General features: G+C 28.9%; 51 protein-coding genes and 5 tRNA genes (1 of these 56 running past the window's edge). 23 read left to right on the top strand and 33 right to left on the bottom strand.

Annotated features, from left to right (window positions below):
• The 17 genes from rpoC to mraY all read right to left on the bottom strand — a co-directional run.
• Positions 1-4025, bottom strand: partial view of a DNA-directed RNA polymerase subunit beta' gene (gene rpoC / locus ABVS04_RS05455; protein WP_368029655.1) — the 5' portion only. Its footprint begins 499 nt before the window's first position; 4025 of the gene's 4524 nt are visible here — the first part of the coding sequence; the start codon lies at positions 4023-4025; its stop codon lies beyond the left edge, outside the window.
• Positions 4018-8163, bottom strand: coding sequence for a DNA-directed RNA polymerase subunit beta (rpoB, locus tag ABVS04_RS05450; protein ID WP_368029654.1), 4146 nt, complete (start codon positions 8161-8163; stop codon positions 4018-4020). Before rpoB ends, rpoC begins: the two co-directional genes overlap by 8 nt.
• 173 nt (positions 8164-8336) lie before the next feature.
• Positions 8337-8708, bottom strand: coding sequence for a 50S ribosomal protein L7/L12 (gene rplL / locus ABVS04_RS05445; protein WP_368029653.1), 372 nt, complete (start codon positions 8706-8708; stop codon positions 8337-8339).
• A gap of 52 nt (positions 8709-8760) precedes the next feature.
• Positions 8761-9249 carry a 50S ribosomal protein L10 gene (rplJ, locus tag ABVS04_RS05440; protein WP_368029652.1) on the bottom strand — a complete coding sequence of 163 codons (489 nt, stop codon included), beginning with the start codon at positions 9247-9249 and terminating at the stop codon, positions 8761-8763.
• Between the two features lie 165 nt (positions 9250-9414).
• Positions 9415-10113, bottom strand: coding sequence for a 50S ribosomal protein L1 (gene rplA / locus ABVS04_RS05435; protein ID WP_368029651.1), 699 nt, complete (start codon positions 10111-10113; stop codon positions 9415-9417).
• A gap of 75 nt (positions 10114-10188) precedes the next feature.
• The gene (rplK, locus tag ABVS04_RS05430; protein ID WP_368029650.1) at positions 10189-10614 is read right to left on the bottom strand and encodes a 50S ribosomal protein L11; all 426 of its coding nucleotides are present in this window, start codon (positions 10612-10614) and stop codon (positions 10189-10191) included.
• A 97-nt stretch (positions 10615-10711) separates the two neighbouring features.
• The gene (gene nusG, locus ABVS04_RS05425) at positions 10712-11239 is read right to left on the bottom strand and encodes a transcription termination/antitermination protein NusG (protein ID WP_368029649.1); all 528 of its coding nucleotides are present in this window, start codon (positions 11237-11239) and stop codon (positions 10712-10714) included.
• Positions 11240-11251: 12 nt separating this feature from the next.
• Entirely contained in the window at positions 11252-11434 is a 183-nt protein-coding gene (gene secE, locus ABVS04_RS05420; protein ID WP_368029648.1) for a preprotein translocase subunit SecE, read from the bottom strand.
• An 84-nt stretch (positions 11435-11518) separates the two neighbouring features.
• Positions 11519-11594 (bottom strand) — tRNA-Trp (locus ABVS04_RS05415).
• A gap of 49 nt (positions 11595-11643) precedes the next feature.
• Complete coding sequence (rpmG, locus tag ABVS04_RS05410) at positions 11644-11811, bottom strand: 50S ribosomal protein L33 (protein ID WP_172127525.1); 168 nt, start codon at positions 11809-11811, stop codon at positions 11644-11646.
• A 9-nt stretch (positions 11812-11820) separates the two neighbouring features.
• Entirely contained in the window at positions 11821-13029 is a 1209-nt protein-coding gene (tuf, locus tag ABVS04_RS05405; protein WP_368029647.1) for an elongation factor Tu, read from the bottom strand.
• A 222-nt stretch (positions 13030-13251) separates the two neighbouring features.
• Positions 13252-13328: transfer RNA gene (locus tag ABVS04_RS05400), tRNA-Gly, on the bottom strand.
• Positions 13329-13338: 10 nt separating this feature from the next.
• Positions 13339-13423, bottom strand: a tRNA-Tyr gene (locus tag ABVS04_RS05395).
• A 62-nt stretch (positions 13424-13485) separates the two neighbouring features.
• Positions 13486-13562, bottom strand: a tRNA-Thr gene (locus ABVS04_RS05390).
• A gap of 12 nt (positions 13563-13574) precedes the next feature.
• Positions 13575-13650, bottom strand: a tRNA-Phe gene (locus ABVS04_RS05385).
• Between the two features lie 42 nt (positions 13651-13692).
• Positions 13693-14865: a UDP-N-acetylmuramoyl-L-alanine--D-glutamate ligase gene (murD, locus tag ABVS04_RS05380; RefSeq protein ID WP_368029646.1), complete on the bottom strand. Its 1173-nt coding sequence runs from the start codon at positions 14863-14865 to the stop codon at positions 13693-13695.
• Between the two features lie 9 nt (positions 14866-14874).
• On the bottom strand, positions 14875-15936 hold the full coding sequence (gene mraY / locus ABVS04_RS05375; RefSeq protein ID WP_368029645.1) for a phospho-N-acetylmuramoyl-pentapeptide-transferase: 1062 nt from the start codon (positions 15934-15936) through the stop codon (positions 14875-14877).
• A 68-nt stretch (positions 15937-16004) separates the two neighbouring features.
• Here mraY and gpmI point away from each other — a divergent pair, with 68 nt between their 5' ends.
• Genes gpmI through ABVS04_RS05360 form a run of 3 tightly spaced genes read left to right on the top strand, consistent with a single transcriptional unit; the run spans position 16005 to position 20128 of the window.
• The gene (gene gpmI, locus ABVS04_RS05370; protein ID WP_368029644.1) at positions 16005-17480 is read left to right on the top strand and encodes a 2,3-bisphosphoglycerate-independent phosphoglycerate mutase; all 1476 of its coding nucleotides are present in this window, start codon (positions 16005-16007) and stop codon (positions 17478-17480) included.
• A gap of 10 nt (positions 17481-17490) precedes the next feature.
• Positions 17491-18180, top strand: a complete 690-nt coding sequence (locus ABVS04_RS05365; RefSeq protein WP_368029643.1) for an ATP-binding cassette domain-containing protein — start codon at positions 17491-17493, stop codon at positions 18178-18180.
• Between the two features lies 1 nt (position 18181).
• On the top strand, positions 18182-20128 hold the full coding sequence (locus ABVS04_RS05360) for a transglycosylase domain-containing protein (protein WP_368029642.1): 1947 nt from the start codon (positions 18182-18184) through the stop codon (positions 20126-20128).
• 120 nt (positions 20129-20248) lie between these two features.
• Here the strand turns inward: ABVS04_RS05360 and glnA are convergent, their stop codons facing one another.
• From glnA to ABVS04_RS05340, 4 genes are all read right to left on the bottom strand, one after another.
• Entirely contained in the window at positions 20249-21676 is a 1428-nt protein-coding gene (gene glnA / locus ABVS04_RS05355) for a type I glutamate--ammonia ligase (protein WP_368029641.1), read from the bottom strand.
• Between the two features lie 130 nt (positions 21677-21806).
• Positions 21807-22598 (bottom strand): histidinol-phosphatase HisJ, encoded by a 792-nt coding sequence (gene hisJ, locus ABVS04_RS05350; protein ID WP_368029640.1) that lies wholly within the window; start codon positions 22596-22598, stop codon positions 21807-21809.
• A gap of 18 nt (positions 22599-22616) precedes the next feature.
• Complete coding sequence (locus ABVS04_RS05345; RefSeq protein ID WP_368029639.1) at positions 22617-23072, bottom strand: molybdenum cofactor biosynthesis protein MoaE; 456 nt, start codon at positions 23070-23072, stop codon at positions 22617-22619.
• Positions 23073-23075: 3 nt separating this feature from the next.
• A complete protein-coding gene (locus ABVS04_RS05340; protein WP_368029638.1) occupies positions 23076-23300 on the bottom strand; it encodes a MoaD/ThiS family protein in 225 nt (74 codons plus the stop codon).
• Positions 23301-23370: 70 nt separating this feature from the next.
• Here ABVS04_RS05340 and ABVS04_RS05335 point away from each other — a divergent pair, with 70 nt between their 5' ends.
• On the top strand, positions 23371-24033 hold the full coding sequence (locus tag ABVS04_RS05335) for an MqnA/MqnD/SBP family protein (protein WP_368029637.1): 663 nt from the start codon (positions 23371-23373) through the stop codon (positions 24031-24033).
• The gene (locus ABVS04_RS05330; RefSeq protein WP_368029636.1) at positions 24030-24797 is read left to right on the top strand and encodes an undecaprenyl-diphosphate phosphatase; all 768 of its coding nucleotides are present in this window, start codon (positions 24030-24032) and stop codon (positions 24795-24797) included. The genes ABVS04_RS05335 and ABVS04_RS05330 overlap by 4 nt, the downstream gene beginning before the upstream one ends.
• On the opposite strand, the gene ABVS04_RS05325 is transcribed toward ABVS04_RS05330, so the two are convergent.
• Positions 24780-25808, bottom strand: a complete 1029-nt coding sequence (locus ABVS04_RS05325; RefSeq protein ID WP_368029635.1) for a UDP-N-acetylglucosamine--N-acetylmuramyl-(pentapeptide) pyrophosphoryl-undecaprenol N-acetylglucosamine transferase — start codon at positions 25806-25808, stop codon at positions 24780-24782. The two genes, ABVS04_RS05330 and ABVS04_RS05325, sit on opposite strands and share 18 nt — an antisense overlap.
• Positions 25805-27085, bottom strand: coding sequence for an FtsW/RodA/SpoVE family cell cycle protein (locus tag ABVS04_RS05320; RefSeq protein WP_368029634.1), 1281 nt, complete (start codon positions 27083-27085; stop codon positions 25805-25807). Before ABVS04_RS05320 ends, ABVS04_RS05325 begins: the two co-directional genes overlap by 4 nt.
• 28 nt (positions 27086-27113) lie before the next feature.
• On the opposite strand from ABVS04_RS05320, the gene ABVS04_RS05315 reads away from it, so the two are divergent.
• Both ABVS04_RS05315 and ABVS04_RS05310 read left to right on the top strand, forming a co-directional pair.
• A complete protein-coding gene (locus tag ABVS04_RS05315; RefSeq protein WP_368029633.1) occupies positions 27114-29024 on the top strand; it encodes a peptidoglycan D,D-transpeptidase FtsI family protein in 1911 nt (636 codons plus the stop codon).
• Positions 29025-29045: 21 nt separating this feature from the next.
• A complete protein-coding gene (locus ABVS04_RS05310; RefSeq protein ID WP_368029632.1) occupies positions 29046-29552 on the top strand; it encodes a peptidylprolyl isomerase in 507 nt (168 codons plus the stop codon).
• Positions 29553-29590: 38 nt separating this feature from the next.
• On the opposite strand, the gene ABVS04_RS05305 is transcribed toward ABVS04_RS05310, so the two are convergent.
• From ABVS04_RS05305 to ABVS04_RS05295, 3 genes are read right to left on the bottom strand one after another with little or no spacing between them, the layout of a single operon-like run.
• Positions 29591-30934, bottom strand: coding sequence for an HlyD family type I secretion periplasmic adaptor subunit (locus tag ABVS04_RS05305; protein WP_368029631.1), 1344 nt, complete (start codon positions 30932-30934; stop codon positions 29591-29593).
• A complete protein-coding gene (locus tag ABVS04_RS05300; RefSeq protein ID WP_368029630.1) occupies positions 30927-33143 on the bottom strand; it encodes a type I secretion system permease/ATPase in 2217 nt (738 codons plus the stop codon). The genes ABVS04_RS05305 and ABVS04_RS05300 overlap by 8 nt, the downstream gene beginning before the upstream one ends.
• A gap of 12 nt (positions 33144-33155) precedes the next feature.
• On the bottom strand, positions 33156-34823 hold the full coding sequence (locus ABVS04_RS05295) for a TolC family protein (protein WP_368029629.1): 1668 nt from the start codon (positions 34821-34823) through the stop codon (positions 33156-33158).
• A gap of 212 nt (positions 34824-35035) precedes the next feature.
• Here ABVS04_RS05295 and ABVS04_RS05290 point away from each other — a divergent pair, with 212 nt between their 5' ends.
• The 12 genes from ABVS04_RS05290 (at position 35036) to ABVS04_RS05235 (ending at position 47860) form a co-directional block, all read left to right on the top strand.
• Entirely contained in the window at positions 35036-36175 is a 1140-nt protein-coding gene (locus ABVS04_RS05290) for a glycosyltransferase family 4 protein (RefSeq protein ID WP_368029628.1), read from the top strand.
• Positions 36176-36187: 12 nt separating this feature from the next.
• Positions 36188-36481 carry a helix-turn-helix domain-containing protein gene (locus ABVS04_RS05285; protein ID WP_368029627.1) on the top strand — a complete coding sequence of 98 codons (294 nt, stop codon included), beginning with the start codon at positions 36188-36190 and terminating at the stop codon, positions 36479-36481.
• A 20-nt stretch (positions 36482-36501) separates the two neighbouring features.
• Entirely contained in the window at positions 36502-37509 is a 1008-nt protein-coding gene (gene galE, locus ABVS04_RS05280) for a UDP-glucose 4-epimerase GalE (RefSeq protein ID WP_368029626.1), read from the top strand.
• 99 nt (positions 37510-37608) lie between these two features.
• Complete coding sequence (gene wecB, locus ABVS04_RS05275; RefSeq protein WP_368029625.1) at positions 37609-38742, top strand: non-hydrolyzing UDP-N-acetylglucosamine 2-epimerase; 1134 nt, start codon at positions 37609-37611, stop codon at positions 38740-38742.
• A 1-nt stretch (position 38743) separates the two neighbouring features.
• Positions 38744-39946 carry a UDP-N-acetyl-D-mannosamine dehydrogenase gene (gene wecC, locus ABVS04_RS05270; protein WP_368029624.1) on the top strand — a complete coding sequence of 401 codons (1203 nt, stop codon included), beginning with the start codon at positions 38744-38746 and terminating at the stop codon, positions 39944-39946.
• A 1-nt stretch (position 39947) separates the two neighbouring features.
• On the top strand, positions 39948-41078 hold the full coding sequence (locus ABVS04_RS05265) for a glycosyltransferase (protein WP_368029623.1): 1131 nt from the start codon (positions 39948-39950) through the stop codon (positions 41076-41078).
• A gap of 1 nt (position 41079) precedes the next feature.
• The gene (locus ABVS04_RS05260; protein WP_368029622.1) at positions 41080-42489 is read left to right on the top strand and encodes an MOP flippase family protein; all 1410 of its coding nucleotides are present in this window, start codon (positions 41080-41082) and stop codon (positions 42487-42489) included.
• A gap of 434 nt (positions 42490-42923) precedes the next feature.
• A complete protein-coding gene (locus ABVS04_RS05255; protein WP_368029621.1) occupies positions 42924-43808 on the top strand; it encodes a hypothetical protein in 885 nt (294 codons plus the stop codon).
• 12 nt (positions 43809-43820) lie between these two features.
• A complete protein-coding gene (locus tag ABVS04_RS05250; RefSeq protein ID WP_368029620.1) occupies positions 43821-44954 on the top strand; it encodes a glycosyltransferase in 1134 nt (377 codons plus the stop codon).
• Complete coding sequence (locus tag ABVS04_RS05245; RefSeq protein WP_368029619.1) at positions 44955-46028, top strand: glycosyltransferase family 4 protein; 1074 nt, start codon at positions 44955-44957, stop codon at positions 46026-46028.
• A complete protein-coding gene (locus tag ABVS04_RS05240) occupies positions 46018-47175 on the top strand; it encodes a hypothetical protein (protein ID WP_368029618.1) in 1158 nt (385 codons plus the stop codon). The genes ABVS04_RS05245 and ABVS04_RS05240 overlap by 11 nt, the downstream gene beginning before the upstream one ends.
• Complete coding sequence (locus tag ABVS04_RS05235; protein WP_368029617.1) at positions 47162-47860, top strand: WecB/TagA/CpsF family glycosyltransferase; 699 nt, start codon at positions 47162-47164, stop codon at positions 47858-47860. Before ABVS04_RS05240 ends, ABVS04_RS05235 begins: the two co-directional genes overlap by 14 nt.
• Here the strand turns inward: ABVS04_RS05235 and ABVS04_RS05230 are convergent.
• Entirely contained in the window at positions 47855-48439 is a 585-nt protein-coding gene (locus ABVS04_RS05230) for a YdcF family protein (RefSeq protein WP_368029616.1), read from the bottom strand. The two genes, ABVS04_RS05235 and ABVS04_RS05230, sit on opposite strands and share 6 nt — an antisense overlap.
• A 7-nt stretch (positions 48440-48446) precedes the next feature.
• Positions 48447-49496 carry a nucleotidyltransferase family protein gene (locus ABVS04_RS05225; protein WP_368029742.1) on the bottom strand — a complete coding sequence of 350 codons (1050 nt, stop codon included), beginning with the start codon at positions 49494-49496 and terminating at the stop codon, positions 48447-48449.
• Between the two features lie 209 nt (positions 49497-49705).
• Here ABVS04_RS05225 and ABVS04_RS05220 point away from each other — a divergent pair, with 209 nt between their 5' ends.
• On the top strand, positions 49706-51127 hold the full coding sequence (locus ABVS04_RS05220) for a mannose-1-phosphate guanylyltransferase/mannose-6-phosphate isomerase (RefSeq protein ID WP_368029615.1): 1422 nt from the start codon (positions 49706-49708) through the stop codon (positions 51125-51127).
• A 142-nt stretch (positions 51128-51269) separates the two neighbouring features.
• Positions 51270-51494: a hypothetical protein gene (locus tag ABVS04_RS05215; RefSeq protein ID WP_368029614.1), complete on the top strand. Its 225-nt coding sequence runs from the start codon at positions 51270-51272 to the stop codon at positions 51492-51494.
• Between the two features lie 62 nt (positions 51495-51556).
• Here ABVS04_RS05215 and ABVS04_RS05210 read toward each other — a convergent pair whose 3' ends face one another.
• Genes ABVS04_RS05210 through ABVS04_RS05200 form a run of 3 tightly spaced genes read right to left on the bottom strand, consistent with a single transcriptional unit; the run spans position 51557 to position 52917 of the window.
• On the bottom strand, positions 51557-51829 hold the full coding sequence (locus ABVS04_RS05210; protein WP_368029613.1) for a PqqD family protein: 273 nt from the start codon (positions 51827-51829) through the stop codon (positions 51557-51559).
• A complete protein-coding gene (locus ABVS04_RS05205) occupies positions 51830-52687 on the bottom strand; it encodes a hypothetical protein (RefSeq protein WP_368029612.1) in 858 nt (285 codons plus the stop codon). It lies immediately after the preceding gene.
• Between the two features lie 14 nt (positions 52688-52701).
• Positions 52702-52917 (bottom strand): hypothetical protein, encoded by a 216-nt coding sequence (locus ABVS04_RS05200; protein ID WP_368029611.1) that lies wholly within the window; start codon positions 52915-52917, stop codon positions 52702-52704.
• Between the two features lie 203 nt (positions 52918-53120).
• Here ABVS04_RS05200 and ABVS04_RS05195 point away from each other — a divergent pair, with 203 nt between their 5' ends.
• Together ABVS04_RS05195 and ABVS04_RS05190 are read left to right on the top strand one after the other, a co-directional pair.
• Entirely contained in the window at positions 53121-53927 is an 807-nt protein-coding gene (locus ABVS04_RS05195) for a polysaccharide biosynthesis/export family protein (RefSeq protein ID WP_368029610.1), read from the top strand.
• Positions 53928-53931: 4 nt separating this feature from the next.
• Entirely contained in the window at positions 53932-56274 is a 2343-nt protein-coding gene (locus ABVS04_RS05190; protein ID WP_368029609.1) for a GumC family protein, read from the top strand.
• A 17-nt stretch (positions 56275-56291) separates the two neighbouring features.
• Here the strand turns inward: ABVS04_RS05190 and ABVS04_RS05185 are convergent, their stop codons facing one another.
• Together ABVS04_RS05185 and ABVS04_RS05180 are read right to left on the bottom strand one after the other, a co-directional pair.
• Entirely contained in the window at positions 56292-57032 is a 741-nt protein-coding gene (locus ABVS04_RS05185) for a tyrosine-protein phosphatase (RefSeq protein ID WP_368029608.1), read from the bottom strand.
• Positions 57033-57078: 46 nt separating this feature from the next.
• Positions 57079-57671: hypothetical protein (locus tag ABVS04_RS05180; protein ID WP_368029607.1), on the bottom strand; the 593-nt coding region annotated here is incomplete at its 5' end.

Genomic DNA, 57671 nt, shown 5'->3' with positions numbered 1-57671 from the left:
GCTTCACCAGCATGAACAAACTCACCTTCGTGCACTAAAATTTGTTTAGATTTCTCTACTAAATACTCAGTATTATTACCTGTATTATCAGAAATAATAATTCTTTGTTTATTTCTTAATGGTTTACCAAATGTTACAACTCCATCAAATGATGCTAATACAGCAATATTTTTTGGTCGTCTAGCTTCAAATAATTCTGATACCCTTGGAAGACCCCCAGTAATATCTTTTGATTTTTGAGTTGCTTTTGGTGTTTTACCAATAATATCAGCTACTTCAACTCTTTTACCTTCAGCAACGTTTAACGAAGTTTTAGGATCAAGTGAATATCTAATAATCTCTTTATCATCTGTCGCTAAAATAATTGTTGGTTTATATCCACTTGGAATATACTCATTAACAACTAATTTAGAAGTACCTGTTAATTCATCAAATTGTTCAGAAACAGTAACCCCAGGGATAATATCTTCAAATGATATTGTTCCAGCTTTTTCAGCAATTGTAGGATTTGCATATGGATCCCATTCTGCAATTACAACTTGCTCAGCCGTTTTAGGTACAGCAATTATAGAATCTTTTTCAACTTCTGTATTATCATTTAATTCAATTAATGAACCACGTGCTATATAATGTCTTAATGCTTCTCTATCTTCACCATCTACGATAACAGCAAATACACCTTTGTCTGTTACAGTATCACCTGCTTTTATATCTTCTCTTCTTTCTAAATAATCACCTGTTAATTTATAATATTTAACATTTCCCTTTGCCCCTGAAGTTATAACAGAAGTAATTGGTGCTCCATCTTCAACTTTTAATTCTGAAGCAAATGGAATTCTATTTGGAATATTCCATCCATCTTTAATCATCTCTACGATTGATTCATTTTGTTCTACTTCAAAATTATTTGAATAAGGTAAATATAATTTCCCTTCAATTTTTCCAGAAATACCAGCTAACTCATTAGCTTTTGCAACATCATTTTTTCTTAAATAATATTTTTTAGTATCTTTTCCATTTGTAATAGTTAAAATAGTCTCTTCGTGAATTGTTTCAACATTAACTTTACCTTTAAATGGTGCATTTATTTTTGGCTCAACAAGTAAAACACCAGCATTTCTTCTATTTGCAACAATGATTTTTCCATCTGCTTTAACATATTTTTTGATGTTATAGTATCTAATGAAACCTTCTTTATCAGCTTTTAATTCTCTTTCAGTTTGAGTAGCAGATGCTGTTCCCCCAACGTGGAAAGTTCTAAGTGTCAGCTGAGTTCCTGGCTCTCCAATTGATTGAGCAGCAACAACTCCAACAGCTTCACCTGGTTTTGCTTTTCTTTGCTCACCAAGATTTAGACCATAACATTTTGAACATAATCCATTTTCAACTTTACAAGTTAATGGAGTTCTAATTGTTACTGCTTTTACTTCAGCATCAGCAACAACTTTTGCATCTTCTTCAGTTATTAATGTACCCTCTGCAAATAAGATTTCATTTGAAATAGGATCAATAATATCTTCAGCAATAACTCTACCTGTGATTCTCTCTTCTAAGCTTTCAATTAATTCATTACCTGAAGTAATATCTGTAATTTCGATACCTTCGTGAGTTCCACAATCTTCAATTGTAATTCTTACATTTTGAGATACATCAATTAACTTTCTAGTTAAGTAACCAGCATTTGCTGTTTTAAGTGCTGTATCCGCAAGACCTTTTCTAGCTCCGTGAGTTGAAATAAAGTACTCAAGTACGTTTAGACCTTCTCTAAAGTTTGAAATAATTGGTGTTTCAATAATAGAACCATCTGGCTTAGCCATAAGTCCCCTCATACCCGATAACTGTCTGATCTGTGCAGCAGAACCCCTAGCTCCTGAATCGGCCATCATATAAATAGAGTTGAATCCATTTTTATCAGTTTTAACTAAATCCATCATTTCAGAACCAAGTTTATTGTTAACTTCTGTCCAGATATCAATAATTTTATTATATCTTTCTTGCTCAGTTAATAAACCTTGTGAAAATTGTTTTTGAACTTCAATAACTTCTTTTTTAGATTTAGTAATATGTCCAACTTTTGATTCTGGAACTCTAATATCATCAATAGAAATAGAAATACCTGCAACAGTTGCATATCTAAATCCTAGATTTTTTAAGTTATCTAGGAATCTTGGTGTTACTTCATAACCACCATGTTTATAAATATAATCAACTAATGTACCAATATCTTTTTTCTTTAAAATTTTATTCCATAAATTATTAGGTACAAAATTTGGTAAGATTTCATGAATAATTAATCTTCCAACAGTTGTATGAATAACTTTATCATCCAACTTAGTTCTGATTTTAGCATGTAAATCTACTTGCCCCATATCTAAAGCAATTTTTACTTCATTTACATCTGTAAATAATTTATGCTCTCCTTTAACACCATCTTTTTCTAATGATAGATAATAAATACCTAAAATCATATCTTGTGAAGGTACAGCAATTGCTCTACCTGATGCTGGTAAAAGAATATTCATAGAAGACATCATTAGAATTTTTGCTTCTGCAACTGCTTCTTGTGATAAAGGCACGTGAACGGCCATTTGATCCCCATCGAAGTCGGCATTGAAGGCAGCACAAACTAAAGGATGTAATCTAATAGCTTTTCCATCAATTAATACAGGGTGGAAAGCTTGAATAGAAAGTTTATGTAGAGTTGGAGCTCTATTTAACATAATTGGGTATTCATCAACGATTTCGTTTAGACATTCCCATACTTCATTTGCTTCAGATTCAATTAATCTTTTTGCAGCTTTTAAAGTAGTTGCATAACCTTTTTCTTCTAATTTAGCCATTAAATGCGGTTTAAATAACTCAAGAGCCATTTTTTTAGGAATACCACATTGGTCCATATTTAATGTAGGTCCAACAACGATAACAGATCTTCCTGAGAAGTCAACCCTTTTACCAAGTAAATTTTGTCTAAATCGTCCTTGTTTACCTTTAATAATTTCAGATAAAGATTTTAAAGGTCTTTTATTTGCACCTTTAACTGCATTTGCAGTTTTACCATTATCAAATAAAGCATCAACTGCTTCTTGAAGCATTCTTTTTTCATTTCTAATAATGATTTCAGGAGCATCAAGTTCTGTTAATCTTTTTAATCTGTTATTTCTGTTGATAACTCTTCTATATAAGTCATTAACATCTGATACTGCAAATTTTCCACCATCAAGTGAAACAAGTGGTCTTAAATCAGGTGGTAAAACTGGTAATTGAGTTAACATCATCCATTCTGGTTTATTACCTGAATTTAAGAAGTTTTCAACAACTTTCAATCTTTTAATTATAGTTTTTCTTTTAGCTTCAGATTTTGTAGAACCCATTTCTTCTTTTAAAACTGTTAATAATTCAAATAAATCAATAGTTTCTAATAAGTCTCTAACAACTTGTCCACCCATGTTTGCATCAAAACCTGTGTGTTCAAATAAATCAGAGATAGTTCTATATTGTTCTTCATTTAAGATATCATATTTTTCAACTTTTTTAGTTTTTTCATTATCATAAAAAGCGTCACCTGCTTCACTTACGATATATGCTTCATAATATAATACTCTCTCAAGATCTTTAAGTTTAACACCTAATAATGTACCGATTCTTGTAGGTAAAGATGACACCATCCAAATATGAGCAACAGGAGATACTAAATCAATATGTCCCATTCTGTGTCTTCTTACTTTTGAAGAAGTAACTTCAACCCCACATTTTTCACATACAACACCTTTGTATCTCATTTTTTTGTATTTACCGCAAAGACATTCGTAATCTTTTACAGGTCCAAAAATTTTCGCACAAAATAAACCATCTCTTTCAGGTTTTAATGTTCTATAGTTAATAGTTTCAGGTTTTTTAACTTCACCACAAGACCATGCTAATATTTTTTCAGGACTTGCTAATCTTAATTGGAAAGCCGCAAAATCTTGCGGTCTTTCTAACTCTTTAATTTCAATTGGTGATAATATTTTTTCGTTATTACTCATTGTTTTCTACCTCTCCAAAAATCTCTACATCTAAAGCTAGAGCTTTTAACTCTTTTGTTAATACGAAGAATGTTTCAGGTACACCTGAATTTGGAACATTTTCACCATTTGCAATAGCTCTATAAGCTCTTGTTCTTCCTTCAACATCATCTGATTTCGTTGTAAGCATCTCTTTAAGTACATTAGTTGCACCATAAGCTTCAAGAGCCCAAACCTCCATCTCTCCAAATCTTTGTCCACCAAATAGAGCTTTTCCTCCAACTGGTTGTTGAGTAACTAATGAGTAAGGTCCAGTAGATCTTGCGTGAACTTTTTCATCAACTAAGTGATGTAGTTTAAGCATATACATGTAACCTACATTTACTCTTTCCATCATTTTGTTACCAGTTTTACCATCATAAAGAACACATTTACCATCTGAATCAATTTTAGCTAATTCAAATAATTTAATAAATTCTTCTTCTTTTACACCATCAAAAATTTGTGTTGCAAATCTAACACCTTTTGACCAGTCTTGACCGTATTTGATTAATTCTTCATCAGTTAATTTATCCATAAATGCTTTACCATTCATAAGCTTAGCAACAGATGCAATTTCAGTCATTTTAGCTCTTAATTCAGAAATAAAATCAGCTTTTTTAGCTTCAAATATATCTTGAATTTGAGCTCCTAATCTTTTACCAACTAATCCTAAGTGAACTTCAAGAATTTGTCCAATATTCATCCTTGATGGAACCCCAAGTGGATTAAGAATAACGTCAACTGTTGAACCATCTTCCAAGTAAGGCATATCAACTTTAGGAACTATATTAGAAACGATACCTTTGTTTCCATGTCTTCCTGCCATTTTATCCCCAACTTTGATTTTTCTCTTAGTTGCGATATAAACTTTTACTTGTTTTATTACACCTGAAGATAAAATATCATCGTGCTCTAAAACTTGAAGTTTTTCTTCATGTTCATCTCTTAAATGAGATTTTTGTTTAATAAAGTGTTCTTTAATATCATTGTATGATTTTTCAATCTCTTTTGAATAAGAAGAAACTACTTTTTTCATAGCAAATCTATTTACATTTGATAATACATCAACAGGAATAGTTTCACCTTTTTTATATGTAACATCATCAAGTTCAACATCTTTGCTTAATACTGATTTTAATAATAAATCATTAATTTTTAAAATTTCTTCTCTGTCTAACATCAATAATTTATCATGATGTTTTAAATCTAATTCAGCTTTTTCAGACTCTATTTCAGCTATTGCTCTTTCGTCTTTTTCATAACCTTTTTTAGTAAATACTTTAACATCAACAACAGTACCTTCCATTGATGTAGGACATACTAAAGATTTATTGATAACATGTCCAGCTTTTTCACCAAAGATTGCTCTTAATAGTCTTTCTTCTGGAGTCGGTTTGATTTCACCTTTTGGTGTAACTTTTCCAACTAAAATCATTCCTGATTTTACATAAGTACCGATTTTAACAATACCTGAATTATCTAAATGTGTAATAGATTCTTCTTTAACACCTGGTAGATCTCTTGTTATTTCTTCATTACCATGCTTAAGCTCTCTACACTCTACTTCTTTTTCATAAATATGAATAGATGTAAATGCGTCTTCTTCTATTAATCTCTCAGAAAGAACGATAGCATCCTCATAGTTATATCCATTCCAAGGCATGAAGGCAACCATAGCATTAACACCAACTGCTAATTCACCTCTATCCATTGAAGGACCATCAGCAATTACTTGTCCTTTTTCAACAAAATCACCCTCTTGAACAGCAATTCTTTGTCCAAAAGATGTATTATTATTTGTTCTTACATTTTTATTTACAGAATAATGATCAATGAAAGCACCGTTTTCATCTTCACCTCTTACATAAATATTTTTTGCATCAGCTTTTTCTACAAGTCCTGCTCTGTTTGCTTTAATAGCTTCCCATGCATCACGTGCTACTGTTTTTTCTAAACCAGTTCCAACAACAGGAGCATTTGGTCTTAATAATGGAACAGCTTGTCTCATCATATTTGATCCCATTAAGGCTCTGTTGGCATCATCATGCTCTAAGAATGGAATTAAAGATGCAGCAACACCCATAACCATTTGAGAAGAAATATCAATTAAATCAATTTTATTTTTTTCAACTAATAAAATTTCCCCATCTAATCTAGCCTCAGTTAAAGCTTCTAAAATTTTACCGTGTTCATCAAGTTTTGTAGAACCAGGTGCAATAACTAATCCCTCTTCTTGAGTTGCTGTGTAATACTTAATTTCATCTGTAACAACACCATCAACAACAGTTTTATATGGAGCTTCAATAAATCCTAATTCATTAACTTTTGAGAAAGTTGATAATGTATTAATAAGACCAATATTTTGACCCTCTGGAGTTTCAACTGGACAAATTCTTCCATAGTGAGTTGCGTGAACGTCCCTTACTTCAAATCCAGCTCTCTCTTTTACAAGTCCACCCTCACCTAGTGCAGAAAGTCTTCTTTTATGAGTAACTTCTGATAATGGATTTGTTTGATCCATAAATTGAGATAATTGACCTGAAGTGAAGAATTCAGTAATTGTTGATGTAATCATTTTAGAGTTTACTAAATCATGTGGCATAATATCTTCTAATGTACCAGATAATGTAGTCATTTTATCTCTAATTGCTTTTTGCATTTTGATTAAACCAGCATGTAATTCATTTGCTAATAATTCACCAATTGCTCTAATTCTTCTGTTTCCTAAGTGATCTCTATCATCGATATGACCATGACCTGATTTAACTTTTACTAGGTATTGTACTGTTTTAATAACATCTTCATATGTTAAAGTTGTTACATATTCAGGTACATTAACACCTAATTTGTGGTTCATTTTCATTCTTCCCACTTTTGTTAAATCATATCTTTCTGGATCAAAGAATAATTTTTTAACGAATTCTTTTGCAGCTTCTTTAGTAACAGGCTCACCTGGTCTCATAACTTTATAAATTCTGATTGCAGATAAATCGTTTTCATCATCAATTTGCTCAGTTTGTTTTAAAAGTTTTAAAGATTCAGCATCAGCTTTAAATGCATTAATAATAGAATTATCAATACCAGTTGCTAAGTCATTTGCAATATCAAATGATTCAAAACCTAAATCTAAAAGTTTTTTTAATTTTAATTCATCAAGGTTAGTTAAAGAATCAAATAACACTTCTCCTGATTCTGGATCATAAATAGTATTAGCTGTTGATCTATCCATTAATTGTTCTAATGGGTATTCAATTAATTTAAGACCACCATCAACTAAAGCTTTTGCTTTTCTTGCAGTTAATCTTTTTCCAGCTCCAATAACTAAGTTACCTTTGTCATCTTTAACATCAAATTCAATTCTTCCCATGAAATCATCAGGATTAAATTCTGTTAAGAACTTATTGTTTTTAATTTTAATATTAACTATTGGATAGAATAATTTGATAATATCTTCTTTAGAATAACCTAATGCTCTAAATAAAATAGTAACAGGAACTTTTCTTCTTTTGTTAATTCTTACATATAATACATCTTTTGCATCATATTCAAAATATAACCAAGAACCTCTATCTGGAATAATTTGCCCAGTATAGATTAGTTTATTATCAGCTGTATTTGATTCTTCTTCTTTGAAAATAACACCTGGTGATCTGTGAAGTTGATTAACAACAACTCTCTCAACACCATTTACTATAAAAGAAGTTCTATCAGTCATTAAAGGAATTTCTCTAATAAATAAAGCTTGTTCCTTCATATCTTTTACACCGATTTTTTCACCAGTTTTTTCGTCAAGATCCCATAATGTAAGTCTTATGTTAATTTTAAGAGGAATAGAATATGTTAATCCTCTAACCATTGATTCTCGTACATCATATTTAGGTTTTCCTACGTCTGAACCTAGGTAGTCAAGTGTAATTCTGTTTTGAACGTCATGTATAGGGAAAATAGATTTAAATACTTTTTCAATTCCAGCAGTAGTTCTGTCATCTTGACCAATCATTAAAAATGTGTCATATGAAGTTTGTTGTAGTTGTAATAAGTTTGGAATTTCAATTTGTTGTGGATTTTTTGCAAAATCAACTCTAAGTCTATTACCAGATTTTAAAGAGTTTAACATTGTCGGCCTTGTTATAAAATTTGGTTAAGTTTTGCTTTTTATATTTCTATAAAGCACAAAAGCATCCATAAAGGATAGGGTTAAAATTTCATAAAATTTTAACCTTAGCCCTCAAAGATGCTGTTCTTATACAAGGCTAAAAGCCTTGTATAACAGTCATAATTAACGAGTAATTATTTAATTTCTACTTTAGCACCAGCAGCTTCTAATGCAGCTTTTGCAGCTTCAGCATCTTCTTTTGAGATACCTTCTTTAATTGTTGAAGGAGTTTCTTCAGCAGCAGATTTAGCTTCTTTTAATCCTAAACCAGTTAATGCTCTAATTTCTTTAATAACATTAATTTTTTTGTCACCTGAATCTATGATAACAACATCAAATTCAGTTTTTTCTTCAGCAGCTTCAACAGCAGCAACTGCTCCACCAGCCATAGCTACAGGTTGTGCAGATACACCAAATTTTTCTTCAAATTCTTTTACTAATTCTGATAATTCTAATACAGATAAACCAGAGATAAATTCTAAAACGTCTTCTTTAGAAATTGCCATTTCATTTTCCTTATAATTTTTATTTTTTTATTTTTATTAATAGCTTAAATAATTAAGCTGCCTCTTCTTCTTTTTTTCTTCTAAGTGCATCAAGACCAATAGTAAAGTTTCTAACTGGTGCCATCCATACAGATGCAAGCATACCAAGAAGTTCTTCTTTAGATGGTAATTTAGCGAATGCATTAACTCTAGCAGCGTCAGCAATTTCACCTTCAATGATACCAGATTTAATAGTGAATTTTTCTTTGTTAGCAGATGCAAACTTATCAGCTACTTTACAAGCTGAAATTTGATCTTCTGACCATAAGAAAATATTCGTACCACTTAATTCTACATCACCTAATTCTGCATTCTTAACAGCAACTGTTACTAAAGTATTTTTAGCAACTTGTACTTTAGTATTATTAGCTCTAGCATCTTTTCTTAAAGTTTCTAACTCTTTATGAGTAAGACCTTTATAGTCACATACTACAACCGCTAAAGATTGTTTGAATTCAGATGTTAAAAAATTAATAATCTCTGATTTTTGTTGTTTAGTCATATATTTCTCCTCCCTTCAAAACATCGACTTAGGCGGGACTTACAAGAAACGGAGGTGTCTCTTACCAGCTGTCTTCAGTTTTATTTCAGTGCTTTGAATAACACTCAATAATAAAGATTTAATCTTCATTATTGAATGCTAAAAAAAAATTAGATAAGGTAAACCTTATCTAATTTCCATAATTTCCATATTATCTAAAACAATTGATGGGCTCATTGTTAACGATATAGCTGCATTAGTAATATATCTACCTTTTGCAGTTGAAGGTTTTGCTTTATTGATAGCTGCGATAAATGCTGCAGCATTTTCTCTAATAGCTTCAGCAGAAAAAGAAACTTTTCCAATTCCAGCTTGCATATTACCTTTTTTATCAACTCTATATGTAACTTGACCACCTTTAGCATCAGTTACAGCTTTTGTAACGTCCATTGTTACTGTTCCAGTTTTAGGATTTGGCATTAAACCTTTTGGCCCTAAAATTCTTCCTACTTTTCCTACAATTCCCATACAATCAGGAGTTGCAATTAAAACATCAAAATTGATGTTTCCAGCTTGGATAGCTTCAGCTAAATCATCGTTACCAACAACATCAGCACCTGCTGCTTTTGCTTCGTCCATTTTTAAACCTTTAGCAAATACTGCAACTCTTACAGTTTTACCAGTTCCATTTGGAAGTACAACAGCACCTCTAATCATTTGGTCTGCATGTCTTGGATCAACATTTAAGTTAAGTGCAATTTCAACACTTTCGTCAAATTTAGCTGATTTTAATTCTTTTACACTTGTACAAGCTTCAGTTAATGAGTATTTTCTATTCTCAATTTTTTCTGTTAAAGCTTTGTATCTTTTTGAAATTTTTGCCATTATTATCCCCGCAATTATATTATTTTGCTACCGCCATTATTAAGTCTGGTGGTAAGACTTTCTTAAAACAGAATATTATAATTCTGTTTCAATACCAATTGATCTAGCTGAACCTGCAACGATTCTTGCAGCTGCTTCTTTATCATCTGTATTTAAATCTTTGATTTTCATATCAACGATTTCCATGATTTGATCTCTAGATAATTTTCCAATTTTTTGTTTTAATGGATTACTAGAACCTGCTTTAATACCAGCAACTTTTTTGATTAAATCAGTCATTGGTGGTTGTTTTACTTCAAATGTAAAACTTTTATCTGTATAAACTGTAATAACTACAGGTAATTTAAATCCTGCTTTATCTTTAGTTCTTTCATTGAAAGCTTTACAAAACTCCATTATATTAACACCTCTTTGACCTAAAGCTGGTCCAACTGGTGGTGATGGGTTTGCAGCACCTGCAGGTATCTGTAATTTAAGTAACCCTTGAATTTTTTTAGCCATGCTATTCCTTTAACAATATTTTAATGATTAGACATTAGGCAAGAAAACTATAACAAGAAGCTAGTTTTTTTGCCTAATGCCTAAAATTATTATAAAATTAAACTACTCTTTCTACTTGTGTATAAGAGATTTCAACAGGAGTATTTCTTCCAAATATTGAAACATTTAATTTTAATAAACCAGAAACCATATCAAAGTCTTCTACTAAACCATTAAAGTTAGAGAAAGGACCTTCGTTTATTCTTACCATTTCACCTTCGTCAAATGAAACTTTTGGTTTTGCTGCTGCTCTATTTTTCACTTTTTCTAAAATTAGATTAATATCTTTTTCAGATAAAGCTGTTGGTTTTTTTGATTCACCAATGAATCTTCCAACTTTTGGCATTGATTGAATTCTATGCCATAAACCTGTGTCTAGCTCTATTTTTGCAAATGCATATGCAGGATATAAAGGTCTTTCAACTATAGATTTTTTACCTTTTTTAATTTCAATTAAATCTTCTGTTGGAACTAAAACCTCTGCAATTCTTCCATCTGCCATTTCTTCAGCTAATTGTATTAAAGCTTTTTTTACAGATAACTCACTACCTGAATAAGTTTGTATTGCATACCATTTATGTGCCATAAATCTATTTCCTTAATTAATTATTGAAGATAAGCTTAACGACATTATTCCATCAATTAAAGCTAAAAAAAGTGTAATTACAGTAACAACTATAAACACAGATAAATATGCTGATCTAATTTGTTCCTTAATTGGAAAAATAACTTTTAATAATTCTGATTTAGCATTTGTGTAATAACTTTGTAATCTATTCACTATTGACTCCGATTTTTGATTGCTGTTGAAAAAGCTTATAAATTCTTTCAAAAAAAGTGAGCACTTCTTTTAAAAAAATTCAGGTGGCAGGCCAGGAGGGATTCGAACCCACAACCATCGGATTTGGAATCCGGCGCTCTACCATTGGAGCTACTGACCTATTTATTTTTTTAAAAAGAACTTGTGGAATTAACCACAAGTTCAAAATATTACGATTTTAATTTAACTTCTTTGTGTAAAGTATGTTTTTTTAATTTCGGACTATATTTTTTTACTTCAAACTTTTCAGTATGAGTTTTTGGATTTTTCCAAGTAGTATAGTTTATATCACCATTCTCTTGACATTTTAATCCAATTTTTATTCTAATGTTTGCCATTATAAATCCTTATTCAATGATTTCAGCAACAACTCCAGCACCTACAGTTCTACCACCTTCTCTAATAGCAAACTTTGTACCTTTGTCTAGAGCGATTGGAGCAACTAATTCAACTGTCATTTCTACGTTATCACCTGGCATAACCATTTCAGTACCTTCAGGTAATGTACAAGAACCAGTAACGTCTGTAGTTCTTACATAGAATTGTGGTCTATATCCTGAGAAGAATGGAGTATGTCTACCACCTTCCTCTTTAGAAAGGATATACACTTCACATCTGAATTTTGTATGTGGAGTAATAGTTTTTGGTTTACATAAAACTTGTCCTCTTTCTACGTCTTCTTTTTTAATACCTCTTAAAAGAACACCACAGTTATCACCAGCTTGACCTTGTTCCATTTCTTTTCTGAACATCTCAACACCAGTTACAGTAGTTGTTTTAGTATCAGAGAATCCAACGATTTCAATAGTCTCACCAACTTTGATAGTACCTTTTTCAATTCTACCAGTTACAACAGTTCCTCTTCCTGAGATAGAGAAAACGTCTTCTACAGGCATTAAGAAATCTTGATCAACATCTCTTTGTGGAGTTGGGATATAAGAATCTACTGCATCCATTAATGCAATAATTTTTTCTCCCCATGGTCCAACTGAACCAGCTTTAGCTTCTTCTAATGCTCTAAATGCAGAACCAGCAACAACAGGAGTGTCATCACCTGGGAAATCATAAGTTGATAAAAGTTCTCTAACTTCCATTTCAACTAATTCTAACATTTCGTCTTTGTCTTCGTCATCTAATTGATCTTCTTTATTTAAGAAAACAACGATGTAAGGAACACCTACTTGTTTAGATAATAGAATGTGCTCTCTAGTTTGAGCCATAGGACCATCTGTTGCAGCAATAACAATAATAGCACCGTCCATTTGAGCAGCACCAGTAATCATATTTTTAACGTAATCCGCGTGACCTGGACAATCTACGTGAGCGTAATGTCTATTTTTTGTTTCATACTCAATATGAGAAGTAGCAATAGTAATCCCTCTTTCTCTTTCTTCTGGTGCATTATCGATTTGATCGTAATCCATCATTGCTCCACCATCTCTTACAGATAATACTGCAGAAATAGCAGCAGTTAATGTAGTTTTACCGTGGTCAACGTGTCCGATTGTTCCGATGTTAACGTGCGGTTTGTTTCTTGAAAATTTTTCTTTTGCCATAGAATTCCCCTTCTAAATTTTGGTTATTGCCCTCTGAGTAGATAAGCCCATTTGGCTTCTCTATTCAGAGGGGATTTAATTTATGTTAAATTACACAATATTATTGTGCTGCGTATTATATTTAAAAAATACTGAAAAAAAACTTTAATGGGAGTAATATATAAAAAGAGTTATAAAAAAATATGCGCTTATAACTCAGCTCCCAGTAATCAATAAATAAAATGGAGCGGGAGACGAGACTCGAACTCGCGACAGTCTGCTTGGAAGGCAGAAGCTCTAGCCAACTGAGCTACTCCCGCAACATTTGCGTGGTGGTGAGAGAAGGATTCGAACCTTCGAAGCCGTAGGCGGCGGATTTACAGTCCGCAGGATTTGACCACTCTCCAACCTCACCGTTGAAAAATATTATTGTTCTGGTCAAGCGCTGTTCTTAAAAGATCACGCAGGACAAAAAAATGGAGCTGGTGAAGGGAGTCGAACCCCCGACCTGCTGATTACAAATCAGCTGCTCTAGCCAACTGAGCTACACCAGCATCCAAACAAAATGGTGGTTCGAGACAGAATCGAACTGTCGACACAAGGATTTTCAATCCTTTGCTCTACCGACTGAGCTATCGAACCAACGCAAATTGGAGTGAGATTATACAAGGTAGTATATTAAACTTAACTTAAACAACTAACCAAATTTTTAAATTCATCTCCACGATGAGCATAAGACTTAAACTGATCCAATGAAGCCGCAGCTGGAGACAATATTCCTACACTATTTTTTGTTAATTTTTCATCCATTTTTGCAACTGCAATATTTAAATATGTGCAACTTTCAACTTTTATTTTATATTCATTACAATAATCTACTATTTTATTTGTATTAGAACCAATTGCATATACATATATATCCATGTCTTTTATATTTTCAAAAAGTGGAACAAGGTTTGCACCTTTATCATCTCCACCTAATATAATATGTATATCATTTTTTATATAAGGTACAAGTGCATTTATAGTTGCATCTACATTTGTAGCTTTACTATCATCAATCCATAATCTATCTTTTTTATCTCTAAACTCTTCTACTTTATGTTTATCTATTATAAATTCATTTATCAAATCATAGTTTATTTCATCAAATATAATTTTTTGAGTACACATAGCTAATATAGCATCTAATAAAAATGGTTCTTTAAATTTTATTTTTGATTTATCTATTTTAAAATATTCACATAAATCATCACTATTTTTATATGTTATCACATGAGCTTGTGTTTTAAAATCTTTAAAATGTTCAGGAATAATAGCAATATCATTTTCTTTCATTAAAGAAAGTGGTTTTAACTTTGCATTTTGATACTCTTTAAATGAACCATGCCAAGTAATATGATCTTCAGATATTGGAAGCAATAGATATATATTTGGTTTTGATCTATTTGTATAATGTAGTGTAAATGAAGATGTTTCTAAAATCCAAATCGGTGCTTTCTCATCCATTGATGAAAGTGGTATTCCTATATTTCCACCACATACAGAGTTGTACTCTTCTAATAGATGCTGACACATTTGAGTAGTTGTTGTTTTACCATTTGTTCCTGATATCCAAATTGAAAAAGGAATTATGCTTTCAAATAGATCATAATCACTCACTAGATTTTTTGATTTTAATACCATTTCATTATAAGGTGGAATTCCAGGACTTACAACTGTAAACTCATCTGAATCAAAATCATATGTGTCAAAATCACTATCATCATACAATGTTGCATTTGGGAATTTATCTTTTAAAGCTAATGCTGTTATACCTTTACCTAAAATTCTGATTTTATCATTATGTATTGTCATTGTTTATCTTTATCTGATTTTTAAACTTAAAAGTGCAATTAAATTTGTCATAAATGAGATAATCCAAAATCTTACGATTATCTTATTTTCCTTCCATCCCTTTTGTTCAAAATGGTGATGAATAGGAGCCATTAGAAATACTCTTTTTTGTCTTAGCTTAAAAGATCCAACTTGAAGAATAACAGATACTGTTTCAAGTACAAAAATAAATCCAATAGCTAAAAGTAATAACTCTGATTTTGCAACAATTGCCATATATCCCATAAATGCACCAAGTGGTAAAGAACCTGAGTCACCCATAAAAATTTCAGCAGGATGAGAATTAAACCATAAAAATGCGATCAATGCTCCACAGATTGCTGTTCCAATTATTACTAACTCTCCAACTGTTTGGATATTTGGTAATAATAAATATGATGAAAATACAGCATGTCCTGTAACATAAACTAAAATTGATAGTGTAAAAAATGCCATTATAGAAGGAACTGTTGCAAGTCCATCTAGACCATCAGTTAAATTTACAGCATTTGATGCCGCAACCATTACTATCATCCAAAATAAAATTGCAACTACTCCCATATTAAATAATGAAAATTTATAAAAAGGTGTAAATAAATCTGTCGAATGTCCAAAATAATAAAGTACATATCCTACTAATGCAGCACAAAGAAATTGTAAAATCAATTTTGCTCTTGCACTTAAACCTGCACTATTTTTTGCTTTTGATATTTTTGAATAGTCATCTTGAATACCAATTAATGAAAAAAGTGCCAAACATGCTAATCCACCAACAATATAAAAATTACTTAATTTTGCTGTTAATACAGTTGCAACAATAGTTGAAAAAATAAATACAACTCCACCCATCGTTGGAGTTCCTACCTTTGCTCTATGAGCTTCAGGTGCTAATTCATAAATCGGTTGTGATGCTTTTTTTGATCTTGCCCATCTTATAAACTTTGGCATTAAATACATTGTTAATACAAAAGAAATAAAAAAACTCATTCCAGCACGAACTGAAATATATTGAAAGATATTAATATCTAGATGTCTATATAACCAATAAAACAAACTTGAACCTTGATTTTGATATAATTTGCGCGATTATATAATATTATACTTTTTAAAAGGTTTAAACCATGACAAATAAAACTCTACTTATTATCACAGATGGTATTGGACATAACAGTTCAAATAATTTTAATGCATTCGCTAGTGCAGTTACTCCTACGTATGATTACCTATTTAATAATGTTCCATATTCACTAATTCATACATATGGTAAGTTTGTAGGACTTCCTGATGGACAAATGGGAAATAGCGAAGTTGGTCATATGACAATTGGTAGTGGAAGAATTTTATATCAAGATTTAGTAAAAATAAATATTGCAATAGAAAATGATACTTTAAAAGATAATCAAGTTTTTAAAAATATTCTAACAAAATCAAATAATATACATTTATTAGGACTATTAAGTGATGGTGGTGTTCACTCTCATATTGATCATATCATAGCAATGGCAAAAATCGCAAAAGCACAAAACAAAAAAGTTTTTATCCATGTTATTACAGATGGAAGAGATGTTGCTCCTGATTGTGCTGCTATTTATATTAATCAATTACTTGAAATTTGTGATGATGATATAAAAATTGCAACAATATCTGGAAGATATTATGCAATGGATAGAGATAACAGATGGGATAGAGTAAAAAAAGCATATGATGCTATTACTTATGAAGAAGCATCAACATCTTCTGATGTAATAACTTATTTAAAAGAGTCATATGATAATGGAGTATTTGATGAGTTTATTATTCCAGCTTCATTTGAAGGATATACAGGATTAAAAGAAAATGATGGAATAATCTTTTGTAACTTTAGAAGTGATAGAATGAGAGAAATGTCATCTGTATTTGCAAATAAAGATTTTAGTGAATTCCAAACTTTTAAAGAAAATTTATATTTAGCAACAATGACTCAATATGACAAAAATACTCCTATTGATGTTTTATTCCCAAAAGATGCTCCTACAAATACTTTAGCTGAAGTAATTTCAAATGCTGGATTATCTCAACTTCATACAGCTGAAACTGAAAAATATGCGCACGTTACATTTTTCTTTAATGGTGGAATTGAAGAGCCTATGTTAAATGAAACTAGAGTTTTAATCCCATCTCCTAGTGTTGCAACTTATGATTTACAACCTGAAATGTCAGCACCACAGGTTGCAGATGCTGTAAAAGCTGCTATGAAAAATGATATTGATTTTATAGTTGTAAACTTTGCAAATGGTGATATGGTTGGACATACAGGTGTATTTGAAGCGGCTGTTAAAGCTGTTGAAGCTGTTGATAAAGAACTAGGTCTTATATTAGAAGTAGCCAAAGAAAAAAACTATAATATCATTTTAACTTCAGATCATGGAAACTGTGAAATGATGAAAGATGATGAAGGAAATACTCTTACAAATCATACAGTAGGAGATGTTTACTGTTTTGTTATTGCAAATGGTGTAAAAGAAGTTAAAACAGGAAGTTTAAATAATATTGCCCCAACTGTTTTAAAACTAATGAATGTAGATATTCCTTCTGAAATGGATGAACCTTTAATTTAAAAGGTATTTTGTGTTAAAAATAAATAAATTAAAAATCAGCTCACCACAAAAGCAATTGGTTGATATATCATTTGATATAGAAGACTCAATGGCTTTGATTGGTGAAAGTGGAAGTGGAAAATCTTTAACTTTAAAGGCATTATTAAATCTACTTCCATCTACTTTAAAAGTAGATAAGGATATTAATTCTTCATTTGAATTAAATTATGACACAATTGGTTTTATTCCTCAAAACCCTTTTACTTCTTTATCTATGATGACAAAAATCAAAGATCAGTTTTTTTGCACTATTGAAAAAAAAGAAGAAGTTTTAAAATTAGTTGATTTGGATATTTCACTTTTAAACAAATTTCCAAGTCAATTAAGTGGTGGTCAAATTCAAAGAATTGTAATTGCAATTGCATTAAGTAGAAATATAAAACTTCTCTTACTTGATGAACCTACAACAGCACTTGATGAAGAGAATAAAACCAATATTATAAATTTGATAAATGATTTAAAAAATCGTTTAAATATTTTAATATTATTCGTAACCCATGATATAGATTCTATAAAAGATATTTGTAATGAAATTATAATTTTAAAAGAGGGACAAATAATAGAAAAAGGTTTTACAAAAGATATTTTGGCAATGCCAAATGAAGAATATACAAAAAGGTTGATTAACTCAACTTTTAAAAATAAACAATTTAGGAAATAATATGATCAAATATATTTTTGGACTTTTTATCGTTTTAGGATTAGCAGCTGCTGGTTGGCTTTATAATTTATATGATGAAATTAAACACGATGTTGACAAAGTTGTAAACTACTTTCCTAAACAAAGTACACAATTTTTTGATAGAGATGGAAATATTATAGCAAATACATTTAAAGATGAAAATAGAGAATATGTAAAATATGATGATATTCCAGCAAGAATAATCGAAGGATTAGTTGCCATCGAAGATACTCAATTTTTCGAACACTCAGGTATAAATCCAGATGCAATAAGTCGAGCTATTATAAAAGATATAAAAGCAGGTGGATTTGTAGAAGGAGCTAGTACACTAACTCAACAATTAATCAAAATGCTTGTATTAAGTAGTGAAAAAAAACTTATGAGAAAAGTAAAAGAAGCATTATTAGCTATTAGACTTGAAACTATATTAACTAAAGAAGAGATTTTAGAACGATATCTAAATAATGTTTATTTTGGACATGGTTATTATGGAATAAAAACAGCTGCAAAAGGTTATTTTGATAAAGATTTATATGAATTATCTTTAAAAGAGATGGCTATTTTAGTTGGACTTCCAAGAGCTCCTAGTTTTTATGACCCTACCAAAAATCTAAAAATTTCACTTGCAAGGGCAAATCAAGTAATTACAAGATTAAATACTTTAGGTTGGATAAATCCAGATCAATATGAAAGTTCTATGAAAGAAATTCCAGTTATCCATAATCAAACACTTACTAAAAATAGTGCTCCTTATGCTATTGATTATGCTATAAGTCAACTTATTGAAGATATTCCTGATATTAAATATGGTGGATATAAAGTTTATTTAACTATTGATTCTGATGCACAAGATATTGCAAAAGATAGTTTAAAACAATCATATGATGAAGCTATAAAAAGATCAAATTCAAAAGATGGATCTGATAAAGAGTTAAATGGTGCAATAATAAGTATGGAAAGCTCAACAGGTAAAATCTTAGCAATGGTTGGTGGAGTTGATTATAATAGCTCAGTTTTTAACAGAGCATTTCAATCAAAAAGACAAGCAGGAAGTTCTATTAAACCATTTTTATATCAAATTGCTTTAAATGAAGGTTACAATCCAGCTTCACAATTATTTGATATTTCAAGAACATATGACTATACAGTAGGTGGAGTTCAAAAAAAATGGCAACCAAAAAACTATGGTGGAAAATTTGAAGGAATTGTTACACTAAGAGATTCTTTAACTTTTTCTAGAAACTTATCTACACTTAATTTAGTTACTGATGTGGGAATTGATCTTACTACAAATGAATTAAAAAGATATGGCTTTAAAGATTTAGTTGGAAATTTATCTATAACTTTAGGTTCTATGAGTGTTACTTTAGTGGAATTTAGTGAAGCATATAGTATTTTATCAAATAATGGAGTGCAAGTAAAACCATATATTATTGAGCAAATTGTTAATAAATATGGAGAAGTTGTGACATTTGAGCCACAAACAAAAGAGATAAATTCACCTGAGCAAACTTATTTAATCACATCAATATTAAGTGATGTAGTAACAAGAGGAACAGGAAAAGCTGCACAAGTTCCAGGTATTGAATTAGCAGGAAAAACAGGAACTACAAATAACAACGTTGATGCATGGTTTTGTGGATATTCTCCATCAATTCAGACTATAGTTTGGTTTGGAAATGATAATAATACTCCTATGAAAAGAACAGAAACAGGTGGTAAAATTGCAGCACCTGTATTTGGTAACTTCTTTAAAAAATATCTAGAATTACATCCTGAAATTCCAAGAACATTTACAATGCCACCAAATGTTTATACTTCAAATATAAATGGTAAAATGGAATTATTTACAGATAAATCTCCGTTACCAGAGATTGATGTTTTATTTCAACCTTCAAATCCAGGAGAAGAAGTATTAGAATTCTAATACTTTCTTCCTATATTTTTATATATAATTCTATATAAGAATATATAATATATAAAACTTATATACATAAAAAAAGGCAAGCTCTTCCGAGCTTGCCTTTTTTCTTTTAGTAAATAAATACTAGCATGAATACATAGATTTTAATTCAAATGGTGTAGGTCTAGCTTCGTTAGGCCATACTTGAGTTTCAAATTTATAGTGTTGGTATGTATCTACCATATCTTTAGTGAATACAGGTTGTAAGAATTCGTTATCTCTAACTAATGCTTCTAATGCACCTCTTAAAGTGTGTGGCATTTGAGGAAGTCCTCTTTCTCTGATTTCATCTAATTCTAATTCATATAAGTCATCATCCATTGGTCCAATTGGTTCATATTTATTTTTGATACCATCAAGTCCAGCCATTAACATAGCTGCAAATCCTAAATAAGGACAAGCTGTTGAATCTGGGAATCTCATTTCAATTCTAGTTGCTTTCTCACCTGCTCCGTAAGGAATTCTACAAGAAGCTGATCTGTTTTGAGAAGAGTAAGTTAAGATTGAAGGTGCTTCAAATCCTGGAATTAATCTTTTGTATGAGTTAGTTGATGGATTTGTAAATGCAGCAACTGCTCTAGCGTGTTTAAATACACCACCGATATAATGTCTAGCCATTTCTGAAAGATTTCCATATTCACCTTGTTTGTAGAATAAGTTTTTACCATCTTTCCAGATTGATTGGTGTACGTGCATTCCACTTCCATTATCACCATAAAGTGGTTTTGGCATAAATGTAGCAGATTTACCATTTAAGTGTGCAACCATTTTGATTACATATTTTAATTTTTGAACGTTATCAGCAGCTTCAATTAAGTCACCAAAAACAACACCTAATTCATGTTGACCTTGTGCAACTTCATGGTGTCCTAATACAACTTCAAGACCAACTTGCTCTAATACTTGCATCATTTCAGCTCTTAAGTCAACACCTGTATCAATAGGAGCTACTGGGAAGTATCCACCTTTTGTTCTAGCTCTGTGACCCATATTTCCACCTTCGATGTTAGCACCGTCGTTCCACTCACCATCTTCAGTATCAACTCTATAGTATGACTCATTTGCTTTATCAATAATTTTTACATCTTCAAATACAAAGAATTCATTTTCAGGACCAAAGTATGCAACATCACCAACACCTGATTCACTTAAGTGAACTAATGCTTTTTTAGCGATAGATCTTGGACATTTTTCATACATTTGACCTTTATAGATATCATAAACATCACAAAATATAATAATTGTTGAATCAGCAGTAAATGGATCTAAGAATGCAGTTCCAACGTCTGGCTTTAAAAGCATATCTGATCTGTGAATTGGTTGCCATGCATCAATTGATGAACCATCAAAAGGGAAACCATTATCTAAACTAGATGCACTAACTGCACTTAACATATAAGTTACATGGTGCCATGTACCTTTCATATCTGTAAATCTGAAGTCTACAAACTTAACTTCATTTTCTTTACAATAAACAAAAAACTCTTCAGTATTATTAACGAACTTACCCATAGGTTTAACTCCTTGAAATTATTTAAATCATTGTATCAAAAATAAAGTAAAATAAAATAAAACAGTTGTATAATTTATATACAACTGAGGAATAAATAATAACGTTTCTACTCAAAAAGCTGTTTATTGTTTAAAAAATGATAGATTTCTTTTCTCGACTTTCAAATGTTATGCATTTTGTGTAGCCAATTTCTTTTGCAAGTGATACAGCTTCTTCATATTTAAATCCAACTTGTTCTACACTATGAGCATCAGATCCAAAAGTAATATCAATATTCATTTCATATGCTAATTCTAAAAGTTGTTTTGATGGATATGTTTCACCAATTGGTTTTCGTAAACCTGCTGGGTTTATTTCTAAAACCATATTTGATTTTTTTATTTGTTTTAAAGTATCAGATGCAATAATTCTAACATCTTTTTTTGGTAGAAATTTAAACACTTTTATTAAATCCAAATGCCCAACAATATCAAACAACTGTGTTTTAGCCATGGCGCTTATTGCTTCAAAGTATTCAGTCCAAATAGTATCTATATCTTTTGATTTGTAAACACCTATGAATTCAGGATTATCAAATCCCCACATATCATTTTTGTTTTTTAAAAAGTGAACTGAACCTATTAGATAATCAACTTTTGCATTTACTATTTCATCCAAAATATATCCATCTAAATAATCAACTTCATAGGCTAATAAAACTTTTATTTGATTTTTATATTTTTCTTTTGCATCTAAAACCCATTTTTCATATAAGGGTTTTTGACTTATATCCATTCTATATTTTGGATCATAATTCATAGGTGCGTGATCTGAAAAACCGTATTCATCGATTCCTAATTCTATAGCTCTTTGTATATACTCTTCAACAGTACCTTCTGCGTGATTACATAAGCTTGTATGATTGTGTAAATCTACTCTCATTTATTTTTTTATTCCTTATTAGCTTAAAAGACCTGAACCTTTTATAGCTGTACTTCTATCTTTTGCATAAACTCTTTTATTGTCAATAATATCATATTTCCAAATAGGAGCTTGTGCTTTAAAATCTTCTACAAATTCATCTATTAGCTCTAAAGCCACTCTTCTTTTTGGTGAACAAACAGCAGCTATATATGAGCTTTCATGATTAAAAACATCACCTCTGCTATGAGCCATTAAAACTATTGCGTTTAAGTCATTTGCTTTTTTTTGCCAAGTATCAAACCAATTATTTAAAATAGGCTCATAAATATCAAACGATAATCCATCTATTTTATTTTCATCTCTTACAACACCCACAAAAGTAATAATAGCTCCATAATTTGAGTTTTTGTATTTATCATACCAAGCATTTGTAATTTTCTCAACAGGTAGACTTCCATCAAAAAGTTGTAAAAACTCTTTTCTATCACTCATAATTCAACCTCCACAAACAGGTGGTAATAAAGAAACTCTATCTCCATCTTTTAAAACTACATTCTCTTTTGAAGAAATTAATGTATCATTTATAGCAACAGCACAAGTTGCAAGCCAAGTTGACACATCACTATCTTCTTTTAAGATATCACTTAACTGTGATAAATTTTGAATATCTAAATTCATATCCTCTTTATTTATTGGTCCTAGAAACTCTATTTTTACCATTTTAATCCCTTCTTATAATATTTATATTATTATAGCGAGAAAATTTTAACATAATAAGGACAAATATTTAATGATATTTGCAAAAATAGATTTTATAAATTTATTACCTTTTCATATCTTTATAAAAAAAAATATAAAATCAACTCAATTAAAATCAATAATAGAGTACAAAAAATCTTATCCATCGTATATAAATCATAAATTTAAAACTAGAAAAGTAGATAGTGCTTTTATATCATCAATTGCTTCACGAAATGAAAAATTCTTGGATTTTGGTATTGTTGCTAAAAATGATGTGTTATCTGTTTTATTGATTCCAGGAGAGAGTCAAAATGACTTCCAATCTCAAACTTCAAATGCCCTTGCAAAAGTTTTAGAACTTGAGGGAAAAGTAATAATAGGGGATAAGGCACTTAAGTTTTATCATGAAAATAAAGATGTAGAAAAAATTGATCTTGCAAAATATTGGAAAGACAAATACAAGCTTCCTTTTGTATTTGCAGTTCTTTGTTATAACTCAAATAAAATAGCACTAAGTAAACTTACAAAAAACTTCAATAAAAATCATATAAAGATTCCTCAATATATTTTAGAGCAATATTCAAAAAGATCTGGTGTTTCTAAAAATAATATAACCCTTTATTTAAAGAAAATTGACTATAATCTCGGCCTAAAAGAAAAAAGAAGTTTAAAGCTATTTTTAGACTTAACAAAACAAAAAGGATTAAAATGACCGTATTTGATTCGGCAATATTAGGTATAGTGGAAGGGATTACAGAGTTTTTACCTATTTCTTCAACAGGACACTTAATAGTTGCTAGTGAATTTTTAGGGATTGAACAAACAAGTATAAATAAAGCCTATGAAGTTATTATTCAATTTGCAGCTATTTTAGCTGTTATTTTAAACTACCCTTCAAAGTTTACTTTTGCACATATCAATTTATGGACAAAAGTATTAGTTGCTTTTTTACCAATTGCAATAATAGGATTTATTTTTTCAAAACAAGTTAAGGCTATGTTTTCTATTGAAATAGTGGCTATCATGTTTATTGTTGGTGGAATTGTGTTTTTAATTGTAGAGAAATTTTATAAAGAGAATGAAACTCATACTTTAGATGTGGAAGATGTTACTTATAAACAAGCAGCTTGGATCGGTTTTGCTCAGATTTTTGCACTAATTCCAGGAACTAGTAGAGCAGGATCTAGTATCATAGGAGCTATGCTTGTTGGACTTAATAGAAAAACAAGTGCTGAGTTTTCTTTTCTTTTAGCTTTTCCTGTTATGTGTGCAACTACGGGATATGATTTATTAAAACACCACGAAGAAATACTTGTAGGTGGAAACTTTTTAAATCTAGCTGTTGGTTTTGTGGTTTCTTTTATAGTGGCTTTTTTAGCTATTAAACTATTCCTTAAATTCCTTGAAAACTTTACTTTTGTAGCTTTTGGAATTTATAGAATAATTTTTGGAATTTTATTACTTATTATCTTCTAATATAATATTAACTATTTGTGAAATAGCATTTGAATTAATAGAGCTTATTAGTTCAATGCTAATTTTATGAATATCTGAATTTATAGCTTCAAAAAAACTATCTTCACTTAACTCTTCTTCTCTTTTTAAAAAACACAAACCTTTGTCTAGTAAAACTTTTGCATTGTAATACTGATGATCAGCGGCTGCATGTTTATATGGAATAAAAAAAGTTGGTAAATGATTTGCACACAACTCCCATAAAGTTGAAGCACCTGCCCTACTTACTGCAAAATCTGCCTTTGACATTTTTTGAGGAATTTTTCTTGAGAAATCAAAAACATCTGCTTGAATATTTAATTTATTATATTCATTAGCAACTCTTTCAAAGTCATTTTTTCCAGTTTGGTGAATGATTTTTATTCCCATTTCATTTAATCTAGGAGCAACTTTTAGTGCAAAATCATTGATTATAACTGCACCTTGAGAACCACCAAAAAAAGCGATTGTTTTTACTTTTTCTCTAACTCTTGCTGTTAGAAAAAACTCTTTTGCAACGGGATAGTCTTTTATTCTTGAATTCTCATCAAATGAAGAAAATACCTCTGTAGCAAATTTTGTTGTGATTTGATTTAACTTACCCATTTTTGAATTTTGTTCATGGATATATAACTTGCATTTTGGCTTTAAAATAGATGCAAAGGTTGCAGCTGCTGCTGAAAATCCACCAACTGAAACTACAGTTTTAATATCATATTTAAAATACAAACCTAAGCAATATAAAGTTTTAGAAAAAATATTTCCTAAAGATAAAATCTTTGCAAAACCACTTTTATTTACAACACCTCTTGTGTCTAAGAAAATTGCTTCTTTAAGTCTGGTATCATGTTCAAACCAAGCTCTATCTTGGCCATTTGATGAACCAATAAAAATAACATTGATTCCTTTATGATGAAACTCTTCAATAAAAGCATCTGCTACTTTTAAATGCCCTCCTGTTCCACCACCTGTAACTACTACTGTTTTACTCATTTACGCATAACCCTTTTTCTAACATCTTCTTTTACTTTTACTTCTTGTTTTACTTTTACTTCATCTTTTACAGCTCTACTTATTGATAAAACTAATCCTATGGAAATAGCCATAGAAATAAGGGAAGATCCACCATAAGATAAAAGTGGAACTGCAATACCTTTAATAGGAATCATCCCTGATATTCCATAAGAGTTGATCAAAAATGCAATTATAATCATCAAGGCGATTCCAAGTGTGAATAGATGATAAATTGGATTATCAACTCTTCTACTTATTTTAAATATTCTCCATATAATCATAAACATAATTGAAGTTAAACCCATCAAACCAAATAATCCTATTTCTTCGGTTATACCTGCTAATACAAAGTCCGTATGAACTTCTGATAAAAATCCTACTTTAATATCTCCCAAAGCCACACCTTGACCAAAAAAGCCACCGTTATGAATAGCATTTAAAGAGTGAGATACTTGATAAGGTTCAGGCAATTCATCGATTCTTAAATATGGTTCTACCCAAGCTGGAAGTACTGATAAAATACCATCTTGAACCATCGCCCACCATGAGTGAATCCTATTTATCCTATGTGGTGCTGCAATAATAAGTCCTACTAAACCCATAAGTGCAATACCACCAAGTGCTATGAATATTTTAAAAGATCTATTTGCAAATATAAGTAATACTACTAATATAATTCCTAAAAGAACTACTTGACCTAAATCTTTTTGTAAAAATGCGATAATAAATACAACAACAAAAAATGTCAAAAAATATGGAGATAAAAGTACTATTTCATCTTTAAGCCCAATTTTCTTTGGTTTTGATAAAACTTTTCTATGGAAAGACCATGATAAGAAATATATAAACCCAATTTTGAAAAACTCTACAGGTGATAGTGAAATACCAGGTAACCTAATCCATCTATTAGCTCCCCCCGAAGCTGTAACCAAAGATGCTGGTAAAAAGGGCATTACTATCATAAGTAAAAAAAATGTAATAAATAAAGTCATACCAACTTTTTCCACTATTTTATCAGGGTCTTGTAGGGAAAACCACCACATTATCAATATAGCAACGATTCCAATACCTCCTTGCCTTATAAAAAAATGAAATTCATCGTACCCAAAAAATTCCACTGTATATATAGTCAAAGAGTATGAAAAAACTATACTTATGATTATTAATAATGACACCAATATAAACAGTGGATAGTCTGCTTTATTATTATTTACATGATTGTTATTTGATTTAATCTTAGTTTTGTTAAAATACATTTCTCATTATATAATAATATGGATAAATATGCCTTCAAAAAATATCGAAAAGATTGACAAAACAAAAAAAATAGTAATATTATTTTCTCTAATTTTTTTATGTCTTACTATTTTAATGATTTCAGTTTTTAGAACTATAGCTGAAAATAGACATTTACCTTCTCTAAGAAGTGAAAAAAATGAACTAGCAGTACGTGGAGATATAGTAAGCGAAGATAATTTTAAAATCGCATCTTCAAAAAAGTTATATAAAGCATCTATTGATACAAGATACTTAGATCCTGCAAAAAGAGAATTATTTTTAAATCTATTTTCTATTTATAGCAATGTTGATTATAAAGAGTTAGAAGAGAGATTAAAAGAGGGAGAAAAAACTCCTGGAAACCTAATCTTATCATATGGAATAAACTCAAGATCTGCAAAAAATCTAAAAGAGTTAGCTTTTAAACTAATCCAACTTGATGTTTTCAAAAGTAGACAAATAAATGGAAATAAAATCCTAAGAGGACTTACAATAAGTGAAAGTGGTGAAAAAAGAACTTTTTCTTATGAAGATACTTTAACTCCTGTTGTTGGGTATATTTCAAAGTTTGAATCAGAATCAGGGAAAACAAAAGTAAATGGTATAAAAGGACTTGAAAGAAACTATAACAAAGTTTTAAATCAATCAAAAGATGGAGTTCTAGAAGGTGATAGAGATGTACTTTCATATATCTCTTTTGATAAAAATTCTATTATCAGAAAAAGAATAGATGGAGCTACTTTAAATCTAAATATTCCTCTAAAACTTCAAAAAAATATTGAAATGACCCTTGATGTATATAAAGAAAAATTAACAGCAGATGAGATTATAGTTTCTGTAATGGAAAGTAAAACAGGAAAAATCATCACAATGGCTTCTTCAAATAGATTTAATCCTGAGAAAATCAGAAAAGAAGATATCCCCTCACTAAATGTAAACGCAATAGAATATCAGTTTGAACCTGGATCTGTTATCAAACCACTTTCAATATCTTTAGCAATTGACAAAAATCTAGTGAAAAAAAATGAAATCTTTCCTGCATATAATGTAGGTGGTAAAGATGCAGCTGGTGAGTATCCCAAAGGTGCCTATAAAATAGGACGATTTACCATCAAAGATGACCACCAATTTAGAAAAAACACTCTAACTCTTGATGATATTGTTATGTTTTCATCAAATATCGGAACACTACAAATCGCACAAAGACTTACAGGTCCTGAGTTTTTTGAAGGTATGAAAAGATATGGATTTACTAGAAAAACAGGTATTGATTTACCCTATGAAAAAAAAGGTGTTATGCCAAAAATCTGGCAGTTTTCAGCGGGAGATAAAGATAAAAGAGATAACGTTTTTAAAGCTACAGTTTCTTTTGGTCAAGGTATGACTTCTACTTTTATACAACTATTAAAAGCCTATACTACTTTTAATAATGACGGAAATATGATAACACCACATATCGTTTCACATCTTACTTATGATAATACAAAATATAAACCATATGATGATAAACCTGAGAAGATTGTTTCTAAGCAAACAGCAGATTTGATGAAAAAGCTTTTAGTTCGAACTGTTGAAGAGGGAACTGGACGAGCTGCTAGAATAGAAGGTTTAGAAATCGGTGGGAAAACAGGAACAGCTCAAATAGCAAGAGGTGGAAAATATCTTAAAAAATATATCTCTTCATTTTTTGGATTTGTAAATGATGACAAAGGAAACTCATATACAATAGGAGTTACTGTTATGAATCCTAACTCAACTGGAAAGTATTGGTACTACTATTATGCTTCTTGGTCTGCTGTACCTGTTTTTAAAGAAATAGTTCAGAACTTAGTAAAATTAAACTATTTGTCACCTAAAGAAGGTATAATTCCTGGTGAAGTAATGCCTAAAGAAGGTAGCTTCCTTGAAAAAGATTAATATTAATATAAAAGGATATAGATGTTTGGATCAAAAAAAGAAATGAAAGAATATAATTATTCAAAAGAAGAATTAGCAAAATTTGCTTATGCAAAAATCACTACAGAAAAAGGTGTGATTTGGATTAAACTATTCAATGCAGAAACTCCAATAGCAGTATCAAACTTTGCAACTCTTGCAAATGATGGTTTTTATAATGGGTTAAATTTCCATAGAGTAATTCCAGGATTTATGGCACAAGGTGGTTGTCCACAAGGTTCTGGAATGGGTGGTCCTGGTTGGACTATTCCTTGTGAAACAAAAGCTGAAAAACAAGTTCACAAAAAAGGAAGCTTATCAATGGCTCACGCAGGACCAAATACAGGTGGAAGTCAATTCTTTATTTGTTTTGTTTCTTGTCCTCACTTAGATGGTGGTCATACTGTTTTTGGAGAAATCGAAGATGGTGATGCAGATAGCTTTAAAGCTTTAGATTCAATTGAACAAAAAGATAAAATTGTTTCTATTGAGATTAAAGAATCAAAATAATTTATATTGATTTAAAAAAAGATAATCCTGATATAGGATTATCTTTCGTGAAGTGCGTTTGCTTTTGTTTTTAATATAGGTTTTAATAAGAAATCTAAGATAGATTTTTTCCCTGTTACTATATCTACAGTTGTTACCATTCCTGGAATGATTGGTAGTTTTTGCTTATCTTTTTCTAGATAATTTTGCTCAGTTTTAATAACAACCTTATAATAACTTGTCTTATCTTTACTATCTTTTTCTTCGATACTATCTGCTGATATTTCTACGATTTTACCTTCAAGTCCACCATAAATAGAAAAGTCATAGGCTGTGATTTTTACTATTGCTCTTTGTTGTGGATTTATAAATGCTATATCTTTTGGATCAATTTTTGCTTCTACTAATAAAATATCACTTTGTGGAACAATTTCTATTAGGTCCATTCCTGATTTTACAACTCCACCTATTGTGTTTACATTTATCTGTTTTATGATTCCATCAACAGGGGAGATAAGAACTGTTTTGTCTAGTTTGTCTTCATCTGCTACTAGTTTTGACTCATATTTTTTGATTTCTGTATTTATTTTTTGAAGTTCATTTGATGCTTCTGATTTAAATATTTTTAGTTTTTCTACTATTTTATTTTGTGCTTCTTCTATGGCAAACTTAGCTCTTGGAATTGAAGCGTATGTTCCTTGCAGTTCACCTTCTAGGGTAGCTAGTTCTCTTTTTATTTTTAGTAAATCAACCTTTGATTTTGATTGACGTGCTACTAATTGCTCCATAGTTTTTGTTTCTTCTCTAACAAGTGATATACTTATTTTTAGTTGAGTTGCCTTACTATTTAGCTCATTTATCTCTTGTTCTTTTTGTTTTAGCTGTATTTTAAATGTTTTGATTGTACTGTTTAGCTCTTCCATTCTTGAAGCAAAAAGTTTTCTGTCATTCATTGCAAATACTCTTGCATTTGATAATACCTCATCACTATATTTTATCTCAGGAAGCTCTTCTTCTAAGTCTAGTTTAGATTCTAACTCTAATCTGGCCTTTGTTACTAAAAGATGATAATAAGTTTGCTTGTTTTCTTCTAAAGAAGCTTCAACCCTTGTTGTATCTATTTTCATCAAAGGCTGACCTTCTTTTATGATAGCTCCCTCTTTTATAAGTATTTCTGAAATAATCCCACCATCTAAACTTTGGATAGTTTTTATTTTTTCAGATGGGATAACCTTACCCTCACCTCTTGTAAGCTCATCTATTTCAGAAAAATATGCCCAAAGAAAAGCTCCTAAAAAAAATACCAAAATTGCAAAAAATAGTAATAATACTTTTGAGTCAATTTTTGCATTTTTTTGTGAATGCAAAATATTTACAAAGTTTAAATCTTCACCACTACTCATTTGTTACTCTTTTTGCTATTGTTTGTGTTGTAGTTGTATTTGCTGATGTTTTTGTTCCAAAAGCTGCTACAACTTTCTCTTTTGGTCCATCTGCTACTATTTTCCCATCTTCTATTACTATTAGTCTATCTACAATTGATAGAAGTGATGGCTTATGTGTTATTATGATAACTGTTTTATCTTTTACTATTGTTTGAACTTTTTTCTTAAATATACTTTCAGATAATTCATCCATCATATTTGTAGGCTCATCAAGTAGTAAGATATTTGGATCTGATAAAATAGCTCGTGCTAGAGTAACTGATTGTCTCTCTCCACCTGAAAGCCCTTCACCTCTCTCACCTACTATTAGATCATATCCTTTTTCATGTTTTCCTAGGAAGTCATGAACACCTGCTATTTGAGCTGCTCTTAAAATCTGCTCATCTGTTGCAAACTGCTCACCTATAGTGATATTATCTTTGATACTTCCCATAAACAAAAACGGCTCTTGTGGAACATATCCAACTGATCTTCTTAAATCAACTGGATCGATTTGTCTTATATCTGTATTATCTACTAGAACTGAACCTTTTGATGGTTCATATAAATTTATAAGAAGTTTTCCTAAAGTTGATTTTCCTGAACCAATTTTTCCTATGATTCCTACTCTTTCACCTTTTTTGATAGTTAAATTTATATTTTTTAAAACATCAAATTTTTGATCTTTATATGCAAAATTCACATCTTTGAAAACTATATCTCCATCTAAGTTTGGTCGGCTTAGATATTTTTGATTTCGTTCTCTCTCAACTGGCATTTTCATAATTTCATCTATGTTATTTAGAGAAAGAAGTGTTCTATCTAGTCTTATAATCATTCCTGCTATTTGTGAAACAGGTCCTATTACTCTACTATTTAACATCATAGCTGCAATGATTGCTCCCATGGTAACTGTTCCCTCAGTTGCTAGTATTACTCCACCTGCAACTATTACTATTCCTGATAGTTGTGAGATAAATCCTACAAAATAAGAAACTATTTGAGATAGATAGTGAGACTTGTTTCCATAGTATGAAGTTTGAGAAATAGATCTTTCCCAATGTGTTCTCATACGATTTTGTGCTCTTACGCTTTTGATGATTTCTAAACCTGTTACAGTTTCTGTTAAAACTGTTTGTTTTATCTGATCTTCTTTTGCTGCGTTTAAAATAGTCTTTTTAATAGGCTTTTGCATAAACCATGAAAAAGTAATAGCTATGAACATAGTAGCCAATGAAACATAACCCAAAGGTCCACCAATATAAAATATAATTCCTATAAAAAATATCACAAAAGGTAAATCAACAAATGCAGTAATCGTAGCAGTTGTAAAAAACTCTCTTACACTTTCAAAGGATTGAAGCCTACTTACAAACATACCTGTTGATGATGGTTTTGCATCTAGTTTTATATTTAAAAGCTGATCAAAAATCTTACTTGACATTCTAATATCTGCTCGTTTTCCAGCTTGTTCTATAAAATATGCTCGTATTAGCTTTAGAATAAAATCAAAAATTAGTACAAATACAATCCCTGATAATAAAACCCATAAGGTATCAACAGCTTTGTTTGGTAAAACCCTATCATATACATTCATAGTAAATAATGGTACAAATATTACAAAGATATTTATCAAAATGGCTGCAATTATAACTAGCTTATAAATACCTAGGTTTTTTTGCATAGTTCGCCAGAACCATTTTTTTGTATCTTCTACTTCCACATCTTTATCTACTCTATTTTCGAAGTTATATGCTGGTTTTATTATAAAAAGATTTCCAGTGTATAGTTTTTCTAGTTCTTCGATACTAAGGGTGATTTGAGTTTCTGTACTTACATGGGGCATGATAAGAATTGCTTGATTTGTTTTGAAGTTTATATTTAAAACTACGCACGCTTTATTGTTGTTCAAAAGCATAACAGCAGGGAGTGCTAAGTTATCTATAGCAGAGAGTTTTCTACTTACAGCTTTTGTGATAAGACCTATTCTTTTTGCAGATTTTTCAAACATAGAAGGTGTCATAAGAGAGTTGTATATAGCTAAACCTGCGATTAGAGATTCTGCTGATGCAGTTCTTTTATGGTACTTTGATAAAAAAAGAAGAGACTCTAAAAGAGTATCTTCTTTTCTTTGTTCCTTTATATTTTCAAAATCGTTGTTTAAATCTACTTGATTTGATTTATCCAATATTTATCCTAATTATTTCTTTTTTATATAGTACGCTTGAGGGAATTGTCCTGCAAATTGTTTTTTAAGTGCAAGTGCATTTTGTAAACCATCAATATTGTATAAAGCTACTGATTGTGTACCATTTGAGTTTGATACTATTTTTGCTTTAACATTGTTTTGTAAAGATGATGATACTGAATTTAATATTTTATTTGCATAAGCTTGGTCTTTATAAGATGCTAATAATAGTGCATATTCATTTGAAACAGTTGATGGTGATACTGTGTTTACTTGAACTGCTCCTGATTTCATAGATGTATCTTCTGCTAAAAGATCAGATACTGATGTATCATTTGCTGCTTTTGCATTTGATTTAGCTTTTGTTACTACTGCTCCACATACTTGATCGTTAGAGTTTAAAACTGTACTTTCTAGTGATGAAGTTGCTTTTAGAATCTTATAATATGCTGTTATCATATTGTATTCTGTGTTTATTAAAGTTGCTTTTGAGTTGTATAAGTCACCTTCTACGTTTAGAACGTCGATGAAGTTTCTAGTTCCTGCATCAAACTGATCTTTATAAATAGAAATGATTTGTTTGTTTTCTTCTATAAACTGTTTTAACTCAACAATTTGTTTTTTTGAAGTTTCATAAGTCTCATAAGCAACTGCTAATTCATCTAAAACAGATTTTGTAACCACATCAAGTTTTGCTTGTGCTTCTTTTAGAAATAACTCTTCTTTTTGAGTTCTGTTTTTATTTACCATACCATTGAAGATATTGTATTTTAGTTCTAGTTTTCCGCTGTATGCATTTGTTCTTAAATCTTCATCAATATAATCTTTGTCATATATACCTTGAAGTTTGAATTTCAAAGTTGGAAGAAATGCTGATTTTTCTACTGCTATTGTTGCTTCTTGTTCTTTGATATTTTCAATTTGCTCTAAAATAGTAAAGTTGTTTTCTAAAGCCATTTTTTGTAGAACTTCTAGATTTGCTGGTATTTTTGACTCATCAATTATAGGTCGACAGATATTTGAATCTATGCTCATACCTACGTTTTTGATAAATGAACTTTTTGCAGCTGCTTGGCTGTTTTTTTCTTCAAAAAGATTACTTTTTGCTGCATGGATTTTTGCTTTTGATTGAACTTTATCTAAGATTTCACCATTTATTCTCTCAGTTTGATTTGCAATCGCAAGATAATCTTCATGAATAGCTATATTCTCTTGAGATATTTTGATTCTTTCATCAAATTTCAATACATTTAGATATGCAGAGATACTATCATAAACGATATTTTCTATATCATTTGAATTTTTTAATTTGTTTGATGCGTATCTAGCTTTTGCTTCTTCTACTGAACTTGAAGTTAGATTTCCATCGTATAACATTTGTTCTAGGTCTAGTTGAGCGTTTCCACCGTTTGTAGTGATATCTGATTCTGTAGTTGTTGAACTTGCAGTTTCATCAACATTTTTTCTACCTAAATATGCAGTTAGGTCAAGCTTTGGATAGTATCCACCTTCTTGCTCATCTATATATTTTTTATAAGCATCGTTGTTTATTGATTTTGAAACAATATCCTGGTTTGATTGAAGAGTGTGTTCAACCACATTTTTAACAGTCGTAGCGTTTAATGACGACATTAAAAATGCTAATGCACTTAGACTATACGTTATCTTTTTAATTTTCATTATGTTTCCTTTTCTCTACCTTTTGCGTATTGTATTAGAAAAAAAGATAAAAATCAATATTATTTGATTATATTTTTTTCATTTGTTGTTTATTTTTAAAACAGACTACTTTTAATAACAAAATTGCATACTAAGTAACCAATTTGTAACTTAAAATAAGAAAAAATATTGTATACTTACTTCCAAAAAAAACATCTTAGGATAAAAACTTCATGACATCTTTGCTAATCACTTGCATAATTTTATTTATTATTACATATTTTGCTATTAGACGGTTTATAACTCTTGCTCCCAAATTATCACTAGTTGATATCCCTAATAGTAGAAGTTCTCATAAAAAAATTACACCTCGTGGTGCTGGAATGGTTTTTGGTCTTATCTTTTTATTTGGTGTCTTTATATACGATTTTCAAAATTTTACAGAGATAAAATATACACTATTTGCAATATTTTTGATCTATATTTGTGGTGTTCTTGATGATAGATTTGATATCAGTCCTAAGCAAAAGCTTATCTTCATAATCGTAGCTTCTGTAATAGTTTATTTCAATGGATATCAAATAACAAATATCGGGACATTTTTCAATGTATCTTTAAATCTTGGATATCTTGCACTTCCATTTACTATCTTCGCGATTGTTGCTTTTACAAATGCTGTGAATCTAAGTGATGGTTTAGATGGATTGGCTGGATCTATTTCTACTATTATTCTAAGTGCTATTTTCATAATAGGTTTTATCTATCAAGACAATACTTTGATGGTATGGAGTGCTATTTTGATCTCTGTTGTTTTAGCTTTTTTAGTGCTGAACTGGCATCCTGCAAAGGTATTTATGGGAGATAGTGGTTCACTTCTTTTAGGTTTTATCATAGCAATACTAAGTATAAAAGCTCTAAATTATATAAATCCCGTATCTATACTATTTTTAGCAGCTGTTCCTATACTAGATACTCTTGTTGTATTTAGAAGAAGAATCCAAAGGGGAATGTCACCTTTTACAGCTGATAAAAATCACCTACACCATATACTAAACAATATCAAACAAGATAAGGCATTTACTGTTAAAATGCTACTATCTATCCAACTTGTTTTTTCTTGTATGTTTTTACAACTACATCATCAAAATGATGCACTAAATCTTCTAATATTTTTCCTACTATTCTCAATATTTTTCAACCTATTTGACCCAAGAGCAAAAAGAAGAGCAAAAGATGCAAGACTAAGAAAAAAATACGCAAGAATAAAACAAGAAAACAAAGAACTAAAAGAAAAGAAAATAGCAAAAGAAGAAATCATAGAAGAACTTAAAGAAGATATAAAAAAAGAAATCAAAAAAGATTATGAAATATAAGTTAGTGTAAAAATGACAGAATCACAAACTATAGAATTCAAACAAATATGGAAAGATGAATATCTAAAAACTATTTGCGCCTTTGCAAATACAGATGGAGGTAATCTTTATATAGGTCTTGATGATAATTCAAGAGAAAAACTAGAATACCCTTACAATGCACTAAGAGAAGCTGTGATAAATGCCTTAGTACATAGAGACTATACAAATACATCAAATCTACAAATAAAAGTATATGACAATAAAATAAAATTCATAGGTTCACCAAAAACAGGTGGCTACCAAGCCATAACAAATGACAAATAAACCAATAACAAAGGAAAATTATGCAAATACTAGTAACAGGAGCAGCAGGCTACATAGGAAGTCATGTTGTAAAACAACTACTAGAACAAACAGACTATGAAATCATCATCATTGACAATCTTTCTACAGGTTTTCAAAACACTATAGATACTCTCAAAAAACTAGACTCTACAAACAAAAGAATCAAGTTTTATAATCAAGACTTAAGCCAATGGGAAAAAGTAGAAGAGATCTTCAAAGAAAATGATATAAAAGAGATCATTCATTTCGCAGCATTTTCACAAGTAGCTGAGTCTATGACAAATCCTATCAAGTACTATAGCAACAACACAATAAACACTACAAATCTAGTAAAAGTAGCATCTGATTATGGTGTAGAAAAGTTTATCTTCTCTTCTACTGCTGCTGTTTATGGCGATGTAACAAGTGAAAATATTCCTATAAAAGAAGATCTAGCAAAAGATCCTATAAACCCATATGGTTCATCAAAACTATTTTCAGAATCTATTATCAAAGATGTAGCTAGTATAAATGCAAACTTCAAATATGTTATTTTGAGATACTTCAACGTAGCAGGTGCTGATATAGATGGAAAAGTGGGAGAAAATCACGATCCAGAAACTCACCTAATACCACTAGTTGTAAAAACAGCCTTAGGAAAAAGAGACTCTATCAAAATCTTCGGTGATGACTATGATACAGAAGATGGAACTTGTATAAGAGACTATATTCATGTATGTGATTTAGCAGATGCTCATATACAAGCTTTGAAATACCTAGAGACAAATCCATCAGATATATTTAACTGTGGATATGGTTATGGATACTCTGTAAAAGAAGTAGTAGAAGCTGTAAAAAAAGTATCAAACATAGACTTCAAAGTAGATATAGAAAAAAGAAGAATTGGAGATCCAGCAGTTCTAATATCAGACAACACAAAAATCAAAACAAAAATGAACTGGACACCAAAATACAACGACCTAGAACTCATCTGTAAAACAGCACTAGAGTGGGAAAAAAGAATTTAACAAAAAATTTCAAAAAATGAAATAAAATATAAATAAATGAAATATAACTTTAATAGTAATTTAGTTACAATCCAAATAATTTAAAGAGGGAAAATAGCAATGAAAAAAGTTCTACTAGTATTCGGAACACGACCAGAAGCCATAAAAATGGCTCCATTAGTAAAAGCTTTCGAAAAAGAAGAAAGTATTATTTCAAAAGTATGTGTAACAGCACAACATAGAGAAATGTTAGATCAAGTTCTTGATATGTTTGATATTAAACCTGATTATGATTTGAATATTATGAAACCTGGTCAAGATTTATTTGATGTTACTTCAAATGTATTATTAGGTTTAAAAGATGTTTTAAATGATTTTACTCCTGATGTTGTTTTAGTTCATGGTGATACTACAACTACAAGTGCTTCTTCATTAGCAGCTTTTTATAATAAAATAAAAGTAGGTCACGTTGAAGCAGGTCTTAGAACTGGTGATATGTATAGTCCTTGGCCTGAAGAAGCTAATAGACAAATAACAGGTGTATTAGCAAACTATCATTTCGCTCCAACTACAACTAGCCAAAATAATCTTTTAAAAGAGAATAAAGATCCTAAAAATATTATTGTAACTGGTAATACAGTTATTGATGCACTATTTTTAGCATTAGATAAAATAGAAAATAGTAGTGAATTAAAAAATAAAATTATTGCTAATATAAATAGTGAATACAAACTACAAGATGATAAAAAAATCATTCTAGTAACAGGACATAGAAGAGAAAACTTTGGACAAGGATTTATAAATATCTGTGAAGCTCTAAAAACTCTTGCTACTAATAATCCTGATATTGATATAGTTTATCCAGTACACTTAAATCCAAATGTACAAAAACCAGTAAATGAAATACTTTCAAATACTCCAAATGTATATCTAATAAATCCACTTCAATATGAAAGCTTTATCTATATGATGAATAAATCATATTTTATAATAACAGACTCAGGTGGAGTACAAGAAGAAGCTCCATCTCTAGGAAAACCAGTACTTGTAATGAGAGATACAACAGAAAGACCAGAAGCAGTAGAAGCTGGAACTGTAAAATTAGTTGGAACAAATCCTCAAGCTATCATAGAAGAAGCTCAAAAACTTTTAGATGATGAAAAAGAATATAACACGATGTCAAAAGCTCATAATCCTTATGGTGATGGTAGGGCTTGTGATAGGATTGTAAATTTTATAAAGGAAGCAAAATAATATGAATCAAACAAAAAAAATATGTGTAATAGGACTTGGATATATAGGTCTACCAACAGCTGCATTACTTGCAAATAGAGGATATAGTGTACATGGAGTTGATGTTGTTGCATCTACAGTTGATATAATCAATCAAGGAAAAATACATATCGTAGAGCCTGATTTAGATACTTTTGTAAGAGCTGCTGTTAATAGTGGAAATCTAAAAGCTAGTTTAACTCCAGATATTGCAGATGTTTTTATCATAGCTGTTCCTACTCCTTTTCATGAAGGTTATGTACCAAATGTAGATTATGTAGTGTCTGCTACAAAAGCTATAGCTCCATTTGTAAAAGAAGGTGATATAGTGATACTTGAATCAACTTCACCTGTGGGAACTACTGATTTAGTTGGTGAGACACTAAAAGAACAAGGTGTTGATACTTCAAAACTGTTTATCGCTCATTGTCCTGAGAGAGTACTACCTGGTCATATCATGAGAGAACTTGTAGAAAATGATAGAATCGTAGGTGGTCTTACTCCTGAGGCTACTGAAAAAACAGTAGAGTTTTATAAAACATTTGTAAGTGGTGCAGTTTTATCAACAGATGCAAGAACAGCTGAAATGGCAAAACTAACTGAAAACTCATTTAGAGATACAAATATTGCATTTGCAAATGAGTTATCAATTCTTTGTGATAAATTTGGTATAGATGTATGGGAATTAATCAAACTAACAAATAGACACCCAAGAGTAAATGTACTACAACCAGGTGCTGGTGTTGGTGGACATTGTATCGCTGTTGATCCATGGTTTATCGTTCATGCAGGTGGAGATGATGCAAAAATCATAAGAACAGCAAGAGAAGTAAATACATACAAAACAGAATGGTCAATTGAAAAAATAAAAAATGCAGCTCTAAAGTTTGAAGCTGAAAATGGAAGAAAAGCAAAAGTAGCTTGCATGGGACTTGCGTTTAAACCTGATATTGATGACTTAAGAGAATCACCAGCTGTTTATATAACAAAATCTTTGATATCTCAAGGACTTGATGTACTTGCAGTTGAGCCAAATCTAAAATCTCATAAAAGTTTTGAGATAATCAACTTTGAAACAGCTATAAATGATGCTGATATTATAGTATATCTTGTAGCTCATAAAGAGTTTAAAGGTATAAGAATATTTGGTAAAGATGTGATTGATTTTTGTGGGGTTAATAAATAGTATGAATATATTGATGTATGCTGATGCTTTTGGAGGGAATACTACAACATTTATTAATAATGAAATTGAATATTTAACAGAGAGGCATAATTTAACTTTTGCATGTATTGTAAAAAAAGATTCAGGTATATTTACTTTTGATAATGTTGTCAAACTACCATTTAAAAATTCACTTATATCAAAAATTCTTGATAGACTAGATATATCATTAAGATATAAAGATGAAAATTTTAAAAAAGAATTAAACAGTTTAGTTGAAAGAATTAGTCCAGATATTATTCATTGTCATTTTGGGAAAGAAGCGCTAAAAATTATTGATAATATTAATAATAAAGATATTCCTATAGTTATACATTTTCATGGATATGATGCCAGTTCAGCTTTGAGAAAAAAATCTTATGTAAAAAGGTTGAAGGAAGTACTATCTAGAAATAATATTTATCCAGTTTTTGTAGCACATTACTTAAAAAAAAATCTAGAGAAAGTAAACATAAAAATAAAGAATGATCAAATTTTACATTGTGGAATAAATTTATCAAAATTTGACATTAAAAAGAGTACAAAAAATAAAGATAAATTTATTTTTCTGCAAGTTTCTTCATTAGTAGAAAAAAAAGGGCATGAATATACAATAAAAGCTTTTTCAAAATTTCTAGAAAAGCAAGTTAAAGAAGATTTCAAACTTATTCTAACAGGGGATGGTGAAAGAAAAAAAGTTTTACAGAATTTAGTCAATGACTTAGATTTAAATAATTATGTAGAATTTACAGGATTTGTTACACCAGATGAAGCTATAAAATTAATGATGGAAGCTGATGTATTTGTACATCATAGCATAACAGCATCAAATGGTGATCAAGAAGGAATACCTACTGCAATTATGGAAGCGATGGCAATGAAACTTCCTATTTTAAGTACTATTCATTCTGGAATACCTGAATTAATTAAAGACAATGTAAATGGATATTTAATTGAAGAAAAAGATATTGATACATATGCATTAAAAATGGAAAAAATACTTTCTTGGAAAGAATTAGATATAAATAGAGATGTTATAAAAAATGAATTTGAGATGAACAATCATAATATAACACTTGAATCTTTATATAAAAAAATAATAAATAAATCTTAATATGAATATAAAAAAAAATGTTCTTAATGGTTTAAAATGGACATCATTTTCAAGTATAGTAATTGCAATTTTTCAAATACTCCAAATATCAATTTTAGCAAGATTTTTATCTTCACAAGATTTTGGATTAATGGCAATATTAACTGTTGTAATTGGCTTTATAAAAATATTCGCTGATTTAGGGATAAGTAATGCAATTATACATCATAAAGAGAATAATGAATTACAATTATCTAGTTTATATTGGTTAAATATTATTATCGGTATTTCTTTATTTATTTTAATTCTAATAATCTCACCTCTAATTAGTAATTTTTATAATGAACCAAGATTAAAAGAATTATTAATAATATTGTCATTTAGTTTTGTTATACAGTCATTTGGAAATCAATTTAAGATTCTATTCCAAAAAGAATTAAATTTTAATATTATTGCAAAAATTGAAATTCTTTCTGCTTTTTTTAGTTTACTTGTAGCAGTTATTCTCGCGTATTTTAATTATGGAGTTTATACATTGATAATAGCTAGCTTAACAAGTATTAGTATAAGTAGTTTCTTATTTTTCATTCTTGGCATAAAAATACATAAACCTAAATTCTTATTTTCTTTTATTGAGATAAAAAAATATTTAAATTTCGGAGCCTATCAAACAGGACAATCAACTTTAAATTACTTTAATTCTCAATTTGATGTAATTTTAATAGGTAAATTATTAGGAGCTGAATCATTAGGTGTATATTCCATTGTTAAACAATTAGCTATGAGACCAAGTCAAATAATTAATCCAATAGTGACAAGAATAACTTTTCCTATCTTATCAAAGTTACAAGATAATATAGTTTTATTGAAAGATACATATTTAAAAACAGTCCATTATATATCTTTGGTTAATTTTCCAATATATTTATTGAGTTTCGTTTTAGCTGAACCTATTGTAATAATTTTATTAGGAAAAGAATGGAGCCAATCAATACCTATATTTCAAATATTATCATTATACTTTATGGTTAGATCAGTAGGCAATCCTATTGGTTCTTTAGTAATGGCGACAGGAAAAGTAAAAATAGAATTTTGGTGGAATGTTGTGATGTTTTGTATTTTTCCATTATCAATTTATATTGGAAGTATTTGGTTGAATATTGGTGTTGCTTATAGTTTATTTTTTACAATAGTATTAACTCTCGTTCCAATGTGGCATTTCATCATAAAGAAACTTTGTAAAGCTACTTTTAAAGAATTCTTTTTCCCATTATTTAAAATTCTGATAATTTGTTTAATTGTATTAGGAATATCTACAGTTACATTTTTAATCAATGTTAATATTTATTTTCAATCAATAATATATATTTTAACTTTTTCAATACTATATTTATTTTCAAATTTAAAATATATTCAAGGAATTAATAAATGAATAAAAAACAAATATCAATTAGCATTATTCTTCAATACCTTTTCTTTTGCATAAATCCAATAATCAGTTTGGTTTTTACTATGTATCAATTTTTAATAAACAGAAAAGTTAGTATGTTGATTTTAGCACTTAGTTTATCAATAATATTTATATACTTTCCACTCATGTATGATACATCTTCCAATTATTATGCAACCTTTGCAATATCAGATGAGAAATATGGATATAATGAAATTAGATTATATAATTTGATTCCATTTATTTTAAAAAAAATTTTTGATATTGATTATATGTATTATATTCTTTTATGTACATTTTTTTCACTGTATATTTGGCTTATAATTTCTAATCATTATAAAAATATAATTAATGAGAATTACAAGATTATTTATATTTTTTTATTTACAATTTTTTCTATAATATATAGAGATATAATGGATTTAAATAGATTTTATTTTGCAACTAGTATATTTTTACTTTTTCTATATGTTGATGATTTAAACAAATATAAAAGAATTTCTAAACTAATTTTATTTATTCTACTAAGCTATATATCTATTAGTATTCATCCTTCTAGTATTTTATTTGTATTCATATATTTATGTATATATTTCTTTAAAATGAAATTTATTTACTCTTATTGGTATCCTATTTTAATGTTATTTTTAGGTATATTTTCTAACACTATAATTTCATTAATTTTTAAATTATCTTTTCTAAATAATTTTAGATTTTTTAATTTAGCTGAAAGTTATGTATTAGGTGAAAGTAAATGGGCAGATGGGTCTTTAAATGCATTTGATTATATGCAGAGATTTACAGAAGTAATCCCAATATTTATTATCTACTATTTAGGGATTAAATTATTAAAAATTGATACATTTAAAAATAATAATATCATTAAATTTTGTCTAATTTTAATTGGTATTGTTTTATTTTTTCTTAGCTATAAATCTTTATATGAAAGATATAGTTTAGCTGCATTATTATTTGGATCATTTATTATTTATAAATCATTAATTACATTTAAAGAGATATCTTTATATCAAAATGTATTATTAATAATGCTCGGGTTTAGATTTATATTAATTAATGTCTTCATGTATGGAATTATCTTTACAAATGAATATAGTGTAATATTAAAAAACTCTCAAAAAAAAGATGAGATGACATTAAAACCTTTTTATTATTTAACGCCAATTTTATTTAACATTAAGCAAAATGGTTACTCTGATATACATATTCAACAAGAATCAACCAGAGGTAAAAAATACTTAAATGGTTATACACTTAATCCAGCAATCAAAGTAATAAAATAAAAGGAATTAATTATGAAATTATTATATATAACAGAAGGTATAAATCCAGTTTTTTTCTCTCAAGTTGTAGAACTTCTAAATTCTATTGAAGAAACAAAATATTTTGAAGGTATAACATTATTAATTGGACTAAAAAACCTTCCTTTTGATGAAAATATCAAAGGTTTAAATAAACATATAAATGTATTTTATTTTAAAACTTATCCTATATATCCTTTTTTTAATTATTTAACAGAAGTTTCATTATCGAATATATTTAATTTAATTGGCATTAATAGTAATTACATCATTCATACTCGAACAGAGTTTTTAGGTACTTTAACTTATTCTTCTTATTTAAAAAAGCATAAAGAAGATCCTAATCTTTTAGTTGATATAAGAGGATCAGTTTATGAAGAAGTAAAATATTATGGAAAAATGAATAATATTCTTAAATTCTTAAAATTGTTTCAATTTAAGAATCTAATGCAATACAAATTGAAAAATGTTAAATATTTCAACGCAGTAACTGAAGAATTAAAAAAGTATATAATAGATACTTATAAAATTCAAAATTCTAATATATCTGTTATTCCAACAATATCAGGTAAATCATTTACTTTTAATGAAAATAAAAGACATAAAATAAGAAAAGAACTTGGATTAACAGATAATGATATTTTATTCGTATTTTCTAGTGGTTCTAGTCAAGCTTGGCAAAATGATGATGCAATTGTAAATACTCTTATAGATAGAGGATTTAAAGTACTTATGTTAACTAAAAAAGAATATTTGAATAAAAATATAATTAGTAAATTTGTTGACTATACTGTAGTATCAGATTATCTAAATGCAGCTGATATTGGAATAATAATACGCAATAATGATATTGTAAATAATGTTGCTTCACCAATTAAATTTAGCGAATATTTATGCTGTGGGCTACCAATTATTGCAAATAATTCTATGGCGATTGTTACTAATATTATAAGACAAACAAAATATGGGCAAATAGTAGAACTTACAAATATCAATTCTTCTATACTTGAGAAGTTATTAAGTATAGATAGAAAAGAAATATCAACTTTTGGGGAAAGTATCTTTGGCATAAATACAATTACTAATAAATATCTCGGAATTTATAATAATATGAAGGAGAAAAAGTAAATGAATAAAAATATACTTATTATAACTCCAAAACTTCATATTTCAGGTGGAGTAGCTTCTTATTGGAATTCATTATTGCCTAGATTAAAAAAGAATAAAAAATTTAATATAACTACTTTTCAAGTAGGAGGAAATGGAAAAAATCCTTTTGCTATGATAAATGAACAATTAAAATTTAGAAAAGAAGTTAATAATAGTTCATTAGTTTTTTTAAATCCGTCTTTAGGATTTAATAGTTTTTTTAGAGATGGTTTTTTTGCTAAACAACTAATTAGTAAAAACATTCCTTTTGTAGTATTTTTCCATGGTTGGAATTTACATTTCGAGAAAAAAGTAACAGAAAAATATCAAAATTTTTTTTTAAATAGTTTTGCTAAGGCAAAAAAGATTTTTGTTTTATCAAAAGATTTTAAATTAAAATTAGAGGAATGGGGATATAAAGGTGAGATTATTATTGAAACAACAAACGTAGATAGTGGTTTAATAGAAAATTTTAATTTTGAAGAAAAACTAGAAGATATAAATAGTACAAAAACATTTAAAATACTATTTCTAGCAAGAATGATTAAGGAAAAAGGAATTTTTGAAACAATTGAAGCTTTTAATAAACTAGCTAATAATTATAATATAGAACTTTTTATTGCTGGTGATGGTGAAGATTTAGATGAAGTAAAAAAAATATCAAAAAATAATTCAAAAATACATGTATTAGGAAGAGTTGAGGGAAAAGAAAAAATTGATTTATTTACAAAATGTCATATTTATGCATTTCCAACATTTTATGGAGAAGGATTGCCTACTTCTATACTAGAAGCAATGGCTTTTGGAATGCCTGTGATAACTACTAATATGGGTGGACTAAAAGAATTTTTCAGAAATGAGGAAATGGGATATTTAATAGAACCTAACAATGTAATTGCATTAACTAATAGTTTAGAATCTTTAATAAAAGATAAAAACAAAATATCCAATTTCTCAAAATTTAATTTTAATTATGCAAATGAAAAACTACTAAATACTGTAGTTGCTGAAAGAATTTATATAGAAATTGAAAAGGTAATAAATGTTAAATAGCTTCGATAAACTAAAAAAATATTGTGAAAAAGAAAATTTCAAAGGTTGGGATCCATATGATGGATTAAATAGTAAAGTATTCAATGCTTTATATTTAAATAAAGTTCAATTTTTTAGATTAGCTTGGATACAACTATTTAAAAGGAATCCTATCAACTTAAGAAATCTATTTTTGATAGATAAAGAATACAATCCAAAAGGATTAGGTCTTTTTTTAACTGCTTATTGTAACCTATACAAAGTAGAAAAAAAAGAAGAATATTTAAATCATATAATTTTTCTAGCCGATAAATTAATTGAACTACAATCAAAAGGGTACTCGGGTTCATGTTGGGGATATAATTTTGATTGGCAATCAAGAGCATTTTTCTTACCTAAAACTACACCTACTGTTGTAGCAACATCATTTATTTCTTCAGCTTTACTTGATGCATATGATATTACAAAAGAAGAGAAATATTTAAATACTGCTATTAGTAGTACTAAATTTATTATCAATGACTTAAATAGAACTACAAAAAAAGAAGGTTTTATTTTTTCATATTCTCCTTATGATAATACAAGAGTTTATAACGCATCTTTATTAGGAAGTAAACTTCTAGCAAGAGTTTATAGCTATACGAAAGAAGAAACATTACTAAAAATTGCTAAAGATTCAGTTACTGCTTGTGCTAATACACAAAGAGAAGATGGGGCTTGGATTTATGGTGAATTAAAAATACAAGATTGGGTAGATAGCTTCCATACGGGATATAACTTAGAATGTATCTATGATTATCAAAAATATACAGGAGACGATAGTTTTAATGTTGTAATTGAAAAAGGGTTAAAATATTATCTTAATAATTTCTTTTTAGAAGATGGGACACCTAAATACTATGATAATAAAACATATCCTATTGATGTTCATGCACCAGCTCAATTTATAGCTACTTTATATAAACTTAATCAACTTAAAAATAATAAAGAATTAGTAGATAAAGTACTTAATTGGACTATAAATAACATGCAAGATGAAAAAGGATATTTTTATTATCAATTAAAACCATCCAAATCATCTAAAATACCATATATGAGATGGGCGCAGGCTTGGATGTTCTATTCTTTTTCTTACTACTTTTTGGAGTTTACCAATGATAAAAAATAATGCAATAGTTAATGGACTTAAAATAAATTCTTTTACTTCAAAAGATGAATTTTTAGATTATATAAATGATAAAAAAAATATTCTTGTAGCTATAAATGCTGAAAAAATACTAAAAGAAGATAAAAAACTTAAAAATATAATAAATAAAAATATAGGTTATCCAGATGGAGTTGGTGCGGTTATGGCACTAAAGCAAAAGGGATTAAAAGCTAATAAAATACCTGGAAGTGAATTTTGGCTTGATATAATAAATAAATACCAAAATGAAAAATCATTTTATCTTATTGGTACAACTACTGAAGTTATTGAAAATACTGTAAAAAAATTAAAACAAGAATATCCAAATATAAATATATTAGGTTATCAAAATGGTTTTATAAATGAAGATCAAAAAAAAGAATTAAAAGAAAAATTAAAAAATCTAAAACCAGATGTTGTGTATGTAGCACAAGGAACTCCAAGACAAGAGTTTTTGATGGATGAGCTAATCAAAGTACATCCAGCACTTTACATGGGTCTTGGTGGTAGTTTTGATATCTATGGTGGATATAAGAAACGTGCTCCAAAGATTTTCTTAGATTATCATTGTGAATGGCTTTATAGACTTTTAAAAGAACCTACAAGAATAGGAAGACAACTTAATTTAGTTAAATTCTTAATTTTACTCAAACTTGGGAAATTATAAAAATATAGTATATTTTATAAGATTATATGGTATTTTTATTAACTCTAAAAATACCAACTTAATCGACTGCCATTCTAAAAAGTAATATTGTTTATTCCACACCTTTGTATCATCAGCTGAAACAAAATTTATTTGGATATTATCTTTTTCATAATCTGCAATAATATTTGCTAAAAGTTTAATTCTCAAAGAATGTGTCGGATGACTTATAAAAATTACTTTATTTAAATTGTTTTCTTTTAAATATTTTTTTATTTCTAATAATTCTTCCATTGTATTTGAAACATGATTTAAATACAAAATATTCGATTTAATAATATTATTTTTTATTATAAAATCATATGAAAAGCCTTCTTTTAGAACTAATTTTGAATATTCCTTATTAGGAAGTATTATTTTGTTAGTTGTAGAATAATTTTGTAAATATAAATTTAATCCTTTAACAATCCTCCAATATTTTGCACCTCCAAAAACTACTATAATATCTGATGTTATAGGTTCTGTGGTTAAATCTAATATCTTTCCTAAATTAAATATAAAAGTTAAGAATAAAACTATTATTATAAATATTTTTTTCATAAAAATATTAGAGATACTTTTTAAAAAGTCTTTTTAATTTTATTATATAGTGAAAGAGTATATTATTAGAATTGAAATTTTTTGTATCATTATCAGATATTTCTAGAAAAGTCTTTTTTAAGAATTTTATTTTTTCAAAAAAAGTTTCATTTAAATGATAATGAAATTTTATTGAATCAAGGTTTTTATCTGTTTCTGCTCTAAGATTATTTATATTTGTTATTTCTTTAAAAATATGATTTATCATATTTTTATAAGTTTGTTTTTCTAACTCTTTACCATTTATATTTGAAATAGAAGTATCAAATAGTAAATAACTTATATATAAGCCTAAATACAACATTTTTAAACAGCTAGATGATTTAGCAATTTCAAGAACTACTTTCCAGTTAATATTTTGTTCTTTGCTCAAAAGTTTATCTATATCACTTATCCATTCTATTCTTTCCCATTTATGTTTTGAACCATGCATGCATAAATATACCAATAATATTTCAGCATTAAAAACATTAATATCATCGTTATTAATTTTTATTTTATGTTTACCATCAAAGAAATTTTCATTATTCAATTTTGATGAAAATTTTGTTCTAAATAGTTTCCAATGTATTTCTATATTTATTCCATTATTTTCATTTACAAATGTAATATCACTATTTTTTTCTAAAAACAATTTATTATTAATAAATTCTTTTTTTACCATAGAATTAAAATTATTGCAAACTAATAAATCATAAACTTTTTCTAAATCTTTTTCTTTAATCAAAATATCCAAATCAACATATTGCCTAGAAATTACATCACCATAAGCCAATTCAGAAAGAATAGGCCCCTTAAAAGGTATAGCTTCTATATCATTTTCTTCTAATAATTTTAGTACTTTTATAAGTTCACTAGTCATAAGCATATTTTGTTTTACTATATTCATATATATCGATTTCATATGGTTTAATATAGTTGATGGGATTTTATCTTCATATTTTTTAAGTGTAAGATATACTAAAGGAAAAACTCCATGAGAATAAGCTGTAGATATAAACTCATCCCAATCTTTTATATAAGATACTTTTTCTTCTATTAGCTTAGAGTTTTGTTCTATTTTACAACATTCGATTATGAGAATGATATTGTCATTTACTAACTTGTCTAGATTATTTATAACTTATTCCTAATATTAATTATTATTAAAATATAATACGGATACTAACATAATATATTATAAATAATACTAAAATTTATTAGCAAGTATCATAAAAGGAATAACAAATGACAAACATAATCCTATGCGGTGGAAGTGGTACAAGACTATGGCCAATCAGCAGAAGTCTGATGCCAAAACAGTTTGTAAAGCTATTTGACGATAAGTCATTATTTCAGCTTACAGTTGAAAGAAACTCAAAAGTTTGTAAATCACAATTTATAGTTTCAAATACAGAGCAGTATTTTCTAGCATTAGATCAACTAGAAGATCTAGGAAAAACAAATAATAAATATCTACTAGAACCTGTTGGAAGAAATACAGCTCCAGCTATCGCACTTGCTTGTATGCAGCTAGATTATGATGAGATAGTTTTAGTAACTCCATCTGATCATCTAATCAAAGATGAAAAAGAGTATGAAAAAGTTTTAAAAAAAGCAAAAGAGTTTGCAAAGGATAATAAACTAGTTACTTTTGGAATAACTCCTACATTTGCAGAAACTGGATTTGGGTATATTCAAGCGAAGCTTGAAAATGATGAATCTTTAATGATGAATGTTGAATGTTTTAAAGAAAAACCAAATCTTGAATTAGCACAAAGTTATATTGATGAAAATACAAAATTAAGCATTCAAAATTTACCATTAAAATACCTATGGAACTCTGGAATGTTTTGTTTTAAAGCAGGTGTATTTCTAGATGAGTTAGAAAAATACTCTGCTGAGATATATAACACTTGTAAAACTGCATTTGATAATAAAAAAATTGATAATTCAACATTGAGAATTCAACATTCTCATATGGAAGCTATTCCAGATGAGTCTATAGATTACGCTGTAATGGAAAAATCTGATATAGTTAAAGTAATTCCATCAGATATCGCTTGGAGTGATGTGGGAAGCTTCGATGCTCTTTATGAAGAACTTCCAAAAGATGAAAATGGAAATACTCTAAATGATAAACATATTTCAATAGATAGTAAAAACAATCTAATATATGGAAAAGATAGAGTAATAGCAACTGTAGATATGGAAGATTGTATTATAGTTGATACAGGTGATGCTATTTTGATCTCAAAAAAAGGCTCTTCTCAAAAAGTAAAAAAAGTAGTAGAAGAAGTTCGAAAAACATCAGAACTACACAATATCCATTTAACAGGTCATAGACCATGGGGAACATATACAGTTTTAGAAGAAGCAGATGGATATAAAATCAAAAGAATAGAAGTAAAACCAGGTAAACGTCTATCTTTACAAAAACACTTCCATAGAAATGAACACTGGATAGTAGTAAGTGGAACTGCAACCGTAACAGTAGGTGATGAGAAAAAATATGTAAGACCAAATGAAAGCACATATATCAAAATGGGAGAACTTCATAGACTAGAAAATGAAGGAAAAATTCCAGTAGTTTTAATAGAAGCACAAGTTGGAGAATATACGGGAGAAGATGATATCGTAAGAATCAGCGATGATTTTAAAAGAGATTAATCAATACTGATTAATCCCTTTTGTTCTAAGGCTTGAAGGAAGTTTAAAACATCTTTATAAAAGAATAAATAAACTCAAGTTAAGCTATTATTTTACAAAGTCAAGTTTCAAACTAATGGCTATTATCAATAAAGGAATATTTATGCATACTATAAAATTACATATTGAAGATAAAGTTTTTGATAAAGTTATATATTTTTTACAGAACCTACCAAAAAATGAAGTTTCTATAATAGAAGAGAAAGTAGAAGAATCTACAATCAAAACTATAAATGAAGACTATCTAGAAATTAAGACTTTTTCAAATCATAGTGCAAATCTTATTGAAGAATGGAAAGACTCTAATGAGGATAAGATATGGAAATAAAACATCTAGATATAGTTTTATGTGAATTTTATTTTAGTGACTTAATACAATCAAAAAAGAGATTAATCAATACTGATTAATCCCTTTTGTTCTAAGGCTTGAAGGAAGTTTAAAACATCTTTTTCAAGCTGTTCTTCTGGAACTTCATACATTTCTAGCATTTCTTCTTTTATTTGTTCTAGGTTTTTATTTTCTGATAACAAAGACCAAATAACTTTTCCTATTTCATTTAGTGAAAAGTACTCTTGAGTTGTCGAATCTAAGATTATAGTTTCATCATCTATTTCTTGTGCAAATACATTTTTTGATATTGTAACTTTTGATTTGATATTCATTTATTTATCCTTTTTTATGAAACTAACGATTGTTTGATAAACTTCTTCTAGTCTATTTATATCCCATGGTACGAAGATATTGTATAGTTTTACATTATTTGCTATTTTTGAAAGCATTTCAAATCTTGATTTATTGTTTAGGTGAAGCTCTACTTCTGTAGAAAACTTAAGAATTCTAAACTTTTCCACTCCTAGAACTTCTTCGATTTTTATCTCATCTTTTTCATCTGCTTTTACTAGATTGAAAATAGCATGCATTACTTTTGGCTCTTTTGCAAAGTTTTCCACAGAATAACCTAGATCTTCTACCTTTCTATATGGTCTATGATAAGGATATGAAGGTACAGCCATGATATTTTTATTATCTTCATAAACAGCTACTTTATCATCTGAAATCATAGTATGACCTTTTTTTATAAAAAAATCAGTCATAGTGGACTTCCCCCCAAAAGAATCCGCCACAAATAAAACAGGTTTAGACTCTATAAGAACAGCCCCTGCATGTAAAAAATAGTATATCTCTTCTATAGTAAACAGTATAGGTAAAAAAGTATGACTAAGCCAGTACAAAGCAAGCTCTTGAGTACCTTCTTTATACAATCTATAGAAAATAGTATTTTCACCTTTTTTTACTGAAAAAGTAACTACATCTTCTACTAAAAAATTTATGTTTTGATTTGTTTGATCGGGAGTAAATGCTTTATCACTTGTGATAGCTACTTTTCTATTTTGATTATTAGAAAAAAGTAGTATATGAGAGTTATCAACTAAAAGAGCTTTTGACTCTTTTAGGATTTTTGATTTTGGCTGATTTGAGTCTATTTTATCAAAAAATATTTGATAGTCATACAGCAACATTGAATATTTTTTTGTTATCTTCTACCGAAAAGATTGTAAGCATCACCTCTATCTGTACCAGCAGCAGTATTAGTAGGGTTTGTTTCAGCATTACCTGTAATTTTTGATGCAGCCTGCGCTGTCATCGGACTTGTTAGTTGACTAATAGCTATTACTGTTGGAACTGCATATGCAGCTTTTTTCATAAAGCTTCTTCTTGAATTCACTTTTTCTAATTCGTTATTTTTCATTTAAGAATCTCCTATATTTATATAGTGTCATTTTAGCATAATTTTTTAACTTATATTCTTAAAAATATATTAAAAATTATACAGTTTATTATTTTTGGAATCTTGTCACCAAATTGCAATATTTATACATATGTAGCTTGATATTTTATAATAGAATGTGTTATTATATGTCTATTAAATTTATCTAAATCCAAAGGGAGCGAATGAAAAAAATAATACTAAATTCTCTAGTACTACTAAGTATGTTTTTATTTAGTGCTTGTTCGACAAAAGATTACAAGCTTTTTCAAACAGAAACGAAAAAAGGTGAAAACCTAACAAAAATATCACTTCCAGAGTACGAAAGTGAAGTACAATATGAGAATAAGATAGCGCCAAATGACAGGCTATCTATCACAGTTTATGTACAGTCAGGGCAAGGCTCTCAACAAATGACTTCTATCCTTACAAGTAGAACAGACAATAACCTAACTGCGAAAGGTGACGATATAGGACTTCTTGTTACACAAAAAGGAACTGTAAGACTACCTCTTATAGGAACAGTTGAAGTTGTAGGTCTAACAGAAGATGAAGCAACAGCTAAACTAATAGAACAATACAAACTTTACATCAAAAATCCTTATGTAAAAACAGAGATAAAAAACCAAAGGGTAATAGTAATCGGAGAGGTAAAAAAACCAGGAGTAGTATCTGTAACAAATGGTACTATGAACGTAGTTGAAGCAATAGCACAAAGTGGAGACTTAACAGATCTTGCAGCAAGAGACAATGTAAAGATCATCCGAGGGGACTTGCGAAATCCAAATGTTAGAACTATAGACTTAGCAAATATCGTAGCACTAAATGACTCTAGTTTATTACTAAGACCTAACGACATCATCTATGTGCAACCTAGAAATCTAAAAGGTTATAATAAGGCGTTTGAAGAGATCATGCCATTCTTTGATATGGTATCTAGTATCTTAAATCCATTTGTACAAAGAAAACAAATTTTGTATGATTATGAGTAGGCCTATGAATAACCAAATACAAAATGACGAAATCGATTTAGCCGATTTATTTAAGACTATTATGAAATACAAGTATATTATCGCATTATTTGCGATAATATTCACACTCGGTGCTGCTGTATTTGCATATACTAAACCAAGTGTTTATTCATCTTTTGCAACTATTGAACTACAAGAAGATACAAAAAGTTTCAATGCAGATGATGCACTAAAACAAGCTTTTTCAGGTGGAACAGTAAATGTGGAAAATCAAATAGAAATTTTCAAATCAAAATCTCTACAAGATCAAGCAGTAAAAAACTTAAATTTAGGAACAAGATACTTTACAATAAAAAACTATAGACAAAGAGAGTACTATAAAAACTCTCCATTTATAGTAATCGATAAAGTGTTAGAAGATAATATCTATGGAACAAACTTTATTTTAACTCCTATTGATGATGAGTCATTTAGACTTGAAATAAAACCTATCTCAAAATACTCAAAAAGAGGTATCCTAGCTCTTCTTGGTGTTCAACCACTTGAAGACTATGAAATGATTTCTTATGATAAAGTTCATAAATACAACGAAGAGATTTCAACTGAGTGGTTCACTATAGAGATCACAAAACTATCTCCACTTGAAAATGAAGAGTATAGTTTCTCTTTTGTTCATCCAAGTATAGCTTCAAATGTTTATTTTGATGCTTTATCAGTAAGTCAAGTATCTGAACTATCATCTATACTTCAAGTATCTATTGAAGATGGTGTTTCACTAAGAGCTGCTGATTTATTAAATAGTTTATTTAAAGCATATTTAGAACAAGAAATTCAAAGAAAATCAGAAGTTGCAAACCTATCTTTAACATTTATAGATAATCAACTTGATGAGATAAATGCCAAACTAAAAGTTTCAGAATCAGACCTAGAGTCGTATAAAGAATCAAATGACGTAATAAGCTTATCAGATAAAGCAAAAAATGTTTCACAACAACTAGTAGAATATGAAACAAAAATTCAAGAGCTGAATATAGAAGAAAATATCATGAGTAATCTATATCAATACATCTCAAACAACCAAAATCTATCAGGACTAACAGTAGGTTCTATCACTTTTGCAGATCCAGTTCTTGCAAGTTTGGTTAAAAACTTACATGAATTATCTTCTCAAAAAGATACTTTTCTTTTAGATTATACAGAGTTACATCCAGAAGTTCAAAAGCTTACTAAAACTATTTCATCTCTAAGAAGACAAATCATCGCTTCTTTGAAAAACAATTTAAGTCAATTAAGCCAAAGAAAATCTTCTTTAAATGCCTTGATTGTGAAATTTAAAGGTTCATTAGAAACTTTACCAAAACAAGAAAGAGATTTGACAAGACTTACAAGACACTTCAATGTAAATGAAAAAGTTTATTCATTTTTACTAGAAAAAAGAGCTGAAACAGCTATTTTAAAATCTTCTACTATTTCAAATGGAAGAATTTTAGATCAAGCTTTAAATTTCAATAAACCTATAAAACCAAAAAGAATACTTATAGTTCTAGTTGGTATGATATTAGGTATTATTGTGGGACTTGCTTATGCCTTTTTAAGAGAGTTTTTAAATCACACTATTAAAAATACAGAAGAGATAGAAAAATATAGTTCAATGCCTATATATGGTGTAGTTCCGTTAAATAAAAACAAAAAAACATCTAATATTTTCCTAGAAGCATTTAGATCGATAAGAACAAACTTGCAGTTTTTACCACAAAATGAAAAAAGTAGAGTTATCTCAATAACTTCATCAGTTTCAGGAGAAGGAAAAACAACAGTTACAGCAAAATTAGCTGAAATAATAGGTCAAAGTGATAAAAGAGTTATTGTTTTAGACTTAGACTTAAGAAAAGCAAGTGTTCACAAAGAGTTTGGATTGCCAAATAATATAGGTATGAGTAACTATCTTACTCATCAAAATAGTTTAGAAGAAGTTATCAAAAAAACAAACTCAAAAAATGTTGATGTAATAACTACAGGTGTTTTACCTCCAAATCCTTCTGAACTTATTTTAACAGATGCTATGAAGAATTTATTAGAAGAGTTAAAAAAATCTTATGATTATATTATCATGGATACACCACCTGTTGGACTTGTAACAGATGCACTTATTCTTATGAATTATTCAGATATTACATTTACTATTGTAAGAGCAAATTATACTAGAAAAGAGTTTATTAGAAACCTAGATAGACTAAGCAAAGAACATTCACACAATCACGTTGGAATGATCTTAAATGGTGTTGAAATCGGTGATAAGTATGGTTATGGTTACGGTGTTAGCTATGGTTATGGTTATGGAAACGGTAAATACTACAAAAATAGATAAAAACTAAAAAGAGAAAATCAAATAAAAGAATTTTTTATTTGATTTTTCTCAAAAACTTCACTTAACTTTCCACCTTGCATAAAACTTTTTAAAGAATCAAAATACTTCATAGCATGAATATCACTTCCAACAAAATCTACAAGAGAATTATTTACTAAAAACTCAGCAGCAAGCTTTGGTTTCGCACCATAAAACTTATGTAAAGAGTTTAGATTTATCTGGAAAAAAAGACCCAAATCTTTTAGAGCATGATACTTTTCTAAAGAATTAGAATAATAAGTATATCTCTCAGGATGAGCTAAAATTGGTTTATAGCCATTTTGTAAAAGTTCAAAAACAACCTGCTCTAAACCAAATGGAGTAGAAGTATAAGACAACTCAAATAATACATAGTTATCTCCAATAGTAAGAAGATCCTTTTCTCTAATCTTTTCAATAAAATACTCATCAAAATAATACTCAGCTGCAACTTCAAACTCTATATCAATATTTTGTTTTGAAAGTTCATTTTTCACAAGTTCAAAACCTGGATAAATAGTATCTTTTGTATTAGGAAATCTATGACTCATAATATGTGGAGTTGTGATAATCTTTTTGTAGCCTAAGTCTTTCATATTTTTGATAATAGCAATACTCTCATCCAAACTTTTAACACCATCGTCAATAGCAGGAATCAAATGTGAGTGTAAATCTGTAGTGTAAAAATCTTCTAAGTTAAAATCTTTTTTTTTAAAGTTTTTAAAAAGTTTTGATAGCAAAATTCATCCTATTTAAAAAGGGTAAAGAAAAATCTTTACCCCTTTGTTATATGTCTTGAACAATAATATCTTTATCAATAAGTAATGTCAATACTTGAGCATCTGTTCCTGTAGCTTTGTAAGAAACAAAATTATCATCTGCATTATCAACAACTGAATTTGTGTCTGTATCTGTTGTGTCTTTTAACCAAATTGCAGGATCTAATTTTATGATATCATTATTTTCACCTTTGATAGCAAGTGTATTTGAAGTAGTATCAGAAACCATCTCTTGGAAATCTGTAATTGTAAGATTTGAAAGAATATGTTCATTGCTTGATAAATCAATTGAATCAATATCAGCTACATTAATATTTGAAGTGATATTTGATAATAAACTTGACATATCAATTTCTTTTTCTTCTCCAAGAACTAAAGTTCCTTCATCATCTAAAGATGCAGATACTTTATCTACATTTTCACTAGTGATTAAAATACCAGCCGTAGAACTATCACTTACACCTTCTGAATCAGTAACAGTATAATCAAAGTTAATTTCTACTTCTGTATTAGCTGGTAATGTTGCTAAATATGGATTTGTTATTACATATTCACCTGTTGTTGCATCTAATGCTATCATTTGATCTGCTGTTGTTGTTG

Origin of the sequence: Arcobacter sp. s6, from assembly GCF_040884245.1 — a bacterium.
Taxonomy (GTDB): domain Bacteria; phylum Campylobacterota; class Campylobacteria; order Campylobacterales; family Arcobacteraceae; genus Aliarcobacter.
Note: the sequence above shows the minus strand (reverse complement) of the source record. Positions and strands in the feature narration are given on the sequence as shown.

Coding starts and splice junctions, on each gene's coding strand:
- rpoB (WP_368029654.1), bottom strand. CDS start 8,163: ATGTTAAACTCTTTAAAATCTGGTAATAGACTTAGAGTTGATTTTGCA.
- rplL (WP_368029653.1), bottom strand. CDS start 8,708: ATGGCAATTTCTAAAGAAGACGTTTTAGAATTTATCTCTGGTTTATCT.
- rplJ (WP_368029652.1), bottom strand. CDS start 9,249: ATGACTAAACAACAAAAATCAGAGATTATTAATTTTTTAACATCTGAA.
- rplA (WP_368029651.1), bottom strand. CDS start 10,113: ATGGCAAAAATTTCAAAAAGATACAAAGCTTTAACAGAAAAAATTGAG.
- rplK (WP_368029650.1), bottom strand. CDS start 10,614: ATGGCTAAAAAAATTCAAGGGTTACTTAAATTACAGATACCTGCAGGT.
- nusG (WP_368029649.1), bottom strand. CDS start 11,239: ATGGCACATAAATGGTATGCAATACAAACTTATTCAGGTAGTGAGTTA.
- rpmG (WP_172127525.1), bottom strand. CDS start 11,811: ATGGCAAACATTAGAATAAAAATTGGATTAAAATGTCAAGAGAATGGT.
- tuf (WP_368029647.1), bottom strand. CDS start 13,029: ATGGCAAAAGAAAAATTTTCAAGAAACAAACCGCACGTTAACATCGGA.
- murD (WP_368029646.1), bottom strand. CDS start 14,865: ATGACAATACATAATGATAAAATCAGAATTTTAGGTAAAGGTATAACA.
- gpmI (WP_368029644.1), top strand. CDS start 16,005: ATGACAAATAAAACTCTACTTATTATCACAGATGGTATTGGACATAAC.
- ABVS04_RS05360 (WP_368029642.1), top strand. CDS start 18,182: ATGATCAAATATATTTTTGGACTTTTTATCGTTTTAGGATTAGCAGCT.
- glnA (WP_368029641.1), bottom strand. CDS start 21,676: ATGGGTAAGTTCGTTAATAATACTGAAGAGTTTTTTGTTTATTGTAAA.
- hisJ (WP_368029640.1), bottom strand. CDS start 22,598: ATGAGAGTAGATTTACACAATCATACAAGCTTATGTAATCACGCAGAA.
- ABVS04_RS05345 (WP_368029639.1), bottom strand. CDS start 23,072: ATGAGTGATAGAAAAGAGTTTTTACAACTTTTTGATGGAAGTCTACCT.
- ABVS04_RS05340 (WP_368029638.1), bottom strand. CDS start 23,300: ATGGTAAAAATAGAGTTTCTAGGACCAATAAATAAAGAGGATATGAAT.
- ABVS04_RS05335 (WP_368029637.1), top strand. CDS start 23,371: ATGATATTTGCAAAAATAGATTTTATAAATTTATTACCTTTTCATATC.
- ABVS04_RS05330 (WP_368029636.1), top strand. CDS start 24,030: ATGACCGTATTTGATTCGGCAATATTAGGTATAGTGGAAGGGATTACA.
- ABVS04_RS05325 (WP_368029635.1), bottom strand. CDS start 25,808: ATGAGTAAAACAGTAGTAGTTACAGGTGGTGGAACAGGAGGGCATTTA.
- ABVS04_RS05320 (WP_368029634.1), bottom strand. CDS start 27,085: ATGTATTTTAACAAAACTAAGATTAAATCAAATAACAATCATGTAAAT.
- ABVS04_RS05315 (WP_368029633.1), top strand. CDS start 27,114: ATGCCTTCAAAAAATATCGAAAAGATTGACAAAACAAAAAAAATAGTA.
- ABVS04_RS05310 (WP_368029632.1), top strand. CDS start 29,046: ATGTTTGGATCAAAAAAAGAAATGAAAGAATATAATTATTCAAAAGAA.
- ABVS04_RS05305 (WP_368029631.1), bottom strand. CDS start 30,934: ATGAGTAGTGGTGAAGATTTAAACTTTGTAAATATTTTGCATTCACAA.
- ABVS04_RS05295 (WP_368029629.1), bottom strand. CDS start 34,823: ATGAAAATTAAAAAGATAACGTATAGTCTAAGTGCATTAGCATTTTTA.
- ABVS04_RS05290 (WP_368029628.1), top strand. CDS start 35,036: ATGACATCTTTGCTAATCACTTGCATAATTTTATTTATTATTACATAT.
- ABVS04_RS05285 (WP_368029627.1), top strand. CDS start 36,188: ATGACAGAATCACAAACTATAGAATTCAAACAAATATGGAAAGATGAA.
- galE (WP_368029626.1), top strand. CDS start 36,502: ATGCAAATACTAGTAACAGGAGCAGCAGGCTACATAGGAAGTCATGTT.
- wecB (WP_368029625.1), top strand. CDS start 37,609: ATGAAAAAAGTTCTACTAGTATTCGGAACACGACCAGAAGCCATAAAA.
- wecC (WP_368029624.1), top strand. CDS start 38,744: ATGAATCAAACAAAAAAAATATGTGTAATAGGACTTGGATATATAGGT.
- ABVS04_RS05265 (WP_368029623.1), top strand. CDS start 39,948: ATGAATATATTGATGTATGCTGATGCTTTTGGAGGGAATACTACAACA.
- ABVS04_RS05260 (WP_368029622.1), top strand. CDS start 41,080: ATGAATATAAAAAAAAATGTTCTTAATGGTTTAAAATGGACATCATTT.
- ABVS04_RS05255 (WP_368029621.1), top strand. CDS start 42,924: ATGGATTTAAATAGATTTTATTTTGCAACTAGTATATTTTTACTTTTT.
- ABVS04_RS05250 (WP_368029620.1), top strand. CDS start 43,821: ATGAAATTATTATATATAACAGAAGGTATAAATCCAGTTTTTTTCTCT.
- ABVS04_RS05245 (WP_368029619.1), top strand. CDS start 44,955: ATGAATAAAAATATACTTATTATAACTCCAAAACTTCATATTTCAGGT.
- ABVS04_RS05240 (WP_368029618.1), top strand. CDS start 46,018: ATGTTAAATAGCTTCGATAAACTAAAAAAATATTGTGAAAAAGAAAAT.
- ABVS04_RS05235 (WP_368029617.1), top strand. CDS start 47,162: ATGATAAAAAATAATGCAATAGTTAATGGACTTAAAATAAATTCTTTT.
- ABVS04_RS05230 (WP_368029616.1), bottom strand. CDS start 48,439: ATGAAAAAAATATTTATAATAATAGTTTTATTCTTAACTTTTATATTT.
- ABVS04_RS05220 (WP_368029615.1), top strand. CDS start 49,706: ATGACAAACATAATCCTATGCGGTGGAAGTGGTACAAGACTATGGCCA.
- ABVS04_RS05215 (WP_368029614.1), top strand. CDS start 51,270: ATGCATACTATAAAATTACATATTGAAGATAAAGTTTTTGATAAAGTT.
- ABVS04_RS05210 (WP_368029613.1), bottom strand. CDS start 51,829: ATGAATATCAAATCAAAAGTTACAATATCAAAAAATGTATTTGCACAA.
- ABVS04_RS05205 (WP_368029612.1), bottom strand. CDS start 52,687: ATGTTGCTGTATGACTATCAAATATTTTTTGATAAAATAGACTCAAAT.
- ABVS04_RS05200 (WP_368029611.1), bottom strand. CDS start 52,917: ATGAAAAATAACGAATTAGAAAAAGTGAATTCAAGAAGAAGCTTTATG.
- ABVS04_RS05195 (WP_368029610.1), top strand. CDS start 53,121: ATGAAAAAAATAATACTAAATTCTCTAGTACTACTAAGTATGTTTTTA.
- ABVS04_RS05190 (WP_368029609.1), top strand. CDS start 53,932: ATGAATAACCAAATACAAAATGACGAAATCGATTTAGCCGATTTATTT.